Raw genomic sequence first — 57376 nt, 5'->3', positions numbered from 1 at the left:
TCACGACTATATTGAGGCTTGTATCAAAAACGGAATAAAAACGATCAGTTTCACCGAGCACGCTCCTCTTCCTAAGGGTTTTACAGATCCTGTGCCGGATAAAGACAGTGCCATGCCGCTTGCGCAGCTCGATCAGTATCTCCATGATTTAAATGACCTTCAGTCAGAATACCATAGCGATATTTCCATTAAAAAAGGACTCGAAGTGGATTTTATTGAAGGATTTGAGAAAAATACAGAACAGTTTATGAACACGTACGGTCCTGAGCTCGAGGATTGCATTCTTTCCTCTCACTTCATTAAAATAAACAGTGAATATATATGTATAGATTTTTCACCTGATCACTTTGACCGCTACGTCCGTCTAAGCGGATCACCGCAAAAAGCGGCGGAATTGTACTATAGTGCCGTTCTCCGCTCTGCTCAGACTCACCTTGGAAAATACGCACCGAACAGGATCGGGCATATGACGCTTATTCGAAAGTTTCATAAAAATTACGAATATGATTTTCTTGATCAAAATGCTATTGAAGCTATTTTGCAGGAGGTTAAATCCAGAGGGTTTGAACTTGATGTGAACGGTGCCGGTACAATCAAAGAACGGTGCCTCGAGCCGTACCCGCATCCCTCGGTAATACAATCAGCATTAAAGATGGGGATACCGCTTGTATACGGCTCCGATGCCCACGCCTCTTCGGGACTGCTCGCAGGCAGTAACGATATTTCAGCTCTTGCAGGGGAGCAACTACGATAATGAAAGAGGGATCTTCATGTCTTTTCAACCAGTTTCTTATGACTCATCTTTAGAGAAAAGCTACCATACATTATGTCAGCAGGCGAAAGCATTATTTTCAGACGAAAACAGCCAAACCGCCAACTTGGCCAACGCCTCCGCTTTGCTTAATCAATTTTTGACCGACGTAAACTGGGTCGGCTTCTATATTTGGAACGATACAGAAAATGAACTGGTTCTCGGTCCATTTCAGGGGCTGCCTGCCTGTAACCGCATCACCCCTGGCAAAGGGGTCTGCGGTACGGCTTATGAGAAAAAGCAGACGGTTCGCGTGGAGGATGTGCACGCCTTTCCGGGCCATATCGCATGTGATGCTGCCAGCCAGTCAGAAATAGTTGTTCCATTGTTCACCCCTGAGGGGAAGGTGTACGGCGTGCTCGACATTGACAGCCCTGTACTGAACCGCTTTTCTGAACAGGAAGAGTCTTTCCTTCGTCAGTTTGCCGATGAAATTGAACACGGGCTGTTTTCAGCTAAAACGTAACCTTCTCCAGTTCGCTGTCCTGCCTGGCAAGCTTAAATTATGCTTGCCTGGCTTCTTTATTTCCTCCGGAAATTTTCCATTAATTTTATTTAAATCTTACCGGTCTAAACATATTGACTTGCCATCAGCCAGAAGTTATAATGACGGTTGTGTAAAAGACAGCCTGGGCAAGCCTTGCATGTGCTTTCCATTTTGCTCCTTGCTTTCAGCAAGGTGTGTTGCGTAACCCCTAGCTGTCGGGGCGAAGACATACGAGGGCAAAATGAGCATGACGGGAGATTCGCCAACAGTGTTTTTATACCAAAATTTGTTTTAATAGAGGAGGATGCCATTATGGCACGCTATACAGGTCCAACCTGGAAAAAGTCCCGCCGCTTCGGCATCTCTCTCAGTGGTACAGGAAAAGAACTCGAAAAACGTCCTTATCCGCCGGGAGAGCATGGTCCAACGCAGCGCAGAAAATTATCCGAATACGGTGTTCAGCTGCAGGAAAAACAGAAGCTTCGTTTCATGTACAACTTAAATGAGCGCCAATTCCTGCGCACATTTAACATCGCCGGCAAATTGCCTGGTGTACACGGCGAAAACTTCCTGATTCTGCTTGAATCCCGTCTCGATAACCTTGTTTATCGTCTCGGTCTTTCCCGCACCCGCCGCGGTGCACGCCAGCTGGTCAACCATGGCCACATCACTGTAGACGGTAATCGTGTAGATATCCCGTCTTACCGCGTAGAGCCAGGAAAAACCATCAGTGTTCGTGAAAAATCCCGCAACATGAGCGCTATCCAGGAAGCACTTGAAGCTAATTCTTTCGTTCCGGAATATCTCACGTTTGATGCTGACAACCTTCAGGGCACGTACAGTCGTTACCCTGAACGTTCTGAGCTTCCTGCGGAAATTTCCGAAGCACTAATCGTTGAGTACTACTCTCGTTAATAGTAAAAATCCCGTGCAGATATCGATCTGCACGGGATTTTTATGTTTGTCCGGCTTTTTTCAGCCGGTTTTATCCATTGTTTTTTAAAATCAGAAAATATTTCTTTTTACCTCTGCGCATAATGATAAATTGATCGTCAATTAAATCATTGTTCCCTACAGTTTTGTCTGTACTCTGTTCTCTTTTACCATTAATATACACAGCACCGTTCTGTACATCTTCCCTGGCCTGTCGTTTTGAACCTGCTATTCCCGCTTGAACTAAAAGATCCACCAGGTTTTGTTCTTCTGCTTCCATCGTGTACGATGGTACATCTTTGAAACCCTGGGCTATTTCATCTGCTGTCAGTGCTGTCAGCTCGCCTCCGCCAAAAAGAGCTTTCGTAATGTTTTCAGCCTGATTCAGTGCTTCCCCGCCGTGGACAAACGAGGTGATTTCCTGCGCCAGTCTCCGGTGAGCTTCTCTTTTTTCAGGCTCTGTCTGCATCTTTTCTTCAAGCTCTTTCATTTCTTCATGATCAATAAACGTAAAGTAGCGTATAAATTTTAATACATCGCGATCGTCCGTATTAAGCAGAAATTGGTACATTTCATATGGAGATGTTTTTTCGGGATCGAGCCATATGGCGTAGCCGGCTGTTTTTCCAAATTTCGTGCCGTCGGCTTTGGTTACTAACGGGATTGTCATACCGTAAGCAGGGGATTTTTCCTCGTCTTCATATTCAAGACGACGAATCAGCTCTAAACCGGCAGTAATATTGCCCCATTGATCGCTGCCGCCGATTTGAAGCGTACAATGGTGATTTTTGTAGAGGTAGTAAAAATCAATTGACTGCATTATCTGGTAGCTGAATTCCGTAAAAGAAATGCCTTCGTGAATACGGGATTCCACCGATTCTTTCGCAAGCATATAATTGACACTGAAATGCTTCCCAAAGTCTCTAAGGAAGCTGATGAGAGTCATGCTTCCAAGCCAGTCATGGTTGTTTACTATTTCTGCACCATACGCACCGTCAAAATCGAGATATTTTTCAAGCTGGGTGCGGATTTTTTGTGAAAAACCTTCCACAATCTCTGGTTCATTCAGGGAGCGTTCTGCGTTTCTCCCGCTCGGATCCCCAATCATTCCTGTGCCACCGCCTACAAGAGCAATTGGCTGATGCCCGTGCAGCTGCATCCGGCGCATTAAAATAATAGTCAGCAGATGACCAATATGAAGACTGTCTCCCGTAGGATCGAATCCACAGTAAAAACGGAGCTGACCGTTGTTTAACTGATTCTTAAGTCCCTCTCTTTCTGTTACCTGATTCACAAGTCCTCTTTCTTCTAATTCCTCCCAAATGCCCATAACTTTCCCCTTTCTGGTTTAAAAACGCACTAAACTTGGATATATAAGTGTAGGTACATAAAAAAGTCCCTCTTCGCTTCGAAAAACGAAAAGGGACGATGATGACCGCGGTACCACCCTTATTGGAAGCATAAGCTTCCCGGCTTCATGTTGATAACGATGCATTACACCGTTTCAGACCTTTTTTAATCAAAGATCTGAAAGGAGCTCTGGATGTGTAATTCGCCAAAGGCTGCAGTTCGACTTTCAGCTAACGTCGACTCTCTGTGACTGTAGGTCCTATGGTTACTTTCATCCTTCATAGCTGTATGTTATAGTTTGTTTTCAAGTTTGCACTTCTTTTATTTTTAGCACAAGACTTTCAACACTGTCAATGTATGAATCCAAAGACAAAGCTACATAGAGAAGGGAGATCGTAATAATTATGGGGCGTCACGACCAAACAAGCTCTAGAAACACCTTACGCGTTGTTGGTCTTTCATTTCTCACCCTGTTTATTGTTTTTATTTTAGCTTTATTATTTATTGGGTCAATCGGTGCAGGCTTTTTCGCTTCCTTGGTTAAAGGACAGGAAGCTTACACGGAGGAAGAAATGCAGGAATCAATATATAGCTATGCCGAGAACAGCACCGTCCATTTTGCCAGCGGAGAGGAACTGGGAGAGCTGCCTTCAGAATTGGAGAGACAGCGTGTAGAACTCGATAACGTTTCAACCAACCTGCAGGACGCATTTTTGTCAACAGAGGATAGGGCTTTTTATGATCACAACGGAATTAATCCCCAGTCATTAATGCGCGCTACATACCAGGAGGTAACGAACTCTTCCACTCAAACGGGAGGGTCAACTTTAACCCAGCAGATCGTTAAAAACCAGCTGTTGACCAGAGAAGTATCCTTTGAAAGAAAAGCGAAAGAAGTCGCTTTGGCGATGAGAATGGAAACGTACTTTTCGAAAGATGAAATATTTCAGGCTTATATGAATATCGTTCCATTCGGCCGTAATGCCAATGGGGAAAATATCGCAGGGGCCCAGGCAGCCGCCCAGGGAATATTTGGCGTTGACGCCTCTGAACTGAACGTGGCCCAGTCCGCCTACATTGCCGGACTCCCGCAAAACCCTTACACCTACACCCCATTTGAAAGTAACGGGGAAATAAAAGACGACCTCTCTCAAGGGCTGAACAGGAAAGATGAAGTCTTAAACAATATGCTCGAAGTAGAGTCCATTTCCCAGGAAGAATATGATGAAGCAATGGATTACGATATTCGCGACAATCTTGCTGAACCAAAAGAAGAAGTAGCACAGGAATACCCTTATTTGATTAATGAAGCTCAGCGCAGAGCTACAAGGATTATGCGCGAAGAAATGCTTGCCGAAGACGACGTTCAATTAGAAAATTTATCAGACGAAGAGCGTCAGGAAACCATTCAGCAATATAACCAGGAAGCAGGCCGGGAAGTTGCTGAAGGCGGGTATGATATTGAACTGACGGTTCATAAAGACACCTATGATGCTATGCAGGAAGCTGTAGATGGCAACGACTACTTTGGCCCCGAAAAAGAGGGCGAAGCAGAGCAGGTCGGCGGTATGATGATTGAAAATAACAGCGGTGCTATTTTAAGCTTCGTCGGAGGTCGTGATTTTGAAACAAGTTCATTAAACTACGCTACCCAGACGCGCAGGCAGAACGGCTCAACCATGAAACCGCTGCTTGATTATGGCCCCGCCATTGAAGAAGGCCTTCTGCATCCCGGACAGACGCTGCTCGATATTCCTACCGAATACGGAGGAGACGATGACGAGCTCAATAACTTTGACGGAGAGTATGAAGGCTTTATCGACGCCAGAAGTGCTTTAGCCGAATCACGAAACATACCGGCAGTACGGGTGTTTGACATGCTGGACGAATCGACCAGAGAAGAAGCTCTTAATGATCTTGGTATGGGCAATGTAGTCGAAAACGGCATTTCTTCTTCCACTGCCATCGGCGGACTCAGCCGCGGCGTAAGTGTAGAACAAAACACAAGCGCGTTTACGACCTTTCCTGCCGGAGGAGAACATCATGAACCTTACATGGTAGCTTCTATTACCGCCAGTACAGACGAAGCTGTTTTCGAACATGAAGAAGAATCCACCAATCCTTTTTCGGAGCAGACCAGCTTCCTTATTACAGATATTCTTCGTGACGTATTAGGATCAGACGGTACTGCAAGCTCTCTTCCCGATCGTCTGAATATTGACGGTGACTGGGCCGGAAAGACGGGTACGACAAATAATCAGATCGACTCCTGGTTCGTCGGCTATAATCCCAACGTAACCTTCGGCCTATGGCTTGGGTATAATGAACAGATTGGCATTGAAGATGCGCAGGGGCTCTCTTATTCGCAGAGAACTCAGCAGATTTGGGCCGATATTATGAATGCCGCTTCCGAGACGGAGGACGATTTAATCGGGACTGGGGACACATTCTCTGAACCGGATGGCATATCTACAGAAGAAATATGCGGACTCTCCGGTCAACAGCCTACCGATTTGTGTGAAGAAGCAGATCTGGTGAATGAAGATATTCTCAATGAAGAATTCGCTCCTACTGAAGAGGATGACAGTCTCGAAGAAATTGAATATGTAACCATCGACGGAGATCGTTACCCTGGGTACGATGATACTCCTTCTGAATTTATGGAAGATGGCATTTCTTTAAATGACGAATACCTTTTGGACGGCGATGAAGAAGAGATTCAGGAATATCTGCCGGACGATTGGGATAATATTGTTCCAGATGAAGATGCTCCTGAAAATAACAGGGACCCTTCCCGTGTGACTGGAGTCTCTAATGATGGCGGAACCCTCACCTGGTCAGCCTCCGATGATAATGATGTGATCGGCTATCGTATCTTTAATGACGGCGACGAAGTTGACAATGTAATCGACCGGGAAACCACAGAATTTGATACTGATGGAAACGGCGAGTATACTGTCCGCGCCGTAGATACTCACGGCAGGGAATCAAATGATTCCAGCGGAGCTGACGTCAGCGGTTCGAATGGCGATGGCGACAATAACAGCAATGATAATTCTGACGACAACAATGACTCCGGCAATAACAATTCCGGAAGCAACGAAGACTCAGACAGCAGCGACTCAGAAAACAACAATAATGACTCGGGCAATGATGACGCTGAAGAAAATACCGGCAGTAATGGTTCTTCAAACAACGATAATGAAAATCAAAACTCTGAAGACCAGGACACAAGCGACAACTCCGGCAGTGATAATGAAGAAAACAGCACAGATGAAAATAACGAAAACGAAGGCGGGGATAATTCCTCTTCTGAAGATTCTTCCGGCGACAGCCCGGGGGAATCTGAGGATAACTCTTCGGAGCCATCAGGCAATGACAGCAATGATAGCTCCGATGAAAACACAAACGAATCGAATACGGCGGATGAAGCAGAAAATGACGGAAGTTCAACAGACGAAGAAGAATCCACTGAAGACAGCAGCAATGAAGACTCTTCCGCTCCTTCCGGAGACGGGGACGCTGAGGAAACCGAAGACTCCGGCGCCTCCACTGATGAAGAGGATTCCACTGAGGACTCCTCTTCTGCTCCTTCCGGGGATGGTGGCTCTGACGAGACTGAAGACTCCGGCGCCTCCACTGATGAAGAGGATTCCGCTGAGGACTCCTCTTCTGCTCCTTCCGGGGATAGTGACACTGAGGAAACCGAAGACTCCGGCGCCTCCACTGATGAAGAGGATTCCACTGAGGACTCCTCTTCTGCTCCTTCCGGGGATGGTGGCTCTGACGAGACTGAAGACTCCGGCGCCTCCACTGACGAAGAGGATTCCACTGAGGACTCCTCTTCTGCTCCTTCCGGGGATAGTGACACTGAGGAAACCGAGGATTCCGGCGCCTCCACTGATGAAGAGGATTCCGCTGAGGACTCCTCTTCTGCTCCTTCCGGGGACAGTGGCTCTGACGAAACCGAAGACTCCGGCGCCTCCACTGACGAAGAGGATTCCGCTGAGGACTCCTCTTCTGCTCCTTCCGGGGACGGGGACACTGAGGATACCGGAGAGTCTGAGGCCTCGTCTACAAATGAAGAAGCCCCTGGCGAAAATTCTTCGCCAGAGACTTCAAGTGATACTGAAAATGAAACAGATGAAAGCAGTTCTTCCGAACAAGAAGAGTAGGGAAGTAAAAAGCCATTATGTATTGAAATTAAGAATTAAGCCATCTGGGCCAGTCCAATCCACACCAGTAATATTGCAATAGGCACTGAAACCATTCCTGCTGTCCGCAGAAAACGTCGATTTTCTTTACTTCCTTTAAATATTAAATAGAAACTTTCCAGTAAAATAATAATACCGATAATTAAAGCAACCAAGACCGCCTCGCCCCCTTTCTATTCTTTCTGTATATCATACCTGAAGGGTCATTAGAAATAAAGAAGCCTCCGTACATGATAAGTACGGAGGCTTCTTACATTTTCACACTCTAGTCTTCCATAGTAGAAAGATCACCAGTAGGTAGATCAAGCTCCCATGCTTTCAAGACACGGCGCATAATCTTACCACTTCTTGTTTTCGGAAGTGATTTACGGAATTCAATTTCTTTCGGCGCAACGTGACCAGCAAGTTCTTTTTTCACGAAGTTTTGAATTTCTTCCTTCAACTCGTCTGAAGCTTCATATCCTTCCCGCAGGGCTACAAATGCTTTAATGATTTCCCCGCGTACCGGGTCCGGCTTACCAATAACCCCTGCTTCACCTACAGCCGGGTGTTCAACCAGTTTGCTTTCTACTTCAAATGGTCCGACTCTTTCACCAGCAGTCATGATGACATCATCTACACGACCCTGGAACCAGAAGTAGCCATCTTCGTCCATATAAGCAGAGTCACCGGATACGTACCAGCCGTTCAATTCAAAATAGCTGTCAAATTTTTCTTTTCTATTCCAAATAGCTCTCATCATTGCCGGCCAGGTTGGCTTGATAGCCAGATTACCCATTCGGTTCGGCGGAAGCTCATTTCCCTGATCATCGACAATTGCACCGTAGACTCCTGGGATTGGTTTCCCCATGGACCCGGCTTTAATTGTCATTGCCGGATAGTTACATATCATCATTGCACCTGTCTCTGTCATCCACCATGTGTCATGAATGCGGAGATTAAATGCTTTTTCACCCCAGCGTACCACTTCTGGATTTAACGGCTCCCCGACACTCAAAATGTGTCGCAGCGAAGAAAGATCATATTCTTTCACAAGCTCGTCCCCGGCGCTCATGAGCATCCGGAAAGCAGTTGGTGCACTGTACCATACGGATACATTGTATCTATCCAGAGTATCATACCAGTCCTGTGCGCTGAAGCGGCCGCCGCGCACCACGTTTGTTACGCCGGCAAGCCATGGACCGAATATACCGTAGGATGTGCCAGTTACCCAGCCAGGATCGGCTGTACACCAGTATACATCCCCGTCTTTCAAATCCAACACCCATTTCGCTGTCTGATAGTGCTGTATCATGGCATTGTGTACGTGATAAACGCCCTTAGGCTTTCCAGTAGACCCTGAAGTATAATGCAGAATCAGTCCGTCTTCACGGTCTACCCATTCCGGTTCAAAATCGCTGCCCGCCTGCTGAAGTCTTGCATCAAAATCCAAAAATCCGCCTTTTTCATCATCTACGCCTCCGTGGATGAACACCGTTTCCAGATTTGGAAGATCATCAAACGGTACCCGTTCTACTAACTGAGGCGTTGTAACGAGTGCTTTTGCTTCGCTGTCTTCAAGACGGTCCCGGACAGCTCCTTCCATGAAGGCTTCAAACAATGGGCCAACGATAGCGCCCACTTTAATTGCACCTAGAAGAGCAAAGTAAAGTTCGGGAGAACGGGACATGAAAATGAAGACGCGGTCTCCTTTCTCAATACCTGCTTCTTTCATTACATTTGCTGCTTTGTTTGTGTATTTTTTCATATCCGCAAATGTATACTCCTCTTTGCGGCTTCCATCTAAATAATGAAGTGCTACCTGGTTTTGCTTATCAGGATTCTCAGCATGGCGATCAATTGCTTCGTATGCCATGTTTACTTTTCCTGTTTCGTGCCAAGAGAATTGTTTTTCGATTTCCGACCAGTCGAAGTTTTGTTTTGCTTCTTCGTAGTCTTGTAGGTTGTAATTTCCGTCAATTGGTGGAAGCGTTTGCACTTTCATTTGAAACATTCCCTTCTATCGATCTTAATTTGCACAAATTCATTATAATATAAGTTCATACATTGTTCAATTCTTTCATTTCTTAATATTCTCATTTCTTCCACCAATCTGAAGTAATTTTCTGATATGATAATAATGTAAGCAGTACCATAGGTGGATGAAGGATGGTGTACATGATTCACAAAAAGACCTATTATTCCAGGGAAATCGCATGGAACAACCACACTTTGCTCATGGAAGGCCCTGTTTCCGGTAAAACACTTCACGATTACGACTTTCATCCAGGCCTTACAGCGTTTCGTTCCCATGAAGAACAAAAAAAGGCATTGATTGGCATTGCTGATCTTCCTGAAGGGCGTATTAATATTGTCGCTGATGGCAAAACGATTGTCGGCTATGTCACATTTGTCTATCCGGATCCTTTAGAGCGCTGGTCGGAAGCCCGGCTGGACAGTCTCCTGGAGCTTGGGGCCATCGAAATAGCCAAAGAGTACAGGGGAGCTAAAATTGGCAAACGTCTGTTAGAGTTTTCTGTGCTCGATGATGCCATGGAAGACTATATTATCATTACCACAGAATACTACTGGCACTGGGATCTCAAATCAAGCGGCTTAACCGTATGGGAATATAGAAAGCTTATGGAAAAAATGATGAATGCCGGCGGGCTCGAATGGATGGCCACAGATGATCCTGAAATTTGCTCTCACCCCGCAAATTGTTTAATGGTAAGAATTGGCTCACGTGTATCAGATACCGATATTCAACAATTTGATAACGTTCGTTTTACTAATAAATTTATGTTTTAACCGCCTGCACAGAGGAGGAATGTTTGCTTGTTCGTGGAAGAAATTATGGTTAAAGACGTCATAACAATTGAACGAACCACGCTTATACGCACAGCTTTGGAGCTTTTGGAAAAACACCGCATCCGGCATATACCTGTGATTGACGAAAACCGTTATGTCGTTGGTATTGTAGCGGACAGGGATATCCGCGATGCCAGCCCTTCCATTTTTCAGCCCGGCGATGATAAAAAAGAATTGGAACAGCCCGTTTCCACAATTATGACTTTTCCCGTCGTTACCATCATGTCCTATGATCTGATGGCTGATGCCGCAGTAGTCTTATACGAGAACGATATCAGCGCTCTACCTGTCGTTTCCTCAGATGATAAACTGGTCGGCATACTGACTGAAACCAACGTTCTGCATACGTTAGTAAAAATGACAGGAGCCAATCAGCCGTCCTCCCAGATAGATGTTGTTGTTCCTAATTTATCCGGACAGCTGGCAGAATTATCATTGATTTTTAAAGAAAAAGGGACAAACGTTATCAGTGTACTGCTCTTTCCACACAATGAAATTGATAAGCAGGTGCTCAGCTTCCGGGTGCAGACAATGGATCCCCGAAGACTGATTGCTGCTATTGAAGAAAAAGGGTACACCGTACAATGGCCGAGAATGCCGGAGCCAGGATCATGACAATGAATCACGCTCTCGTTTATTCTCCGGATATGCCGCAGTACAAATTTAATGACGATCATCCTTTCAGCCCCCTCCGTCAGCAAATTACCTTTGATCTGCTATTGGAAATAGGGGCAATCAATGACAATCAGCTTATTCCGTCACGGATGGCAACGGATGAAGAAATAATGCTTGTACACGACCAACATTATGTGGAGGCGGTTAAAGCCGCCGGAAAAGGCGAGCTTAGTATTGGCGTTGCAAATAACTATGGCCTCGGAACAGAGGATACACCTATTTTTGACCATATGCATGAAGCTTCTGCCACGCTTGTCGGTGGTACACTTCAGGCTGTTGAAACGGTTCTCTCAGGTAAAGCAACTCATGCTTTCCACCTTGGCGGAGGCCTGCATCATGGCTTTCAGGGAAAGGCTTCGGGCTTTTGTGTATATAATGACAGCTCCATTGCCATTGAATACGCACGTAAACACTTCGGTGCACGCGTTTTATATGTTGATACCGATGCCCACCACGGAGATGGAGTCCAGTTTTCTTTTTACGAGGAACCAGATGTCTGCACACTGTCGATTCATGAAACAGGAAGATACCTGTTCCCAGGTACCGGCAGCGTTGGTGAGAAAGGCGCAGGACAGGGCTACGGCACTTCCATTAATATACCAGTGGACGCCTTTACAGAGGATGACTCTTTTCTTCATTGCTATGAAACAGCATTGCGGGAAGCAGCCGAGTTTTTCAAACCGGACGTCATTTTTACACTTAACGGAGCAGACGCGCACTATTTCGACCCACTCACTCATCTCTCCTTAAGCATCGAATCATACAAGGCCATTCCTGCTATCGCTCATCAAGTAGCCCATGAATACTGCGGTGGCAGATGGATTGCAGTAGGCGGCGGAGGCTACGACATGTGGAGAGTCGTACCAAGAGCCTGGGCGGCCGTGTGGCTTGAAATGAGTGAGCAGACCCAATTATACGAACAAAACTGTCCAGAAGAATGGCGGAGCCGCTGGGGAACAAATGCGCCTATTGAGCTACCAACCAAATGGCAGGATCCCGAGCAAATGTATGCTCCGATCCCAAGACGACCGGAAATTGAGGAAAAAAATATACGTTCATTAGAAAAAGCCCTTTTTCATATTAGAAATGAAAAAAGGCCGTGATTATAAAAAAGTAAGGGAAGCAGCCAGGCTGCTTCCCTTATTTTTCCGGGATAGTCGTTGATTGTCTGTACTCCAGACGGTGTGGAAGGACTACAGTGCTTTCATCCACTTCCTCTTTGTTCATAAACTTCGTCAAAAGCCGCATGGAAACTGCCCCGATATCATACATCGGCTGTACTACGGTCGTTAATGTCGGCCTTACCATTGTCGCAAGACGTGTATTGTCAAAGCCGATGACATTTACCTGATCCGGTACGCTGAAGCCATCATCCTGAAGCCCGTGAATAACACCGAGAGCCATTTCGTCTGTAGAAGCAAAAATCGCAGTTGGAGGGTTTTCAAGCTTCATCAGGGACTGGGCAGCCCGTAGTCCCGAATCATATGAATAATCTCCTACTGTTACTAATTCCTCCTCAAAAGTAATATTGTTTTTATTCAGAGCTTCCTTATATCCGCTGAATTTTTTATATCCATTTACCGGATCCTCAAGAGAGCCGGAAACCATACCGATCCTCTGGTGGCCGCCTTCGATCAGTTCTTCTACAGCGTCAAAAGCAGCATCTGCATAATCAATGTTTACTGAAGGTACTTCCTTATTTTCATCAACTGTCGCAGCCAGAACGATCGGCACCGGGGAGTGCTTGAACTGTTCCACGTGCTCCTCAGTAATTTCGCCGCCCATAAATACAATCCCATCCACCTGTTTTTCAAGCAGCGTATTAATCAGATTAATTTCGCGGTCTTTATTCTGGTCGGAGTTGCTCAGGATGATATTGTATTTATACATCATCGCAATGTCTTCAATCCCCCGGGCCAGTTCGGCAAAGAAAATGCTTGATATATCCGGAATAATTACACCGACAGTGGTCGTTTTTTTGCTTGCAAGACCACGTGCTACAGCGTTTGGACGGTAACCGAGCCCTTCAATGGCATCCAGCACCTTTTTTCTTGTAGCTGGCTTCACGTTTGGATTGCCGTTCACTACACGCGAGACGGTCGCCATTGAAACGCCAGCCTCTCTTGCTACATCATAAATTGTTGTATTCACTAGTAATCCTCCTTCAAGTCCCTTTCATCCACTTCTTAACAGATGATGCTATCATATAATAATGGTTATCGCCTCTGCAATTCATTTATGAAAACTTTTCATAACTTCCTATTAGCAGGATGTATTCAAGGTTGTTCTGTTCTTCACAATCACAGATTTTCCAATCATACCATATTAAGCACAAAACGTCTTTATTCTTGATTTGGCTTGTTTTCAATTGTTTTCATTTTACTATGTTTTCATGCTTATTTTCAAGAAAACGCTATCAAATAATTTAAATTAATCAGCAGGGCTTATCACATAAAAAAGCACAGGACGCCCTGTGCTTTTCTTGTACTGAATTATGATTTGTATAATCCGGAAGCCCGTAAAGAATCCAGGAACGATTCAAATTGAGCAAGATCCATTTGCTGAGCGGAATCAGAAAGAGCAACAGCTGGATCAGGGTGTACTTCAGCCATGACTGCATCTGCACCGATAGCAAATGCTGCACGTGCTGTTGGTTCAAGCAGATCTCTTCTGCCCGTAGAGTGTGTCACATCCACCATCACTGGAAGGTGTGTTTCTTTTTTCAGAATTGGTACTGCAGAAATATCGAGGGTGTTTCTCGTTGCTTTTTCGTACGTACGGATGCCGCGTTCGCAAAGAATAATATTTTCATTCCCTTTAGCCAGAATGTATTCAGCACCTTTAATCAATTCATCGATAGTCGAAGACATGCCACGTTTCATTAAGACAGGTTTGTCTACGCCGCCCACTTCTTTTAACAGTTCAAAGTTTTGGGAGTTTCTCGCACCGACCTGAATAACGTCGAGGTAATCCAGTGACATCTCTACATCCTGCGGGCTCACAATTTCGCTGATCACTACCATATCCAGTTCATCAGCTACACGGCGCAGAATTTCAAGGCCTTCTTTGCCAAGTCCCTGGAAATCGTACGGGGAAGTTCTCGGCTTGAATGCCCCGCCGCGCAGAAGGCGAATGCCCTGGCTTTTCATGAATTTAGCTACTTCATATACCTGTTCGTAGCTTTCTACGGAACAAGGACCTGCAACAAGACGCTGAGAACCGTCTCCGATTTTCTCGCCCTTCAGGTCAACAATTGTATCTTCAGGCTTTTTCTTCCGGGATACCAGCAGTTCTTTACGATTATCGTCCTCTTGAAGCTCAAGGCCTGCCTGGAAGATTTGTTTGAAAATATGCTGAACCGTAGAAGTGTAGAAAGGCCCTTCGTTATGTTCTGCAATATGATCAAGCATGTGGCGCTCACGTACCGGATCGAACCGCTTCTGTCCAGACTTGCTTTTTACGTCCCCGATTTCCCGGACCAGGCGTCCACGTTCATTAATCAGTTCCAATAGCTTTACGTTCACATCATCCAATTGTTCTCTCAGGGCATCTAACTGTTCGTTACTCATACTCTCCACTCCTTCAGTCAATTACTTATCTTTTCGATTACGCCCCATTATAAACGAAGAATTCTGTTCTGTCAGCCCTTTTTTCTTTATTTCTTAAACGCTTTTAAGTGTTAAAGTATTTTTACCTTTAGAATAAGCTTTACGTCTATATTTAATTAAAAAAACATATTAAAAACCGCTGCGTTTGACGCAACGGCCTTAACTTTTACGTATTATTGCTGTTATTTTCTGTTGAATCTTTATGCAGATCGCGTACATCTTTTTTTACATCTTCTGCCGCTGCTTCTTCACTTTCATCAATACGTTCATTAAGTTCTTTGGCCAGCTCTTCAGCAGACTTTTCCTCGTTTTCTCCCGAGCTTCCTTTCACTCTTTCATATAAATGAGAAGATTGGGCAGAAACATTTTTGGCCAGCTCGCTGGACTTATCTTTAGCGCGATTTGCCCAATCACTGCCTTTTTCGTACGCCTCGGAAGTTAATCCGCTTGATTTCTGTTTTACTGACTGGGTGCCTTCAGAAAGATCCTGGCGCCATTCTTCCCCGGACTTTGGAGTAAGAAGCAGCGCTGTTGACGCCCCTACAATACTTCCTATAATCGTGCCAATAATAAAGTCTTTTGTGTTGTATGAAGCCATTCTTTATCGTCCCCTTTTATTTTGTCCGTTTTTTCCAGCGGGCATACAAATCAATAAAGGCATTCCCCCACTGAATCACCTGGGTGACCTGCTCTGATTGTTTTGAAGAATAATTGGAAACGGAATCGGCTACACGGCGGAATGAGTGGTTAACATTGTCCACCGATTCCCCGACATTTTGCAGCGACCCTACAAAACCATTAATACTTTCTGTTTTGGTCTGCACGTCTTCCATAATAGTATTAGAACGGTTAAGCATAGCCTCTGATTCCCTGGTAATGCCCTGTACCTGCTGCTCTACTTGTTCCATTGTATTCCCTACGCGCTCCATCATTGTGGTAGCTGTCTTCAGCGTTTTCACGAGGAAAATAATTAGAACGGCAAAAGCGATCGCTGCAATCAGCGCGCTTATGTATCCTAAAATAGCCATATCACAATACACCTCCTGTCGCCATTTTACCACTATTTGTTTGGTTTGAAACTCCATTCTTCATAGAGGTTCTTTCTATCCCACTGTTCCCTTTCCCGGTAAAAAGTATGCCTCTTGGATGAAAAAACAATCACCTGGATGCCGGTTCATCCTCTTTTTTGATAGTAATACCAAAAAAACGGAAAGCTTTTGCTTCCCGTCCTTTCAATTTTACTGTTTGGAGGATTCAAGGTGAGCTTCATAGGCACTTTGAAACTTTTGAATGTCTCCGGCTCCCATAAATAAAAGCACAGCATCATTATGCGTTTCAAGCACCTGGATACCGTCCTCCTGAATTATTCTTGCTCCAGGAATACGCTGCTTTAAATCATCTATGCTTAAGCTTCCATCCTTTTCCCTGGCTGAGCCAAAAATATCGCAAAGGTAAACATAGTCTGCCATCTGCAAACTGTCTGCGAAATCATCAAGAAAAGCCTTGGTTCTTGAAAACGTATGCGGCTGAAAAACAGCTGCTACCGAACGGCTAGGGTACTTTTGTTTCGCTGACTCAATGGTGGCACGGATCTCCGTAGGGTGATGGGCATAATCATCAATCAACACCTGAGACCCGGAGATTTTTTCTGTAAACCGGCGTTTTACCCCGCTGAAAGAAGCCAGTTGTTCACGGATAATAGAAGCGGGCACTTCTTCATAGTGGCAGATGGCAATAACGGCGAGCGCGTTTAAAATATGATGATTGCCATAGCCCGGAATAGTAAACCTGCCAAAACGGTCCCCGCGGATTTGTACATCAAAGCTGGTGCCGTTTTCGTCTACTAATATGTTTTCTGCATTAAAGTCATGCTTTCCTTCAATACCGTAATAAACAATTGGTACCGGAGCGTGCAGCTTTTGAAGATGCTCATCGTCACCGCAGGCCACAATACCCTTTTTTACTTTTTGAGCCATTTCATTAAATGCCTGCACGACATCGTCCACATCAGAAAAATAGTCCGGGTGATCAAAATCAATATTTGTCATGATGGCGTAATCAGGTACATAGTTTAAAAAATGACGACGGTATTCACAGGCTTCAAACGTAAAAAAGCGGCTGTTTTCCATACCCTTTCCTGTGCCGTCACCAATCAAGTATGAGGTCGGCTTATACGCCTCGAGCACATGGGCTAAAAGACCGGTGGTGGTCGTTTTGCCGTGAGAGCCTGCCACTGCTATCGATGTAAAATTCTGAAGAAATTCTCCTAAAAACTGAGGGTATGAATGAACTTCCAGTCCTGACTGTTTTGCCTTTTTCACTTCTTCGTGTGTATCACCATAAGCTGCTGAAGCAACTACTGTCTGGCCTTCCTGGATGTTATCAGCCTGAAAAGGAAGAATAGAGATATTTTTCTTTTCAAGAGGCTGCTGGGTAAAAAACGTTTTTTCAACATCTGAGCCCTGTACAGTGTGATTCATATCGTGCAGAATCTGGGCAAGAGCACTCATACCGGATCCTTTAATTCCAATAAAATGATAATTAGACATATTGTCTTCCTCCGTTCTTTCAAAAAACCTTGCCGCCGAAACGCACAGGTGAAAGAGATCGTTTTTCATGGTGTGTATCATATGTAAACATACTTGTCTTATTATAGCAAAAACCTTTAGTTCCTCCAATGGAACGACTTGAATTGGGCAGAAAAGCCTGAATCCCGTCTTCGTTTCAGGTTAAAAACTAACAGACGGGAGCGCAAACTGCAGCCAGGAGGCCCCTTTTTCTTTATGCCACCTAATGTGTTCTTCCCTTTGGTAAGCTTTTTCCGCCTCAAGCATAAGTGCCTGAAAACCTTCGGCATCAACCCGAAGCGGTACTGCCTGTCCCAGACGGGTGTCCTCAAAGCCTACACGTGCTGTCCGAACAAGCCAGATGGAGGATACAGCCGGCTCCAAAGCAGCGTCCTGCTGCACCCGGTTTGAAAATTCCTGCCTCCCTACTGCCCTAACCCAGTAGTTTTTTTCATTCAATTCCACCGGCATCCAGGAAGCTGTTAACAGCAGACCCCCGAGCTGGAGATCCATGCGGGTCCTCTCAGTCAGCGTCTGCTTTAAGAACATATCAAATAAATGCGTTCCGATGATAGTCACATAGTCATATGAAAACCATTCCTCAAACAGCATGTCCCACGGTTTCTTTTCCACCTGGTCCACCGCGATCCCGGTCTGTTCGGCAAAAAGATGCTTGGCACGCACCTTTTCACGCAGGTTCGTATTTTCTTCTTTCCAGGCTTTAAATGCTGCAAGCAGGCTTTCGAGGCACCGGTCCGCTTCCGCCTGCCGGCGCTGTCGATACCTTTGTATATCCGAACGCACGGCCAAGAACTCCTTTCTGGGAAAATTAATACTCTACGAGCTCCATTCGATTATTAGGGCGGTATTTCCGCCCCGCTTTAGCTTCATGTTTTCCATTTAGCAATACATTGTCTCCCGTAAAACCGATATGGATTTTTAATAAACTGCTGCCAATACCATAAATATCAACAGGAACGTCTTTTGCTTCATATTCCTCAATACGGGCCGCGTTGAAACCACCACTTACCATTATTTTAACATGCCGAAATCCTTCTTCGTCCAACACTCTACGTAAGGCAAAAATCAGTTCGGGATTGGCGCCGGTAGGATTAAAAGAGCCAAGCACCTCCGGATGCCGGCAGAAATATTGATCCACCATACTGCCTGACGTATCGAGACGCACTGTCTGGAGCTCCCTGCCGAATTCCCTGGCAACCTTCAAAGAGTCGGTAATAACATCATTATTGTAATCCACCAGTGCTACGAGTTCATCTTCAGGGAATGTTTCTTTGTACGCGCGTGTCGCCTGAATAATGTCTCCCTCGAAGAGCTGGAGAAGGGCGTGCGGCATCGTGCCCATCCCCTTTTTGCCCCACCATTCACTCATCGCGTGAGTCGCCTGAGCCTTGGAGCCTCCAATAAAAGCACTGTACCCATCTCCTGCCTGCTGCGTGAAATGATCATCCCGGTCTCCCATAAAAATTACGGGCTTTTTTCTTCCGGAAATTTTTGCCGCATTCACGACATTAAAGACATTTGTAGCAACAGATGTACGCCTCGCAAGTATACCGTCGATCAGGCCTTCAAGGAAGCCGAAATCCTGGTACTTTCCTTCCACGGTCATTACCGTTTCATACGGTTCGATTTTGTTGCCGTCTTCAAGGGCATGAATAACAAGTTCTCCCGGATTGGAGGAGAAGGTTTTCACTAAAGCCACCGCTTCATCCACTCCGCATAAAACGGCGTGATCCTTTTGAAAAAACTGCATCAGCACACGTTCTTCCGGCTTGTATTTTTCTGCGATTTTTTTGGTCTTCAAAAAGTATACTGCGGAGAACCAGCCTTCCTTTACCCGTTCGTCGAATTTAAAGGTTTCGTTTGTTAATCGTTTTTGTTTTCCTTGCAGTTTGAGTTCAATCTCTTTCATAACAGCTGCTCCTTAACCTATGTATCAGAATAAGAGCCCGTGATTTTCCACGGGCTGCTTGTTTTTATTCTATTTATCATATAAAACCTTCCACGGGAAAGCAAGCCTATACCGACTGTTCCCACTCCTGCCGGGTTACTAATACATTCCTCGGCTTGCTTCCTCTCGCCTCTGAAACAATACCGCGGTTTTCCATCGTATCGATCAGCTTGGCCGCGCGATTATACCCTAAAGAAAAACGGCGCTGCAGCTGGGAGGCGGAAGCCTGCTTCTGATCAATAACGAATTCACACGCATTATCATAGAGGGGATCCTGATGCTCTTCTTTTTCGAGGTGCTTCTGCAGCTCCTCTTTTTGGAACTGATAAACAGGCTTTTTCTGTTCTTTTACAAAGTCTGTCACGGCATCTATTTCTTCATCTGTTACAAATGTTCCCTGGACACGGGTTGGTTTGGATGCTCCGTTCGGATAGAAAAGCATGTCGCCCTTGCCAATTAACCGCTCAGCGCCTCCCCCGTCCAAAATAGTCCGTGAGTCGACCTGGGAGGAGACAGAAAATGCTATTCTCGTTGGAATGTTTGCTTTAATAAGACCTGTAATAACGTCTACTGATGGACGCTGCGTCGCCACAAGCAGGTGCATGCCGCAGGCTCTTGCTTTCTGCGCAATACGGCAGATCGCATCCTCCACATCCTGGGGCGACACCATCATCAGGTCTGCCAGTTCATCAATTACAATGACAAGGTACGGCATTTTATCGGCATAGCGCCCCTGTTTTTCCATGCGCTCGTTATATTTTTTCATATCGCGCACGCCTTCGCTGGCCAGCCGCTCGTAGCGGTCTTCCATTTCCTGGACCGCCCATTTCAACGCTCCCGTGGCTTCCTTGGCATCGTTTATTACCGGTGTAATAAGGTGAGGAACCTCCCGGTACGAAGCAAGCTCCACCATTTTAGGATCGATCAGCATCCATTTGCACTCTTCCGGAGAAGATTTATACAACAAACTCAACAGAATGGAGTTGATGCAGACACTCTTTCCTGACCCTGTAGCACCTGCAATCAACCCGTGCGGCATGTTTTGCAGATCAGCTATGACAGGGTTGCCGCCGATGTCGAGACCCATGGCTACTGAGAGCGGCGATTGATGATTTTTAAATACGTCCCGGCGGAGAATTTCCCGTAAAAATACCGGTGCAGATGTCGGATTGGGCACTTCAATACCAATAGCATTCTTTCCCGGGATAGGGGCTTCCATTCTTAAATCCTTCGCCGCGAGCGCCATTTTAATATCATCTGTCAGGTTAGTCACTTTTGTCACTTTTACTCCCGGCGCCGGCTGGACTTCAAACCTTGTCACCGACGGTCCTTTTGTAATCTGGGAAACCTTTGCATCCACATGAAAGTTTTTCAACGTAGTTTCAAGCTGTTCTTTCTGCTCTTCAAGCTCACTCTCGTCCTCATCTTCTTTTTTAGGAGGAATATTGAGCAGTTGAAGTGATGGCAACTGGTATCCATTTTGTTTTGACTGCTGCTGAACGGAACGCTTATCTTTAGGATACATCATGACATTAAAAGGGGTAGATGTGGACGTCCGTTTGCTGCCATTTTGTTTTTTCGCCGGTGCTTTCGGCTTTTCTTTCACTGATGAAGGCGAAGGAGTTTTCAGCTCTGTTTTCGGTTCCTTTTTATTCACGGGCAGTTCGCTTTTTTCCGGTGCTGGCACAGGCTTGTTTTCTACTGCTGCCGGTTTTATTTCCTGCGCTTCTTCTGTGACAGACTCCGGAGGACTTTCTTCTTTCCAATGGATGGAGGCCGTCTGAGGAGCCTGCTCTTGTTCCGGCACCTCTTCTTCGATGGGGTCTTTACCTGCTTCTTCCTCCGGTACTATTTCAAACGAAGTGCCTGAGTGAAACAGCTCAGAGTCTTTTTTTTCTTCTGACTCAGGTTCGTTCTCCGATATACTGTTCTCTGCTTCCTGGCTTTTTGTTTCCGAGTCCCATTTCCCGCTTCTCTGTGCCCTGCTGATTTCCATAAAGCGGTCGGTATCTTCCTGCAGAATGGAAGGTGCCTTCCGCTTTCGTCCCGCTTCTTTCTCTTCGACCTGCTTCGTTACGGAGGAAGGCCTTCTGTCTCCCGCGCGGATTGAATTCAGGAAAGCGATATCCTCCCGAATCTGTTCCTGCACAGATGTTTCCTTTCTGTTTTCCGCCTCCGGATCTCTTAAATTACCCTGATGCAGGTCGGCCTGCTGATATCCAAATATAGGGGAAGGGATACTGCCTGCTTCAAAGTTTTTTCCCCGAAAATAGCCGGACTCCTCTGTTCCGGCCTTTTTTTCTCCTCTAGACTCAGAACGTTTAGAGTTTTTTCCGCTGCGTTCCTGTTCGGTTTCCCCGCGGTCGTGTCCAGCTGTGCGCGATTCAGCAGAGGCTCCCGAGAGCTTTGCTGCGCTCGGCCGGTCAGGGGCTCGGGCGCTGCTTTTTTGTTGTTGTGCTTCCTCATAGCTTTTAGGATAAACGTTAAACATTTTCACCGGCTCAGATTCCTGATACGTCATTCTCGCTATGTATGGAGGAGGATCCTCTCCGGAGCGCTTTATACGATTTTCACGGTTGCTGTCCTCTGGCTGTTCTTCATCGTTAAAAAGAAAATGCTGCATTCTTTTCATCCATTGTTGAAAGGATGACGGCATTTTCAACCCCTCCTTTTCTTACCGGGCCTTTTTGAGTTTAATTTTCTGTACCTGCACAAGAAAAACCCCTAGCACGACTAGCGGTTTTTCATTCACTTACTACACGGAGGCCGAAACCGGGCGTTCGTGATACTGCTTATAAAAGTCCTCTCCTGTTTCATACGCATCACCGAGAACGAGGATACCTTTTTCTGTCTGCTTTTCCGGCAGGGCAAGCTCAGACACCGAGCAGATCATGCCAGTAGAAGTCACACCGCGCAGCTTCGATTTTTTTATTTTCATTCCTGACGGCATCACTGCCCCCGGTACTGCTACAGCCACCTTTTGACCTTTATCCACATTCGGGGCCCCGCAGACAATCTGAAGCGTGTCCTCTCCTGTATCCACCTGGCAGACGCTCAATTTATCTGCGTCCGGATGCTGTTTTTTCTCGTTTACATAGCCCACCACAAATTCGGACTGGGCCGGCACCTCAAGCGAAATATCTATATTGTTTTCTTTCAGGGCTTTATTAATGAGCTGGATATGACCTGCATCCGCTGCTATTCTGCCTGTTCCTTTAATTTCTCCGTAGGAGGAGGCATTAAAAATATGATAGCCTGCTGTTTCTTTCGTTGTAGCATGGGTGAGCACGGCCACATCTCCGTGTTTTACCGTTTCACGCTGCTTTGAGTTTATTGGTTTTAATGAGATGAGAAGTACATCCCCGATTCCTTTGGGATTATAAAAAATATTCATTCGTTGTGGCTCCTTTTCGCTAACTTAACTTTTATTGTATCACAGCTTGAACGCTCCCGCGAATCAGGTTTTAGGGCGTTTTTTAGCTAAAATAAAGATCGGTTCGAATTCTCCGTTTTCATACATAAACGGAAGAGCCGTAATCGGTACCCGGCCATCGTTAAAAAAGCGGAAAGCCATCTGCCCGAGTACATCGTAGCCGTTATCGTTTGTGATATCCGCAATAATAAAGACGTCGTTATGGGGAACTGCTACTGCCATATCCCCCTGCACATCTTCAGCCACACTCTGCAGTAGAGCTTCGTTTAATATGCGGCTTGCGTCATAGCCGTCATTTGTATTAATAAAATAAAACGTGTTTCCTGCAACCGTATCTTTTTTCATCGGAACTTCCAGCTTTTTTAAATTGCTCTGGGCAGCCCGGCGGATACTTTCCGTTTCCATTTGTTCGGTTTCGAGCGTTTCCTTTTCGATCAATGAATACGCTTCTCCCATATCAAGGGCGTAAAAAATTCTTGTTTCCGCTGTATGGTCGTCCCATACGAGCTCCTTCCCGTCCTTCGTCTCGGTTGGAAAAGAAGTCGAACGTATTACTGGATAAATATATTGTTCCTGACCGGAAAGGGAAACATCACGTTCCATGGCACGAAATGAGGTATCGATATAATGCACAACCTCCTCCACGGCCTTTTCTCCTTCACGTTCATATTTTGCTGCCCATTTGCTTAAATCCAGATCAACTCCGGTTTTCAGCTGCTTGTGCTCGACCCGCAGGGAGCTTTGTTCATCATCATATTTAAACGTACGGGAATTGTCGTCTTTCAGTCGTTCCCGCAGTATGCGCTGTAGCTTTCGTACTTCCATTCTTAATCGCTCCTCTTGAACATTCTTAATTCCATCGTAACATGTGCAAAGGTGTACTCCCACATTCGTGCTTACTGTCAAAAAAAGACTGTCCCTTTTTTAGGGACAGCCCTTTTCAACTTTATGAATCAGCGTTGACTTTTTCCAGTGATTCATTCAGAAAATGCTGTACTTCTTCCGGTGTCTTCCGCTGCTTGCTTACAAAGCGGTGCACTTCTTCCCCGTTATGAAAAGCAAGAAAACTCGGTATGCCCATCACTCCATAATCAATGCACACATCCATAAGCTCGTCACGGTCCGCTTTGTAGAACGTAAACTGATCATACTGCTGTTCGATTTCCGGCATCGCCGGGTCAATATACGTGCAATCCGGACACCAGCCGGCGGAGAACATAATCACTGTATTGCCATTATCAATAGCTTGATTGAAAGATTCCTGGGTAGTTAAATTTTCCATTGTTTTGCCTCCTTTAAATTAATGCATACAGAAAAGGTCATCCTTCCCGTATCTTCATATCCCCCATTCTAATCCAATTTCGTTTGCGCATCCACTCTGACAAACCGAGACTGATTAACGCGGGGGCAGCGATATGAAGCAGCAGGACTGCACCAAGCACTTCAAAAGAAAACCCCATCGTCTGGAAAGTCATAATCTGGCCTACCAGACCACTCGTGCCCATACCTGCACCTGCTGCATTATTTTCCATCATGAAGACCATTGTGGAAAAAGGTGCAACGGCCATACCGGCAAGGGTCGGCGGAATCAAAATGAGCGGCCGCCTCACAACGTTTGGAACCTGAAGCATCGATGTACCAATGCCCAGCGCGGCAAGGCCGGAAAATTTATTCTCCCGAAAGCTGCTGGTTGCAAAACCAACCATTTGTGCTGCACACCCAACAGTAGCTGCTCCTGCTGCAATACCGTTCAAATCAAGAATAATGGCAATAGCGGCGCTTGAAATCGGCGCTGTCAAGGCAAGACCCATCAATCCGGCAACTAAAATGCCCATAATAAGCGGCTGTCGTTCCGTGGCCCATACGATCACATCTCCAAACCCTGTCATAAACGACTGAATACCGGGGCCGAGAAGCTGAGCTATTCCATAGCCGGCAATAATCGTCACAAGCGGCGTTACTATAATGTCCAGACGTGTTTCTTTAGATATCAGCTTACCCAGCTCCACGGAAACGAGAGCTGCGATAAAAGCTCCTGCCGGTCCCCCGAGCTCCGCTCCGGCTGCACCCGTAGCTACTGCGGAAAAAACAACCAGCGGCGGTGCCTGCAGGCCATATGCCACCGCTACACCGATCGCCGGCCCCATTAATGAAATCGCAAGCGTACCCATGTTTTCAAAAAAAGTAATACCGAGCTGCTGACCGATAGTCTGAATGATTAAACCAATAATTAAAGACGCAAACAAGCCAAGCGCCATGTAACTCAAAGCTGTAACTCCATATGTCTTTACACTTAAATTTACACCCTTTTTCAAAAAAAATGAACGCATCCACTCTCTCCTTTTCTTTTATTCCATTGTACCCATATTTTAATTTAATGAAAAGGCGCCGTTTAAAACCGGCGCCCCGTTTGATATATCCACTGGCCATAAAGCAGAGAGACTATATGATGAAATAATGCAGTACGGTCCACCTGGCCGGCAGTTAAAATACCTACAGCACCTTCATTTTGATGGATATTTTCCAACTGTGTATAGTGGTCCACTGCCGTTTTTAATTCCACTCCATTGTGAACCATAACAGCAATACGTTCCGGAAGCAGTACACGAGCCCCGCCCGCCGTCCATACAGCAGTTCCATCCGTGAGTGCTCCCCAGCTGCACAAATATATATCCTTTCCTTCGGGCTGAACGCCGCCTTCAAGACCTATACCGATGTCAGCATATTTTTGTGCGTGCCATGCCCGGTTTACAGCGCCTTCTCTTGTTTCCTGATCAGAAAATGGCTGGTCATTTACTCCTGAAACAGCAGACATGCCCGCCACAGAAAAGTCCGGACTCAATACCTGGCGGACAGCCGCCACCTTTACAGCATTTTCTGAACCCACCATTACTTTTCTCAACTTCAGACTCCTTTATGAATCATATCGAGTGCCTGTTGGTCCGTAGTTCGTACAAGCTTCGTCAGCAGTTCCTTTGCTGCAGCATAATCATCCACATGCAGCAGTGAAGCAGACGTGTGAATATAGCGCGAGCATACACCGATAACGGCAGATGGAATACCTTCATTGGCCATATGCACACGGCCGGCGTCTGTCCCTCCCTGGGAAATAAAGTACTGGTAGGGAATGCTGTTACTTTCTGCTGTGTCGAGAACAAAGTCCCTCATGCCGCTGTGAGTAATCATCGTCTGGTCAAATATGCGCAGCAGCGCACCTTTACCCAGCTGTCCGAAGGCATCCTTCCCACCTGTGGAGTCATTCGCCGGACTTGCGTCCAGCGCGTAAAAAATATCAGGCTGAATCATTTGGGCAGCCGTCTGCCCTCCACGCAGACCTACTTCCTCCTGCACTGTAGCACCTGCATACAGCGTGTTCGGAAGGTTTTCATCCTGGACTTCTTTCATCAGTTCGAGTGCCAGCCCAACCCCGTACCGGTTGTCCCAGGCCTTCGCCATAATTTTTTTCTCATCCGCCATTGGAGTGAATGGACACACCGGAGATATTGGCATTCCCGGGCGCACGCCCAGCTCTTCTGCATGCTCACGGCTGTCGGCCCCAATATCAATAAACATTTTATTTAACGGCATAGGCTTTTCACGCTGCTCCGGTTCAAGCAGGTGCGGAGGCGTGGATCCGATCACCCCCGGCACGCTGCCTTCCTCTGTATAAATCTGCACACGCTGTGCCAGCAGAACCTGGCTCCACCAGCCGCCAAGCGTCTGAAATCGGATCATTCCGTTTTCGTCAATGGATTTGACCATAAAACCAACTTCATCCATGTGACCGGCTACCATAACCTTCGGTCCTTTCTGGTCGCTGCGCTTTACTCCAAACAAACTGCCGAGCCGGTCCTGCACGATTTCGTCACTTACCGGTTCAAGCTCTTTTTTCATATATGTACGAATCTTATGTTCAAATCCCGGGACCGCCGGTGTCTCTGTTAGATACTTAAACATGTCGAGTGTTTCCTGCTTCATAAAATACCCCTTTCGATTATCAGGCTTTGCCTAATTTTCATTTTATCGGACGAGTCACGTTTTTACCACTATTGAAAACGGGTATGTATTTGGATATACGCAATATTTGCGGTATACTGGTTAAATAAGAAATGGAAAGGCAGGGACATAATAATGAGTACAAAGAATATTCTTATTGGAGTAGGTCTTGGTGTTGCTTTGGGGATTTTGGTTAAGCAGTTCACAAAGAAAGATGAGATTTCTCCGGAAAAAGCGCTGAAGACAGTAAAAGAAAACGTGCAGGATCACCTCCCAGTTAACGGCTCCTGGATTCATATGACGCCGGAAACGTACAAAAAAGACGACCTGGAATACAAAGTTTACCGTGGCGGCCTTTCGAGCACCAATCAGGGTGAGACCCGTCAATTAGACTTTATTGTAGATGCTGAAACTGGCACTATTTTGGAACTAAGCTCTTAACTCAACATAGCCCCCGGCCCTTTAAAAGGCCCGGGGGCTTTTAATTTCCGCCTGAACAAAAAAGAGAGGCCGCATTGCTGGCGGCCTCTCTTTTATATTGGTTACGATGCTTCTTTTTTCTCTTTGGAGTCCTTGTAATCCTGCACTTCGTTTTTCGACTGCTCCAGCGGCTTCTTCAAAATAGCCAGCATAATCATCGTCACGAGCGATCCGATCAGAATAGCCAGGAAGTATAGGAAGACCCCACCACCCTGTACAGCGTTCAGGAAGAACACGAGGAAACCTCCGTGCGGCGCAAGCAGTTCTACGTTGAACAGCATCGCCAGACCGCCTGCTACTGCAGAACCGGTAATAATGGAAGGAATAACACGAAGTGGATCCGCTGCTGCAAATGGAATAGCACCTTCAGTAATGAAGAACGACCCAAGGGCATAGTTTGTATACCCAGCTGAACGCTGCTCTTTTGGAAAACGGTTCTTAAAGAACGTAACCGCAAGTGCGATACCAAGAGGCGGCACCATTCCGCCAGCCATTACAGCTGCGTGCGGGGCGTAAATCCCCTGTCCAATTAAGGCTACACCGACGGTAAAGGCCGCTTTGTTGAACGGTCCACCCATATCGATTGCCATCATGCCGCCAAGCAGAATACCAAGGAGCACCAGGTTGCTTGTACCAAGACCGGTGATCCAGTCCTGGAGAGCAGTGTTAAGAAATGCGATTGGCGTAATAAACACGTAGTACATCAGGAGACCGGTGATCAGTATATTAATAACTGGATAGAACAAAATCGTTTTAATACCATCGAGTACCTGTGGAAGCCCTGCCATTGCTTTTTTCACGCCGAGAGCGACATAGCCGCCGAGGAAACCGGCAATAATACCGCCAAGGAAACCAGCTGTTGCATCTTCAGACCCCGGAATACCCTGTGTGGCCATAAAGCCACCGACCATTGCCGGCATGAAACCAGGACGATCTGCGATGCTCATACCGATAAAGCCGGCAAGTACTGCTACGAACAATCCAAAGGCATACTGTCCGCCTATGGCGTTCAAGGCCTGGGCAAATCCATTAAACTGGTCACTTTCCGGATCTGCTGAGTTAATTCCCCAGAAGAACGAAATAGCGATAAGAATCCCGCCGCCGATAACAAATGGCAGCATGTTCGAAACCCCGTTCATCAAGTGGCGGTAAATAGCATTACCAACTGCTTTTGCTCCGCCACCGCCGCCGGCAGAAGCCGGTTCTTCATCCGACGAAGAGCTTCTTCCGGAGTCCCGGTATTTCGAAAATTCCCCATTTACGGCCTGGTTAATTAACTGTTCCGGTTTACGGATTCCGTCCGTAACTTTCGTGGATAAAAGTGGTTTGCCATCAAAGCGTTCCATTTCAATTTTCGTATCGGAAGCTACGATAATCGCTTCCGCATTTGCGATTTCTTCAGAGGTGAGACGGTTTTTAACCCCACCGGAACCGTTTGTTTCCACTTTAATGGAGACACCGAGCTCCTTTGCCTTGTCCTTAAGCGCGTCTGCTGCCATATACGTGTGAGCGATACCAGTCGGGCAGCCGGTCACTGCAAGAATTCTCGGCGTACTGTTGTCTCCGGCAGCCTGAGCTGAAGAAGCTTCTGATTCTTCTTCCTCATCGCTTCCAAGCTTGTCTCTTTCTTTTGCATCCACAGCCGCCATGATCTCATCTTCAGATTCTGCATTCAGCAGATCCTGTCGGAAGTTTTCATCCATTAACAGCGTAGACAAACGGGACAGTGTAGTTAAATGTGCTTCGTTCGCCCCTTCTGTCGCTGCAATCATGAAAAACAGATGTGCCGGCTGGCCGTCCAGTGATTCGTAATCCGCGCCTGCCTGTGAACGTCCGAATGCAATGGCCGGCGTATCCACAGCACTTGTTTTTGCGTGAGGAATGGCGATGCCTTCACCAATGCCGGTAGAGCTCTCTGATTCTCTTTTTTCAATTGCTTCTTTAAAAGCATGCCGGTCATTTAAACGGCCGGCAGTGTCAAGCTTGTTTACCAGTTCATCAATCACTCCGGCTTTGTCTGTCGAAGAGAGAGACAAAAGCACGGTATCTCTTTTTAATAGATCAGTAATTTTCATTCTGCTCACCCCTCTAAGCTTGATTAGTTTCTTCGCTCTCCAGCGAACGAATCGTTATTTTTTGACTTAATTCTTCTACTTCTTCTTTCGTACAGAATGTTTCAGAAAACGCTGTAGCACTTCCGGAGGCTACTGCTTTGTTAAGCACCTGATCCGGAGTTAGACGTTCCGTGATTCCGGCAGCGAAGCCAGCCACCAGGGAGTCTCCTGCCCCAACGGAGTTCACGGCTTTCTGTTTTGGCACGGAAGCATGGAGAGTCTGGGATTTATTAATATATACAGCACCTTCTCCTGCCATCGATATAACGACATGCTCAATATCAAAATCCTCCAGAAGCTTTCGGCCATACACCGCAGCATCTTCCACGCTGTTTACTTCAACTTCGTACAATTCTGCCAGTTCAAGATGATTCGGCTTAACGAAATAAGGCCGGCCTTTCAACGCCTCGCCGAGCGCTTCTCCGCTCGTGTCCAAGTATACCCGGACTCCTTTGTTTTTCACCCGTTCCATCATATCCAGATAAATGGTGTGAGGAAGAGAAGAAGGAACGCTTCCCGCGAGTATTAATTCGTCTTCCTCCGTAAGCACATCCAGCTTCTGGTATAGCGCTTCCACATCCTCTTGTGTGACACCCGGGGAAGCGCCATTAATTTCTGATTCCTGACCGCCTCGGATTTTCACATTAATTCTTGTGTCCTCTTCCACCTGTACAAAATCCGTTTGGATCTTTTCTTTTTTCAGGCTTTCTTCAATATACCGACCGGTAAAGCCGCCTACAAAACCGAGCGCAGTGGACTGCTGTCCAAGTCTTTGCAGTACTCTCGAGACGTTAATACCTTTGCCGCCTGGATATTTCAAATCATTTTTCGAACGGTGGATGCTCCCTGGAATGAACTCTTCCAGCTCTATTACATAATCGATCGCCGGGTTCAGCGTTACTGTGTATATCATGTACTCACGACCTTCACATCTGTGTATTTCTTCAAGTTTATCCGTTCATCGTCCCGCAGTCTGTCCGACGTAATAACTTCCGCTAAAGCGAGTTCACCAATGTTTGCAAACGTGATAGAACCAACCTTCGAATGATCCGCCAGCACATAGCTCCTTTCCGCAAGGTCGAGCGCTGTCCGCTTAACCACTGCTTCATCCGGATCCGGGGTTGTATACCCGTGAACGGGATGAACGCCGTTAATGCCGAGAAAGCAGGCATCAAAACAAAATTCCCTCAATGCCTCTATAGCTTTAATTCCTACCAGTGCCCCTGTTCCCTGCTTGCCTTTACCTCCGATGACATACGTTTCAATGCCTCTTTCAAGCAAAAGCGGTACATGGGGGATGCCATTGGTCACTACGACAAGATCCCGGTCCGCCAAATAAGGAATCATCTCCAGGGTCGTCGTTCCGGCGTCTAAAAAAAGGCATTCTCCAGGTTCAAGCAGGGATGCTGCAGCTTCTGCAATCTTTTTCTTTTCCCATTGGTTTACGCTGCTCTTTTCTGCGATAGTTGGTTCATTCCGGCGGCGCCTTGAGAGAGAAGCTCCTCCGTGGATACGTTTAATCTGCTCATCAGATTCCAGTTTGGATAAATCTCTTCGAACCGTTGCTTCTGAAGCACCTGTTAATTCCACCAGTTCATGAATGGAGGCAGTATCTTTAGTTTTTAAAATCTCGATGATTGTTTCCCTGCGCTCCGTGTGAAGCATCCTCTTCTCTCTCCCTTCCGGCTCCGCCGTATAAGCAACAGGCATCTGCGAAAGCTATGATCGTTTTCTGCGTCTGCTTGTTTGATTAACTTCATTGTACACGCTTACTTAATCATAATCAATCAATTTTATTCAAAAACAATCAATTATTTTTGTTTTTTGATTGAAAATGACATTTTCACCCTTTGAAACCGTCACATATTTTCAAACGAAAAAAGCACGCCTCTTTTTTCAGAGACGTGCTTGAAGGTTTACAAATGTTATCCGCTTCCATTCAGCTTTTCCCGGGTCACTGCTTCGATTACCTCTCCCGATGGATTAAACTTTAAAGCGCGGTACAGTTCATCGTGGTAGAACGTAAACCATGCCTGGCGCTGACAGCCCCAGTTCATGTAGTGCTCTTTCATGTACACGGAGTCCATCGGATAGTCATCATAAGCTGTCACCCAGAGAACATTCTGATGGGCATGCGTTGGCATATTGTCAGCCATGTGAATCAGCGTGCTGCTTTCATCTTCAATCAGGATAATGCTCATTCCGGCGCTGTGTCCGCCTGTATGAACTATCCTTATATTTTCGGTAAGCTGCAGCTCTGACTCAAACGTCTCTACCTGGTGGGCCACCGGCTTCCAGTTTTTTTCCCAATACGTGTTCTCTGAACGGATGTTTGGATTTTTCATTTCCTCCCATTCCGTTTCCGAGACATGAATGACCGCATTTCGAAATACCGGAACGCTCTGCCCCTGTTCTTCCCGGGCAAGCCCCGAGGCATGGTCAAAATGCATATGCGTCATCAGTACAGCGTCAATATCCGAGGCGTAAAGATTCATTCTTCTCAGACTCTGCTCGACATTTGATTCTTCCGTTACGCCGTAGTTCCGCTGCTGCTTTTTGCTGAGCCGGCCGTTGCCAAGGCCTGCGTCGACCAGTATGTTTCTGCCCTCTCCCTGAATAAGCAGCGGGTCGGTAGGCATCGGCACCTGATTGTTATCATTCACCGGGTACTTTTTGGACCAGAGGGGTTTTGGCACCACCCCGAACACGGCGCCCCCATCCATGTTGGTTACTCCGCCTTCAAGCCATGTAATTGTATAATTACCTATGGTTAACTGATTCATGACAGCAGTGCCTCCTTTTCATAAAAGAAAGCGCCTATCGAACACATTACGGTCTCACCGCTTCTGTAAAGTAAATAGGCTCTCCCTTCGCGTAAAACTTCTCTTCATATTCTGTCATCACGTTTCCTTCGGCTTCTTCACTTTCATGGAGGTTAAGACGCACTTTCCTCAGGGCAAAACCAAAGGTGGAAAGAGAAGAAAGGGAGTATTCAAACAGCCCCTGATTGTCAGTTTTCATCTGGACTGTGCCCCCAGGCACCAGGATCTTCTTATACAGCTCCAGAAAATCAGGGTGAGTCAGCCGCCGTTTTTCATGGCGTTTTTTCGGCCAGGGGTCGGTAAAGTTAATATAAATAGCTGCCACCGAGGAAGGCTCAAAGTAATCCATTACATGGCGAACATCCCCGTGAATGAACGCAAGATTCGCCGGCTGCTTGAATAAAGCACGCTGCACCCCTGTTGCAAGAACACTTTCATACATTTCCATCCCGATAAAATTAATGTCCGGATGCTTGATACTGTTGTCGCTTAAGTATTTCCCTTTGCCCGTACCTACTTCTAAATGAATAGGCTGCTCGTTTTCAAATCTTTTTTGCCAGTCTTTATTCACCTGTTCCGCTGTTGTGACCACCAGTTCCGGGTGTTCCTGTAAAAACTCGTGAGCCCACGGCTTATGACGGAGTCTCATCGTACTTTTCCCTCTTTCTTCATATAATAACTATATATTTAACATATAAAATCCGCTGAAAACGCAGTGACGTTCCAGCGGATTTTTATATTTGCAATGAGTCCCGGTCCAACACAGCTTCAAGCTGTTCTTTATAAAACTCTGCTTCTTTTATCCGGTTCGTAAGTATTGCCTGCTGGGCGTGGTCAAGCAGGTGGCTGATAATCTGCCAGCGCATCCGTCTTTGTAAATGGGGGGTTAAAGGAAGACCGTATCCCTGAAGCCAGTCGTCCCATTCCTCTTTTGGAATGTATTCATACAGGATAAGGGCCAGGTCGAGCGCCGGGTCGCTGACGGTGGCATTGTCCCAGTCCACTAAATACAAATCTCCGTTGGCATCAAACATCCAATTATTATGGTTCATATCACCGTGACAGACCACGAGACGGGGAGGCTGGACTTCACCCGATGTCCCTGCAAGTTCTTCGAGAGCCGCTGCCATTGAAGTTGTAATATACGGAAGCTGCTCCTGCTGCTCTCTTAATACAGCGATTGTCGCTTCCGGCGTGCGGGCATGGTTTCCTATTCTCTTAAACATATCCAGCAGTTCGCTCGACGAATGAATTTTGGATAGCAGCTGAGCCACACGTGTATTATCCATATCGCCGCCTGTTAATTCGCGGCCGTCAACCCAGCGCTGGGCGGTAATTACGTCACCGTTAGCCTGGCGCTTTGTCCAAAGCAGTTTAGGCACTATTCCTTCTGCCGAAAGCACAGCAAGAAATGGAGAAGAATTTCTTTTCAGAAATAACACTTGTTCCCCGGCACGCGCGAGGTACGCTTCTCCTGAAGAGCCACCGGCTGGTTCAATCGTCCATCCGTCTCCCATCAGCAGTTCCAATACTTTCACCTTCGATCTATCATAGTGGTCTGAATATTTCATAGCCGATCCTTTTTAACAATATTTTATTCCCATGCTTGTCTTATTTTATTTAATTGTATGTATAAAATACCCTCTATGAAATGATCTCCTCTACTTCTCGTGCGGGTAAAAGTGTTTCTGTTTACGTTTTTAATTTTACAGCGAATCGTTCTTAATAATAGCAAACATTGAATTTATAAGTCAATCGACCAAAATACTTGTGACCGACCTCTCAGATGCTCTTCTTCCGAATATCTTCTATTTAATCCCGCTTCGTAACTTCCCCTTTTTTTCCATCATTCAGAGTGGTATAGTAATTCCGTTCATTATTACATGACAACTGCTTATCTGAAGGAGGACGTTACTATGTCAGACCGCTCATTCGGTAATGGCCGGCTGCTGATTACCTGCCCGGACCAGCCGGGGATTGTAGCCGCTATATCTGATTTCCTGCACCAGCATGGTGCTAATATTATTCATTCTGCCCAGCATACAAATGATCCGGAGGGCGGACGTTTTTTTATGAGAATCGTCTTCTCCATTTCTCCGTATCCGGACAAATTTTACCAGGTAAAAGAAGAGTTTCTTCCTATCGCTGAACATTTTGGCATGGAATGGTCTTTAGAGCGCGAAGACCGCAAAAAAAGTGTTGCGATTTTCATCTCAAAAGAAGACCACTGTTTAACAGAATTATTGTGGAGATGGCGTTCCGGAGAACTTCCTATTCATATCAGCTGCGTTATCAGTAACCATACGACGCTGAAAAATGTGGTCGAAAGCTATGAAATTCCTTTTTATCACATACCCATAGAGAAAAACGCTAAGCCGGAAGCAGAAAATAAAATACTGCGTACACTTGAGCAGTATCCGATTGATTTCCTTGTCCTGGCCCGTTACATGCAAATACTGTCGCCGGATTTTGTCGCTCACTACCCGGCAAAAATAATTAATATCCATCACTCATTTCTTCCCGCCTTTATCGGAGCGAATCCTTACAGGCAGGCTTTCGAGCGTGGCGTAAAGCTAATAGGGGCTACTGCCCATTACGTGACCAACGACCTGGATGAAGGGCCGATTATTGAACAGGACGTACTTCGGGTTAATCACCAGTACAATGCCAACGATTTAAAAATTACCGGGCGCAATGCTGAAAAAATTGCGCTGGCAAGGGCCGTTACCTGGCATGCAGAAGACCGCGTTATAGTCGATGACAATAAAACGATTGTTTTTCGATAGTCCCTTCTTATTCGTCATACTCGCCCGGGGAGTAGATTTCGCTCCGGAGTACAGAAACGGTCGCAGTCTGCTCCATCAGCGCTTCAGCAGAAAACAGCTGCCGGTTTTTCACCGGAGATGGATTGGTGATGCGCTTTTCCATCCATCGTTTGTACTCACGTTTGTCTGCTGTATGAGCATATAAAATTTCACGATTATCAATGATCGAAGCGGGAGAAACAACCGTCGCCTGAGCGGGGAAGGTGGTCCCCGCTTGTTTTAATACGGCTTCCACTACATTCATTGTTCTTTTCAAGGCAAGCACCGGGCTGACAAAGGTATGCTGGTTCTGGTTCACATACTCCTTCCAGAATCTGCTGTCTGCCGGCTCGAATACACTATACATTGTGCCTTCTAAAATGTGTATAACGTCTATTCCGACAGGACCGATGATTGTAATAGCGCCCTCCATGGTGGTCTGCTTTGTATGGAATACTGGATAATACATAACAAAATACGTATCGGGGAGCTCCCGGAGCAGGGTGCGCAGGCGATAGTCATATTTCAATTTCGGATCCATCATCGAAATTTCGGAAATGGTGGAGGAAGCCCATTCCAATTGGATCAAAAACCAGTTATCGTAAAAAATATCCTTCAGTTCCTCGAGCGTTTTTCCTTTAAAAAACAAATAGGCATCCTTTTCGTTTATTTCCACCTCTTCTTCATTTTCATGCTTCCACCACTTTAAGCGGTTCACTGCTTTTCCCATTCGGTTGTTTTTCTCCAGCGGCTCCTCCTCCGGTGCCTTTGGGGCCGATTTGTTTGCGATCATCCAATCTGTTTTCATTCGCTTCCAGTATGCCTGCTTCGCTGATAAAAATTCCGCATTTTGATGTAGAAAATGATGTTCATAACGCGAAGCGTAATCTTTCATTTTTATTAATTGAGCCATTCAACTCTCCCTTCTCCCCGTCGCAGCATTTTTACGGCATTTGCGCAAAAAACTGCGGAACTCCGCTTTTAATATAATATCGTCATCGTCTGAGTATTATTCACGTTAAAGGAATAAATTACCTGCCAATGGAGCCAAAAAGGCAACAATAACAGCGCTGACTGTCATGGCTACCGAACTGACAGCTCCTTCTGTTTCACTGTTTTCAAGCGACTTGGCTGTTCCTATTGCATGAGCGGCACTGCCCATACCTATTCCTTTAGCGACCGGGTCCGTCACGCCAATCACCTCCATCACCCTCGCGTGAACAACTACCCCGCCAATGCCCGCTACCATAACAAACATTGCCGCTAAAGGCGCATCGCCACCGAGTGTCGTTGTGATATCCATTGCTACCGGTGTCGTGACCGACTTAGGCAGTACCGCTGCCACCCATTCTTTTGACGCGCCAGCTGCCGCTGTAAACACAAGCCCGGAAATAATACCTATAACTGCTCCTGTCCCGATGCCACTGAGAATTGGGAGCAGATACCTTTTTAACAGGTGCCTTTGTTGATAAAGCGGACAGGCAAGCGCCACTACTGCCGGCCCAAGCAGTGATTCTATCCACTGACCTCCGTTCATGTAGACACTGTACGGAATTCTAGAAACCAATAAGAACAATATGATAACAATAGTACCGGTAACGATTGGAAGCATCAGTGGAACAGGAAACCACCGGTACGTCCTTTTAGAAGCAGCGTACACTGCTATCGTTCCCGCAATGGCCGCTGCTGCTGTCCACCATTCACTCACGAGCCCTCTCTCCTTTTTTCAATAAATACTGTGTCACCCACGAGCCTGTTCCCATCACAAGAAGCGTACTGATAAACACAGCGGCTACCAGTCCGGCTCCAAGCAGCGAAAACAGCTCTCCATGCACCACCAGCCCGGCAGTCACCGGCAAAAAAAGCAGGGGCATATTCCCAAGCAGCAGTCCGGACCCATCCTGAAGCCACTTTGGAGTAGCTGCCGTAAAAACAAAAACCACAAGCAACAGCAGCATGCCAATAATACTTCCGGGGATCGGAAGCTGCAGCACATCCTGGACCCAGGTGCCCATCCAGTAAAATACATATAAAACTACTATGTGAATTACAATTCTAACTAAACGCATATGGTCCCCTCTTTTACTAAGTCAATTCCGCCCAATGTACTGTTTCATATTTTACACTCCGTCCTGGATGAATGCGATAAAGGTGAAGGTGAGCAGCCTCGAAAAATATAGTTTCCGGAAGCGGCACCGCCGGCCATGCGAATTCGAGTTCTTTAATCCGTTTTTTGGCCAGGGTCATATGAGGACGATACGGACGCTGCCCGGTCTTCATTCCCATACCATTCAATTGAGTTTTCCATTCTTTATATAAAGAAAACAGGCCCTCTTCTGCCTCTACCCTTGTATATAAAACGTTCTCCCGCCCTTTTGGACCGAAGGAATCAACGCCATTGAGACTGAGTCCGGGCTGGCACGGTAATTTCACTTCATTCATCTTTTTTTCAATGGCGCCCACCTCTTCCGGGGAAAGCTGTCCAAAAAAGTGGAGCGTAATGTGAAAATCCTGGGGATGTACCCACTGCTTAAAAGGCAGATCGTTTTTTACCTGGGAACTCCAATTTCCCCATACGGATCTCGCCTTCTCTGGAACCGGCAGGCCAAGAAAATAATGATTATCCATTGACTTCTCTCCCTTCCTTGCATCAAAGCTGTTATGAACGAATAAGCGCTGTAAATGTGTTAGAATATACGAATGAATGATAGGAAAAGGATGTGTAACAATCATGCGTGTAGCAAATAATATGTCAGAACTAGTCGGCGATACGCCTTTAGTTAAATTAAACCGTCTTCCGGATACCGGAGGAGCAGACGTATACTTGAAGCTTGAATTTCAAAACCCGAGCGGAAGCGTGAAGGACCGGGCCGCAAAAAATATGCTGAAGCAGGCCGAAGAAGAAGGAAAAATCAACGAAAATACTACTATTATAGAACCGACTTCAGGAAATACCGGTATTGGCCTTGCTATGAACGCCGCAGCGCGGGGCTACCGGGCAATACTGGTTATGCCGGACACGATGTCCCAGGAAAGAATTAACCTGTTGAAGGCTTACGGGGCAGAAGTAGAACTCACGCCGGGTGATAAGAAAATGCCCGGGGCCATTGCCCGTGCTCATGAGCTTGTAGAGACAATTGCTGACAGCTTCATGCCTATGCAGTTTGAAAACGAAGCCAACTCGGATGCCCACCGGGAAAGTACAGCACTTGAAATTGAAGAAGCGATGAAAGAAATCGGCAAACCGCTGGCTGGCTTCGTTGCCGCATCCGGTACGGGAGGCACTGTAACAGGAACCGGGGAAAAATTAAAAGAGCTGTACCCCGACGTTCAAATTCACGTAGTGGAACCATTTGGCTCTCCGGTTCTTTCCGGCGGAAAGCCCGGGCCCCATAAGCTTGTCGGCACCAGTCCAGGGTTTATACCGCCAATTTTGAATCAGGATATATATGACCACATTTACAAAATTACCGATGAAGATGCCTATAAAACTACAAGAGCTCTCGCCGGCCAGGAAGGTATTTTGGTCGGCCCCTCTTCAGGTGCTGCCTGCTTTGCTGCCATGGAAACAGCCAAACAGATGTCACCGGATCAGGTTGTCGTTGCCATTGCCTGCGATACCGGCGAACGGTATTTATCCACTGACCTTTTCCGATTCGATGACTAAAATATCTTTACTCAAGGCGCCTTTACACAAAAAGGTGTCTTTTTTTACATAATTTTTACATTTGTCTTTCTGTGAAATAAAGCAGGCGGTTTTCTCGATCGTTCTGCTTTTTGAAGATCAATAGCGTACAATCCTGCATATTATTCGTCATTTCATTCGCTTTTTATTTTCATTCGCAGATGAATGGAGCAGTTTTTTGACAAAAATTTTGCGATATATAAATAAATAGTATAAACTATTAATTACAGGGACGCTTACAAAATATTTTGAATACTCTCATCCTACCCGCTGCTGAGTTTCTTTTCAGAAGGTTTTACAGAGCAGCTGACGCAGAAACAGTCGAAGCCATCAAATATAATTCCTACTTACGTGCGCAGTCCCGGGCATGTCTTCAAGTGCCATAAATTCATTGGCTAAGGAGTGGTTTTTTGAGAACGTCCACCGACCGAATGATAACCCGTATTAAGTCTATCTATCTCTATATTAAAAAGAGAGGAACGGTGACCACCGGGGAATTGGTTGACGAATTCGGAATTACACAGCGCACTATTCAGCGTGACCTGAACGTGCTCGAATACAATGAATTGGTCAGCAGCCCTTCCAGAGGGGCCTGGACGACGACTGCCCGAAAAGTAAAAGCTTCCTGAAATGATTATATCTGTGCCTGGCGCCGGAATTAAATTTCCGGCGCTTTTTCACGTATCAAAAAGCCCCCGCATTCTTCCGGCTGCTTCGGTGAAAAGACGTTCCTTCTGCTCTAATTCTTCTTTTTTCGATACGTCAGGGGCGACAATAATTTCTTCTTCATCTATACTCTGCACAGCTCTCGCTGCCTTCTCCCACGAGCATGTATGAATCGCTCTAACGCCGCATGCAGCCGCTCCAAATGAAGCAAGACGCTCCTGTTCAGAACTCACCTGCACCCTGCACTGAAAAACATCTGCCACTGTCTGGCGAAAAGCTCTGCTTTTAGTGCCGCCGCCAACAAGAAAGAGTGTCGAGGAAGTAAGCCCGGCCTGAACAAAGGTCTGCTTTAAAGAAAAAGCCAGACCTTCAAGCACCGCCCTGGCCATGTGTGTCTGCGTTACCTGACCGTCGATGCCGATAAATGCGCCCCTGGCTTTCTCATCAATTACCGGATTTCTTTCACCATTTAAATACGGGATAAACAAGAGCCGACCGGGCACAGAAACCGGTTCGGCCATCAGCTTTTCAAAGGCTTCGAAGTTGCCTCCGCACCACGTATGCACCGCCCATTGATGAACATTTCCCATGTTAAGCAGAGGCATGATTTTAATAAACCGGCCATGCTGAGGCGCAGCCAGATAAAATACACTGCCTTCTTCTGATACGGCCGGCGTATCGGCAGGTACCGCCGTCCAGCCTGTTGTTCCTGCGTACGCGTAGCCCTGGTCATTACCCGCATGAGCACTAGCAGCAAGAGTCACCGCGCCTCCGTCCCCGAGGCCGCAGTAAACAGGGGTTCCAGCTGGTATGCCCGTCTGACTGGCAGCTTCCTTTAATACATAGCCTGCTGTTTCTTCGGGCTCCAGAAGAAGGGGAAGCTGGCTTCGGGAAATTCCGCTCCCTTCCCACAGCTTTTCTTCCCAAGCTCTTGTATGTATGTTCATCATTCCTGTCACAGTGCCGTTTACCGGATCGCAGACTGATGATCCCGTTAAATGGTAAATTAAATAATCCTTAGAACCAAAGAGTACCTGGTCCCACCGCTCTGGGGCTTCGTCCGCCAGCCACTTCATTAGAGGAGTGGTCGCTTTCCAGTCGTTTCCTGTAAACGCCGTCACAACGTCCGGAGGCAAATGCCTCTTTGTCAGTCCCCTGCTCCCTCTGGTATCAGAATAAAGAACCGCCGTTTCTGCTCTTCCATCTTTAAAAGGGATAAAGTCCTCCATCTGTCCCGTGCACACGACTCCATCAACGTCCAGGTTAATCCCCTTACTCTTCAGAGTACTGCATGCTTTTCTAAAGCTCTGCCACCAATCTGAGGGCTTCTGTTCGTAATTCCCTCCGTCGGTATATGTTTGGACAGGCTCTGATGCACTGCCTTCCACCTGGCCTCCGCAGTCCAGGACCATTACTTTTAAAGACGTCGTTCCCAGATCTGCACTCAGCAGTCTACAGCTCATCACTGCCCGCTCCCTCTGATTTTTCGCCGACGCTGTCCCGAAGCAGCTGAATTTCATCATCATTTAACTCCCGGTACTCTCCCGGCAGTAGATCCTCGTCGAGTGACAGCTGTCCGAATGATTCTCTTTTTAAATAAACGACTTCATTGCCTACCGCCTCAAACATCCGTTTCACCTGGTGAAATTTCCCTTCGGTTACTTCCACATACACTTCCCGGTGGGTATCGGGCACTCTTCGCAGAACGGCAGGCTTACAAACATAGCCGTCATCAAGCTTTACACCCTTTTTGAAATGTTCAATATTCTTTTCTTCTATCGGCTGCTCGAGTACCGCCCGGTATATTTTTACCACCCCATGCTTCGGTGACGTAAGAAAATGGTTAAGCTTGCCGTCATTAGTCAGCAGAAGCAATCCTTCGGTGTCAATATCAAGTCTGCCCACTGGAAAAGGTTCTCTTACCGCGTCTTCCTGTTCCAAAATATCCAGAACCGTATCATGAACGCTGTCTTCTGTGGCGCTGATAACCCCTGCAGGCTTATGCATTAGAAAATAAACAAATTCGGTGTAGTGAATGTCCTCACCGAATACGCTGACCCGCTGCTCTTCAGGATCCACCTGAACCGCCCCGTTGTTCACCGGCGCCCCGTCGACAAAAACGCCCCCTTTTTTCAGCATTTTTTTTACTTCCTTGCGGGTGCCATAGCCTAGTTCCGCCAGTAATTTATCCATTCTCATGCCGATCACCTCTTTCCATCTGTTCGAGAATTCCTGCAGCAAATCCCCCGTGCGAGCCGTTCATGTGAGCTTCAATAACTCCGGCCGGAATCTGACGGAGAACAGCCTTTTGGACTGTTTGTGATACATTCTGCTCCTGCAGCCGTTTTTCAAGATTCACTATCATCCGCAGCGTCTCTTCCACCGCTGCCTTATTTGCCGTTTCCACCTCCTGCTCGCTTCCCTCTATGACTGTGAATGCATCCCCCAGCCAGCTTTGGAGATATTTTCGGTCACTGCTTCTGGAGCTGTTAACGACAAAGACATTTTCTTCACTGCCAGCCGTGGCTCTTTCAGCGTGCCCTGCGAATTTGGCTCCGGCCTTACGTACATGGGCAGGCACTTCCACCTGCTCTGTGTAAAGCGATGTTGCCGGGATATATATAACAGTTCCCTCAGCCAGATACGGGCCGTGCCAGTAGATAAAATCTTTAATTCCATCCGGGGGCAGTGCTAAAAATATATAGGGATAACGGGGAAGCTCCAGCTCATCCACCCGTGAAATCTGCTTTGTTGTTTCTCTCATCCAGGCCTTTTCCCCGCCCCGGTACATCACAGAGACAGATAAAGGCTCACTTTTCACTGCTACAAGCTTCGCCAGTCTCCCGGCTCCCACTACTAACATTTTTGTTCCTCCAATACATTTCGATGAGTTTCCTTTAACACCTCAAAGCAGGTGCTCGTCCTCCAGTCTGAAAAAGAGACGTTGCTGTTAACAACGTCTCTTTACATTATGCGGAAGTTGGTTTATTGATCCCCTGATTCTGTACCCGGGCAAGCCGGTTGTTATTTCTGGAGATGTTTGCCAAAAGCCCAAGCATCGCCAGCGTTATCAACAAAGAGGAGCCTCCGTAGCTCAGAAGTGGAAATGGAAGGCCGGTAATCGGCATCATGCCCGCTACGGCTCCAGCATTAATAACAGCCTGGCTGAGGAGCTGAAAAACAATACCAAAAGCGAGAAGAGTGCCAAATTGTCCCTTAGCATTAAGTCCGATTTTTATGCCCCGCCAGGCGATAACACCCAACAGACCTACTACAAGCAGAACCCCGAAAATCCCGAGCTCTTCGGCAATGATAGGAATAATAAAGTCTGTGTGCGCCTCGGGAAGATAATTCATTTTTTGCACACTCTCTCCCAGTCCCACACCGAACAACCCGCCATGGGCAATCGCAATGTAGCCCTGAATCAGCTGATAACTCCCTCCGCCTACAGCATCTGCATTCGCAAATGGGTCCATAAAGGATACCAGCCGGGCCAGGCGGTACGGTTCTGTCAGCGCAATATAAGCAAATAAAGCTGCAGCCACTCCTCCGAGCATAAACATATGCCGAAACTTTGCTCCTGATAAAAAGACAATTACAATTGTTGTCATCATCAGGGCCGCGGCTGTCCCGACGTCAGGCTGCATCACAATAAATCCAAGCAGCACAGCGACAACGACAAGCGGAGGCATGACCCCTTTCATAAACGAGTCAATATACTTTTGTTTTTGGGAATAAACCTGAGCCAGATAAATAATCAAACTCAATTTTACAAATTCCGCGGGCTGAATGTTTATCGGGCCAAAGCCGATCCAGCTTTTCGCCCCATTTACTTCATTACCTATTACAAGTACGAGCATAAGTAAAAAAATGGATAATCCTATCAATAAAGGCGTTGTTTTTTTCCACTTTTCATAAGGCACATGCATCATGAAAGCAAACACAGCTATTCCTATAATAAAAAACATTATCTGCCGCTTAAGAAAAAAGGCCGCATCATCATAAGCCCTCATTCCGAGCGGAAAGCTTGCGCTGTACACCATAATGATGCCAAACAGTGTTAAGAGCGCGACCGCACCGATCAAGAGCCAGTCGTAATCTTTATATCTCCACGTTTTCATGTTTCACCTCTAATGCCGCGCTGTTTTTGAGCGGCTTGATGCGTTTGTCTCATTTCCATAAAGTGTATTAATTATATCACCATACCTGCCTGAACAAAAGATTAGAAAGCAGGAGTTTTATCTATGCCGAAAAGCGTTTTCCAAGTACTTTTTCCGCCAGGCCGCTTTTCATGGCAAGGGCCATAAACAGCACACCGCCGACAACAACACTGATGATTTCCACCATAAATAAATCCACCCAGCCGCTTCCTGCAAATAAAACTTCCATGCCGTTTCTTGTAATTAAGACGCCAACGCCCATTACTGCAGATAGAAGAGCTACTGTACCTGCCCGGCGCGAGACGCCTCCGAAATGAAAACCGGTAAACTTCGCAATCGCCCAGGCGTTAAATATTACTCCACATGTAAATCCAATAATCGTGCTGTAAATTCCACCGACCGGTCCAAGAAGCAAAAGAAGTACATACGCACTGATAATTTTCACCAGTAAACCGAGCAGCAGGGAGGCAATGGCATATTTCTGGCGGTTGATTCCCTGCAGCACTGCTGCACTCACCGAGAAAAGGGAGAAAACGATCGCCGCATACGCATAATGCTGCAGCACGTAGCTGCCTATTTCCAGTGACTCTGTTCCAAACAGCACACCAAATGTTGGCCTTGCAAGCAGCGACAGTCCAACCGCGGCAGGCACCGATAAAAACAAAATCACCTGGTACGTCTGCGTAATCTGGCGCTGAAGCAGATCCTGATCATTGCCTGTAAAGGATTTTGTGATGGTTGGGATAAGGGTGATTGACATTGCGGTGGCTATTGCTACCGGTATGAGAATCAGCTTATGTGAAGACCCTGCGAACGCTCCGTAGGCGGTTTGAATCTGCCCGGACGTCCAATCACCGGTCTGCTCCAACGCCCGGGTAAAGGTGAACATGTCCACCATCTGAAACAGTGGAATGGCCAGTCCGACGAGGGACAACGGCAGAGCGTACCGGATAAGTTCACTGTACATGCTTGTTAACGGAAGATCACTCGACACCGTGCTTCCAGCCTGTTCCCGCTGCAAAAAGCGCTGTCTTTTTTTCCAGTAAAAAATCAGTACGGCCATGCTGGCCAGCCCACCGACAAACGCACCGAAGGTGGCAAAGCCAATAGCTGTTCCAAGATTTCCATCGACAGCATACAGAATAAACAAAGCCATAGCCAAAATGAATACGATACGGACAACCTGCTCTATAACCTGGGAAACCGCTGTCGGCCCCATCGACTGGTGGCCCTGAAAAAACCCCCTCATGATTGCCATCGTCGGAATTATCATTAAAGCAAAGCTGACCATGCGGATCGTAAATACAATATCATCTGACGTAAAAGCTTCACTCGAATCAAATGATATTAAATTTACGATAAGCGGAGCACCGAAAAATAAAATAAGGAACGCGGCAATCCCGGTCAGAGTCATAAAAAAAAGACCCGACTTAAACAACCTTCGGCCTGTTTCAAAATCCCCCATCGCATTATATTTGGATACAAATTTTGACATAGCCATTGGTATCCCAAGCGTAGCTACACTAAGCATTAATGTGTACGGCTGGTAGCCGTATTGATAAAGCGCGATCCCCTGCTGGCCAACCATGGCTGCGAAAGGAAATATGTAAATCATTCCTAAAAATTTTGAAATAAACGTTGCTATGCTTAAAAGAAGCGTTCCCCGCAAAAATTTTGAATCAGACATTCTTATGTTCAGCTCCATCGTGTAATCGTCTTTTGCTTTCTATGCGAATTTTACCATACTATTTTCCATTCTGGCGTCCCTTTGCCTGAAAATTAATACCGGAGGCAAAAGAAAGCGCCCGTTCTGGATAAACGGGCGTGCTTTTTATTATACGTCACTTAATCCTTTAATATAAAACGTTCGCTTTCGAGGACCGTCAAATTCACAAAAATAGATGCCCTGCCATGTCCCCAGCACGAGCTCTCCCTGCTCTACAATGATCGTCTGCTGCGTCCCCACCGTACTTGCTTTTAAGTGTGAAGCAGAGTTTCCCTCGGCATGCCGGTATTTTTCATGCTCCCAGGGATACACTTCATCGAGACGCATGAGCATATCACGCTGGACGTTTGGATCAGCGTTTTCATTTACAGTAATTCCGGCCGTCGTATGCGGGGAATAGACGATCACCGCCCCGTGGTCGAGCCCCTCCTCCTTCACATACGTACGGATCTTCTCGGTAACATCTATCATTTCTGCATGTTCATTTGTAGATAGTTCAAGCTTTCGCAGCATTGGAACCGCCTCCTTTATCCTTGTGTAAAAATAAATTTTCTCTTATGATACAATACAGCTATTATAACCGATTACGAAGCATTTTAATCTTCATGAGCTATGCTTCGCACTCGTAAGGAGAGAATGAATAAATGACGAACGTCATTGTTATCGGCGGCGGCCCTGCAGGATTAATGGCCTCGGTTGCTGCCGCAGAGCACGGCGCCGATGTTACATTAATAGATAAGGGATCCAAGCTTGGAAGAAAGCTCGCCATTTCCGGCGGCGGCCGCTGCAACGTCACGAACCGCATGGAACGAAAAGAACTGATCGAACACATTCCCGGTAACGGCAAATTTATGCACAGCCCGTTTTCCATCTTTGATAATGAAAATATTATCCGCTTTTTCGAAAATCTTGGTATCGACCTGAAGGAAGAAGACATGGGCCGAATGTTTCCTATTAACGATAAAGCTATTACTGTCGTAAATACGCTGCTTGACGAAATGGAACGGCTCGGGGTCCAGACACGAACCAATACCAAAGTCGCTTCCATCGATTACGGCGATACCCAGGTCCAGGGGCTTTATTTAGAGGACGGCACCTACCTTCAGGCTGACCGCGTTATTATTGCTTCCGGAGGCAAGTCCGTGCCCAAAACCGGTTCCACTGGGGATGGCTATCCCTGGGCGGAGGCGGCCGGGCATACAATCACGGAGCTGTATCCGACGGAGGTGCCTATTACTTCTCCCGCCGCTTATATCCAGGACCGCACGCTTCAGGGAATTTCGCTTTCCGGCGTTGCCCTTACTGTTTACCGGCCGGGCGGCAAAGCTATTAAAACCCATACCGGTGACATGATTTTCACCCATTTTGGTGTTTCCGGACCAATCGGACTGAGATGCAGCCAGTATGTGGTGAAAGCCTTAAAAAAATACAAAGCTGATCAGATAGAGCTCAGCCTTTCCCTATATCCCGAGGAAAATCATGAATCCATGTTTCAGCGCCTTGTCTCGCTGAAAAAAACTCATGAAGCAAAAACGGTTAAAAATGCCCTGAAGGGTCTTACCACGGAACGACTGCTGATGTTTTTCCTGCAGGAAGCAGGCATTTCCAGCACCATGATCATCGGTGAGGCAGCGAATAAAAAACTGCGTGCCCTTGCTCTCTTTTTTACCGATTTTCGTTTTCCGGCAGATGGAACGCTTTCCATCGAAGAAGCATTTGTAACCGGCGGCGGGGTGTCCATCAAAGAAGTGTTTCCAAAACGGCTTGAATCCAGGCTGAAAAGCGGATTATTTTTCTGCGGGGAAATTTTAGACATTCACGGCTACACTGGCGGCTTTAACATCACCTGTGCCTTCTCCACCGGCTATACCGCTGGAAAATCGGCATCCGAGCAGCTAACTGCGCAATCCGAAACGCCTCCTTCCTATTCAAAAAGCTGACCGCTCATGCGGCCAGCTTTTTTTAATTAGCTACAATGTTTACAAGCTTCCCTGGAATGGCAATGACTTTTCGCACTGTCTTCCCTTCAAGCTCCTGCACAATCTTTTCCTGTTCCATGGCCGTTGATTCAAGGTCCTTCTCGTCAGCATCTCTTGGGACAACTGCTTTTGCCCGGAGCTTCCCGTTAACCTGAATGATTATTTCAACTTCCTCTTCAATAAGCATTTGCTCATCGTGTACTGGCCAGTTGCTTCGTGAAATCGAACGCTCTTCCCCGAGACGGCTCCACAGCTCTTCGGACAGGTGAGGAGCGATAGCGCTCAACAGCTGCAGAAACCCTTTTAATTCCTGTTTCGGCAGCGTCTCCTGCTTGTTCGCTTCGTTGACAAAGACCATCAGCTGACTGATACCAGTATTAAACCGCAGTTCAGTGAATTCTTCGGTGACCTTTTTCACCGTCTGATGATACGTACGTGCAAACGATTCCGATGCTTCCTCCTCCCGAATCTCCGGACGGATAGAGCCTTCGTCGGTTACAATTAAGCGCCAGACCCGGTCCAGAAAACGTCTCGCTCCGTCCAGACCGCTGTTGGACCAGGCAATTGAAGCGTCAAGCGGGCCCATGAACATTTCATACAACCGCAGCGTATCTGCCCCGTGGGTACGAATAATTTCATCCGGGTTCACGACATTCCCTTTTGATTTACTCATTTTTTCATTGTTTTCCCCGAGAATCATTCCCTGGTTGTACAGCCGCTGGAACGGCTCTTTTGTAGGTACTACTCCGATATCATATAAAAACTTGTGCCAAAACCGTGCGTACAGCAGATGAAGCACTGCGTGTTCCGCGCCGCCGATATATAAATCAACCGGCAGCCATTTCTCAAGCGCTTCTTTGGAAGCAAGCTCTTCATCGTTATCCGGATCAGCAAAACGCAGGAAGTACCAGCAGCTGCCGGCCCACTGCGGCATAGTGTTTGTTTCCCGGCGTCCCTTCATGCCTGTTTCCGGGTCAGTGACCTCCAGCCATTCCGTATTGGTGGCAAGCGGCGATTCGCCGGTGCCTGAAGGACGGAACTCATCCATTTCCGGAAGCTCGAGCGGCAGTTCTTCTTTCGGAAGCGTCGTCATCGAACCGTCCTCCCAGTGAATAACCGGAATCGGCTCTCCCCAGTACCGTTGGCGGCTGAAGAGCCAGTCACGCAGACGGTAGGTTGTTTTTTTCCGGCCAATATCTTTTTCTTCAAGCCATTCGAGCATTTTTCCAATAGCTTCGTCTTTATATAAACCGTTCAGAAACTCGGACCTTACGTGCGGGCCGTCCTCCGTATACGCTTCTTTGGATGTGTCTCCGCCTTCAACTACCTCCACAATCGGAAGATCAAATGTTTTCGCAAATTCGTAGTCCCGCTCATCATGCGCTGGCACAGCCATAATCGCTCCGCTGCCGTATGTAGCGAGAACGTAATCAGCAATCCAGATCGGCATTTGTTCACCATTCACCGGGTTGATCGCGTAGGAGCCTGTAAATACGCCGGATTTTTCCTTTTGCAGCTCTGTGCGTTCAAGATCACTTTTCATAGCTGCCTCGTGCTGGTACTTCTCTACAGCTTCCTTCTGCTCCGGCGCAGTAATTTCCTCTACATACTCATGCTCCGGGGCAAACACACAGTAGGTCGCACCGAACAATGTATCCGGACGGGTCGTAAATACATCAAACGAAAGATCCTTCCCTTCAACGTGAAAGGTCAGCTCCGCTCCTTCCGAACGGCCGATCCAGTTGCGCTGCATTTCTTTAATGCTGTCCGGCCAGTCCAGGCCGTCCAGGTCTTCAAGCAGACGATCAGCATAGGCTGTAATCTTGAGCATCCACTGCTTCATCGGCCGGCGTTCCACCGGATGTCCGCCGCGCTCACTTTTTCCATCGATCACTTCTTCATTGGCGAGAACTGTTCCAAGCGCCGGGCACCAGTTGACTGGCACTTCATCAATGTACGCGAGACCGTGTTCATACAGCTTTGTAAAAATCCACTGGGTCCATTTGTAATAATCGGGGTCTGTCGTGTTAATTTCTCTCGCCCAGTCATAGGAGAATCCCAGTTCCTTAATTTGGCGTTTGAAATTGGCAATGTTTGCCTGGGTGAATTCCCGCGGGTTTTTCCCGGTATCGAGTGCAAATTGCTCCGCCGGAAGGCCAAAAGCGTCCCAGCCCATCGGATGCAGCACATCGTAGCCCTGCATGCGTTTCATTCTTGAGGTGATGTCTGTTGCTGTGTAGCCTTCGGGGTGGCCTACGTGCAGGCCGGCTCCGGAAGGATAAGGAAACATATCCAGTGCATAATATTTCGGGGCGCCGGTATCTGCGTTGGATACGGCAAAGATTTCATTTTCCTCCCAGTATGACTGCCATTTAGGTTCTATCTGTTGGTGGGGATATGCCATGATTGTCGTTCCTCCTTTAAATAGTTGGAGCATCTGTACTGATTTTATCTGTAAAAAAAGCCTCTCTCCCAGCTGGAAAGCAGGGACGAGAGGCTTAAATTCCACGAAACAAACGGCGGGACGCGCACACGCCACTCAAGTGCGTTTCCGACTCTGACGCTTCGCTCACCCGTTTTCGTCAAGCGTCTGCTGGGTGCATAACGATAAACAAAGTACGCCGATATTCAATACTTGATATTTTATGAATTTATCCCCCTGCTGTCAAGCCTTTCTACGTGGTTCTTTTCCTTTGCACTTTGGGAATACAGGCAAAACATGCTAAAATAAGAAAGAATATTTTATGCACGATGGAAGGAGAGGCTCTTCATGAGCTCGGAATTATCTAACGAACAGCCGCTTGTCTGGGGAGAGAAGCGGTATCATACATGGAATCATCATTTAAAGGAATCATTCGGCCATAAAATCTTTAAAGTACCGCTCGACGGTGGATTTGACTGCCCGAACCGTGACGGAAACGTCGCTCACGGCGGATGCACGTTCTGTTCTGCGGCAGGATCCGGGGATTTTGCCGGCAACCGTGCCGACGATGTGGTGACCCAGTTTCATGAAATTAAAGACCGTATGCACAAGAAATGGAAAAACGGAAAATACATTGGTTATTTCCAGGCATTCAGCAATACTTACGCCCCTGTTGAAGAACTGCGGGAAATGTACGAAGCAGTACTCGCCCAGGATAACGTCGTTGGTCTTTCCATTGCGACGCGCCCGGACTGCCTCCCGGACGATGTAGTCGAATACCTGGCCGAGCTGAATGAACGCACCTACCTGTGGGTCGAGCTCGGGCTGCAGACAGTGCATGAAACGACTGCTGAAACAATCAACCGGGCTCACGACTTTGATTGCTATAAAGAAGGCGTCGACAAGCTCCGCAAGCATAACATCCGCGTATGCTCCCATATCATTAACGGCCTTCCACAGGAGGACCATCAAATGATGATGGAAACGGCCCAGGCCGTGGCTGACCTGGACGTTCAGGGTATTAAAATTCATCTGCTCCACCTGCTGAAAAAGACACCGATGGTCAAGCAGTATGAAAAAGGAATGGTGGAGTTTCTCGGCCGGGATGAGTACGTCAGTCTTGTCGTGGATCAGCTCGAAATTCTGCCGCCTGATATGCTCATTCACCGCATCACCGGTGACGGGCCGACCGAGCTTCTTATCGGACCGATGTGGAGCGTGAACAAGTTTGAAGTACTAAATGAAATTCATAAAGAACAGGTTCGCAGACACAGCTGGCAGGGAAAATATTATCAGCCTGCCCCGGCAGCTTTATGACTCTGCCGAAAGCCGTGGCTTTCGCCCATTGGATGATTGCACAAAATATCCGTCCCGGGGACACCGTAATTGATGCCACTTGTGGAAATGGCGGGGATACCGCCTTTCTTGCAGAGGCGGTGTCTCCTTCCGGTCATGTGCATGCTTTCGACATTCAAAGCGAAGCCATCCAGGCTACATACGCACGATTACAAAAGAAAAGCCTGGAGCCATACGTCACGCTGCATCACTGCAGTCATGAATACGCAGCGTCTCTGCTCACTGATGAGGAAAAAACCAGCATCCGTGCAGCCGTTTTTAACCTCGGTTATCTGCCGGGGAGCGATAAACAGATTGTGACGTCTGCTTCTTCTACAACTGCAGCGGTTCTTTCTTATCTTCATACGTTCCCGTCAGGCGTTCCGGTTATCGTGGTCATTTACCACGGCCACCCGGGAGGAAATGCAGAACGTACAGCCGTTGAGAACCTTGCTGCTGAATTTTCGGAAGACGAAGTACGGGTGCTGCGGTACAGCCTGGAATTTCAGGAAAAGACGCCCCCCTATGTGTTAACCTTTGAAAAAACAGCAGAAGAAACTCCTTATTTATCCAAATTAGTTCAAGCTTATTCACATATATCTACGAAGGGATGATGAATCATGTCAGAAGTGGTGAAATCTATTTTAGAGCACAATCAGCAGTTTGTTCAAAACAAAGAATATGAAGCTTTTCAAACGGATAAATTCCCAAATAAGCGTATCGTCGTTTTAACGTGTATGGATACCCGGCTCATTGAACTGCTCCCTAAAGCTATGGGCATCCAGAATGGAGATGCAAAGCTGATCCGTAACGCCGGGGCAATGATTACGGATCCATATGATAGTATTACCCGCAGTATTCTGGTTGCCTTATACGAATTAAAAGCAGAAGAGGTCCTGATTGTCGGCCATTACGGATGCGGCATGACTGGTCTTCAGGCCGGCCAGGTGCTTGAAAAAGCGTACGACCGCGGAGTTTCATCCGATGCAGAGGCAGTGATGCATGCTGAGGGAGTCTCCGTGCACGAATGGCTGCGCGGCTTTTCGGATGTGGAGGACAATGTGCATCAATCGGTCCAGGTTATGAGAAATCATCCGCTTCTCCCACCGGGAACCCCAGTGCACGGCCTTGTTATTTCTCCGGAGACCGGAGAACTGACGTCGCTTGATACGGCTGATATGTAAAGAAGAACCGCCTTTTCTTTTTCGGAAGAGGCGGTTCTTTGTTTATATTTTTTTCCGGTACATCCATGAGTTCCAATAGTAAATAAGCGAGGTGATGCCGCCAAAGCGGAGCAGATGCTTTGCCTGCTGCTTCATTGTTTCATTTGCCTGTACTTTTTCATCGGACAAATAAATGGAGAGAAGACCTTTGTTTAGCTGTTTATGAAACCCGGCCTCCGGCAGCTTGGCTACTTTTTTGTCGGCCTCGGACTTGAAAAATTCCAGCCGGGACATCATATGGCCGGCTGAGGCGTATTTTTCGGTGAAATTCAGAGAGCCCTGCTCCACGTCCTCCTCCTGGTCAATAAAGTAATCAAGCAGAATGTGCATTCCCTGCACATAAGGAAAATGGGCTTCTTTAATCGATTTCGCCTGAAGCTCTGCAAGCGGCGAACGGGCAGCGTACCCGGCCAGTGCATAGATACCGAGCGTCGATCCGGACGCAGCGCAAAATTCATACCAGGCCATCGGCGGAATCCGGTCTTTAAAGTGCTCATAAAGCTCAATCAGCTTTGCTTCACGCTCATTGACATCAATATGCTTGTATATCTGCATCTCCCTGTAATACATGGACAGCTCCTCCATATACGGCTGAGCACCAGAAAGGCCCGGGAAGCTCTGCAGAGCAGACTGGCACGTTTCAACCAATTCTGCTAAAAAGCCGCCGTCCCCTTCCCCTTTTTTCTTTTTAAGGTAATCCTGCTGACTGGCTCCGGGATCCAGGGCATGCTTCAAGGCTTCATGAATATCACGATAAAAGGTTACGCCCTCCTCCTGGCTCATATCACAGATACTATCCAAATAATCGCTGATATTTTGATAGGCTACAATAAAACGCAGTAACTCGCCCCGGATATGCTCCGGGGCAATCAATGCATAGAGCGATCCACCTTCGTAATGAAAGGTTTTTTCATCAATTGCTTCAAGCGCTGCCTGGCGGTATAAATTATCCGGGATCTGCTCTGCTTTCTGCTTCCATTCGCTTAAATACTGGCGGGCAGCCGGCAGGGTCTGCTTCACCCCGTAATACATAATAGTTGGTATAGACGTTGGTGCTGACATTTCAAAAGGCCTCCTTGATTGGCTGGTTCATATTAGGAATGCTGGTTCATAAAGTGAATGATATATCTTACTACTCGTTCCTGCTCCGGCTCATTTAATATTTCATGATAAAGATTATTCCATATTTTGATCGTCCGTTCAGATGTATGCAGCCGGTTGAACCAACGGACAGTCGCTTCTTTATCAACAATATAATCCTCTCCGGCCTGCATAACCAGAAGTGGAGTATCCGGAAAGCTTTCCGGCTGCGCCAGACTGATCCGCATTGACCGGATCATTTCCTGGTACCAGCGGACGGTGACCGTATCATTCACCAATTCATCCCTTTGGTATTCTGCTCTTGTTTCAGGATTTCTTGTTAGATACTCGGCCTGGATGCCGGTCCGGAGAGGTTTACCCGGCATAAGCCGGTGCGCCAGCCTCCCGGAGAGCTCCCGGATCCTGTTTGGATATTCGTATAATCCGAGTGCCGGAGAGGATAAAATAATTCCTTTCACTGGCATGTACCGCTCGGATACCGCCCGAATGACAATTAATCCTCCCATACTGTGTCCAAGCATAAAAATAGGCAGCTTAAAGGAAGCTGCTTCTCTGTACCATTCATATACTGTATCTGTGTATTCACGGAAGCTGTCTATATGTCCTCTTCGTCCTTCAGTCTCCCCATGTCCCGGCAGATCTCCGGTTATCACATGCAGATGCTGGCGCTTCAATACATGGATCAGCCATTCATACCGCCGGTAGTGTTCTCCTGATCCATGAACCAGCACAACAACTCCACGCGGGCGGTCCACTAATCTTTTTTCCACTATTATCGCCCCCTTTTTCCTCAATCCAGTACCCCGGGAAATATATCTTTCTTTATTTTACTATTATTTTTGCTACACTTGCATTAGAAATGCAGAATAAATTTCGGAAAGTGTGGGTTTTTTATGATTTATCCGTACAACAACCAGTACCCTTCCATTGCTCCCACTGTTTTTTTAGCAGATTTCACGGTCATCACTGGTGACGTTACCATCGGCGAAGAATCGAGCATTTGGTTTCACACCGTTATTCGCGGGGACGTAGCACCTACGCTGATTGGCAGCAGAGTCAATGTACAGGATCAATGCCTGCTGCACCAAAGCCCGAAGCATCCTTTGATTATTGAAGACGACGTTACTGTCGGTCATCAGGTGATGCTTCATTCCGCCATTGTAAGAAAGAAGGCACTCATCGGCATGGGGTCTACATTGCTTGACGGTGCAGAGATCGGTGAAGGAGCGTTCATCGGTGCCGGCAGCCTGGTCCCGCCCGGAAAAACGATTCCTGCCGGCGTACTTGCCTTTGGACGTCCGGCCAAAGTCGTTCGTGACCTCACTGAAGAGGACAAAGAAGACATGGAGCGTATCCGCCTCGAATATGTTGAGAAAGCCAAGCAGTATAAAGAAACAAGCCGCAGGCATCAATGATGTCCGCGGCTTGTTTTTAATATTGATGTGGGATGTCTCTCGTTATAATTTCACCTGCCACCGGCGCTGTCTGCTGAACCGGTGCAGCTGTTGCCATCATTATTACAATGAACGCAGCATACCATAAACCTGCCTTTTTCATTTCTTCACCCCTTTATTATATGTTCGTTTTAGTATATTCGAACTATAAAAAGAGTGTTTTCCGCTTCTGACTCCAAAATCGATCAATTTCCTAAGACTTTCCTCTTTTTTCTACAGATTTCTTCCCGTAAAATAATTATAGGAATATTTGAGAGATAGGGAGAGAACTATATTGATGGATTTTTCACGGGTGGGAAATAAAATACAGGAGCTGCGAAAATACCGGGGCTACACACAAAAGGAGCTTGCCAAAGATATTTGTACCCAGGCGCAGATCAGTAAAATTGAGAAGGGGACCATCGTTCCATATTCAAGCACCATGTTTTATATTGCTGAACGGCTCGGAGCCAGCATGTATTACTTTTTTGAAGAAGCGTTAACAGACCGCAGCGACTACGTCCGCTCTGTATTCAGTATGCTTGAAACGTGCCGGTTCGAGCATGATTACGTTTCGATGCGGGAGCTTCTTTCCAGGGAGGAAGACAACCCCATTTTTAAAATCGGCTATTATGAGCAGTACATGCTTTGGCATAAAGCTATTTGCGCCTACGAACTGGACAAAGATCCGGAGCGGGCTCTCGAACTGGCTTCTTCTGCCCTCGATGCTTACCACAAAGGAATTTATACGGAACGTAAGGGTGAAATCATAAACGCCATGGCGATTATTTACAACCTTGAACACGAATACAAAAAAGCTGCGGACGTATGCCGGAAAGCACTGCAGGACCATCAGAGCCTGGTGCACCCGGAGAATAAATACATTGAATTAAAGCTGACATATACTTTAACTAAAGCGCTGACCTATCAGGGTGCTTACCAGCAATCCATCGACTGGTGTTCAAAGGGAATCAACCGCTGCATTGACCTTCAGAACAGCTACGTTTTAGGGGAACTGCTTTATCAGCGGGGACAAAACCTTCTGGTGCTGGGATTTGATGAATCCGCTCTTCAGGACTGGGATCAGGCGTGTTCCATCTTTGATACGATGAAGCAAATCGGCCTCGCAGACCACATCCGTCAGGAAATCGACGATTATACAAGAGACGGGACCATTCATCTGCATACACTGCAATAATATATAAAAGCCGGGGGAAACGTTCCTTACCCCGGCTTTTATAGTATTCACTTTTTCAAATGGTACATGAACGTTTCAAGCTGCCGGAGATCCGTAATATTTTCATTGCACCTGCGACTGTCCTGGCAGATATAGTTGCCCCGGCTCGTATATGTTTCTTTTCCGGCCTTCACTACTGCCATAAAAAGCCCTGTCTCTTCCTGTTTGCTGCAGATCGTACAGATGCCTTTTCCAGGAGTATTCCGAAATGTCCCAAACACACCCGTCAATCTCCTCTGGTCCGTAGTAATAATATATTTTCGTTCTGCGCGGATGTCATTCCAGCCCAGATAAGATATATTTTTCAGTTCCTCATCTTCCAATGATGGCATTGTCAGCTTTTTCGCCTTTGGAAACAGCTTTTTAATCCGTTCTACAGTTACAGCCGGGAATGGAACAACATACATTTTCAACTCACCGAGCATCTGCTCTGCCTGAGTGCTGTCCTCTACATAAAGAATCTTTTCTAACAGGCGTTCCTGCTCATCGTTCATCGAATGAAAGCTGTTAATAATTTGATCAAAGGCACTGTGCTTTAATGCACTGATTACATCAGCATCTTTTACTGTAGCGTGCGCATGGGCGAATTTCCATACATGCTCTTTAATAAAATTAAACTGATCATTGCGCAAAAATGGTTCAATTTGAATCATTTACCCATTCCTCATTTCAGTATAGTAAGCTTCCGTTTTTATGTTGAACAGAATGCTTTATACAGCGGTGAATATAAAGCCATCATCAGTAATTCCCCTAAGATTGCGGTATTAGTATACAACAAATTAGTTTTTGTAGAAAACTATAAAAAAGAAGGCAACAAACGTCAGTAATTCTCTGTCAGGCATCGGATCATAAACTGAATATTTTTTGTCCGCTCTGTTCTTTTTGGAAGTACATAGGAAAAAAACCTTTTTGCATCGATGCCTTCAATGGATAAAAGCTCCAGCGAGTTGTGTTTTTGTTCTTCCTCAATCGCTGCTTCTGATAACAAAGATAAGCCAAGACCGCTTTTAACAGCTTCTTTAACCCCCTGCGTGCTGCTGATCATCAGAAGTGAACGTATACGTATCCCGTTTGCATTCATCACATAATCAAACGATTCCCTGGTCCCGGATCCCTTTTCGCGCACCACCCATTTCTGGTCCTGCAGCTCCTCCCGGGTTCGAGGCGAAAAGGAATTGGATGTATTCTTAACTACCGCCAGGCGATCCGTCTGAAACGGTGTCAGCGTAATATCGGCAGCCCTGCTGTGCCCTTCCACCAGGCCGATATCGACTTTCAGCGTCCGGACCAGCTGAA

The 57376-nt window shown here is 46.8% G+C and carries 56 protein-coding genes and 1 other annotated feature (2 of these 57 running past the window's edge); of the genes, 17 read left to right on the top strand and 39 right to left on the bottom strand.

Going from position 1 to position 57376, the window contains the following annotated elements:
- From hisJ to rpsD, 3 genes are all read left to right on the top strand, one after another.
- On the top strand, positions 1–754 hold the 3' portion of the coding sequence (hisJ, locus tag ACTRXH_RS08255) for a histidinol-phosphatase HisJ (protein ID WP_474261885.1). Its footprint begins 65 nt before the window's first position; the window shows 754 of its 819 coding nt (coding positions 66–819); the start codon falls outside the window, past its left edge; its stop codon occupies positions 752–754.
- A gap of 16 nt (positions 755–770) precedes the next feature.
- On the top strand, positions 771–1277 hold the full coding sequence (locus tag ACTRXH_RS08250) for a GAF domain-containing protein (RefSeq protein WP_474261884.1): 507 nt from the start codon (positions 771–773) through the stop codon (positions 1275–1277).
- A 333-nt stretch (positions 1278–1610) separates the two neighbouring features.
- Positions 1611–2213 (top strand): 30S ribosomal protein S4, encoded by a 603-nt coding sequence (gene rpsD, locus ACTRXH_RS08245; RefSeq protein ID WP_474281613.1) that lies wholly within the window; start codon positions 1611–1613, stop codon positions 2211–2213.
- Positions 2214–2283: 70 nt separating this feature from the next.
- Here rpsD and tyrS read toward each other — a convergent pair whose 3' ends face one another.
- Entirely contained in the window at positions 2284–3561 is a 1278-nt protein-coding gene (gene tyrS / locus ACTRXH_RS08240; RefSeq protein ID WP_474281611.1) for a tyrosine--tRNA ligase, read from the bottom strand.
- A gap of 88 nt (positions 3562–3649) precedes the next feature.
- Positions 3650–3872: a binding site (T-box leader), on the bottom strand.
- A 113-nt stretch (positions 3873–3985) separates the two neighbouring features.
- Here tyrS and ACTRXH_RS08235 point away from each other — a divergent pair.
- Positions 3986–7756 (top strand): transglycosylase domain-containing protein, encoded by a 3771-nt coding sequence (locus ACTRXH_RS08235; protein ID WP_474281609.1) that lies wholly within the window; start codon positions 3986–3988, stop codon positions 7754–7756.
- Between the two features lie 35 nt (positions 7757–7791).
- On the opposite strand, the gene ACTRXH_RS08230 is transcribed toward ACTRXH_RS08235, so the two are convergent.
- Both ACTRXH_RS08230 and acsA read right to left on the bottom strand, forming a co-directional pair.
- Positions 7792–7950: a hypothetical protein gene (locus ACTRXH_RS08230; protein ID WP_176967740.1), complete on the bottom strand. Its 159-nt coding sequence runs from the start codon at positions 7948–7950 to the stop codon at positions 7792–7794.
- A gap of 110 nt (positions 7951–8060) precedes the next feature.
- Positions 8061–9779, bottom strand: a complete 1719-nt coding sequence (gene acsA, locus ACTRXH_RS08225) for an acetate--CoA ligase (RefSeq protein WP_319631057.1) — start codon at positions 9777–9779, stop codon at positions 8061–8063.
- Between the two features lie 173 nt (positions 9780–9952).
- On the opposite strand from acsA, the gene ACTRXH_RS08220 reads away from it, so the two are divergent.
- Genes ACTRXH_RS08220 through ACTRXH_RS08210 form a run of 3 tightly spaced genes read left to right on the top strand, consistent with a single transcriptional unit; the run spans position 9953 to position 12423 of the window.
- Positions 9953–10585, top strand: a complete 633-nt coding sequence (locus ACTRXH_RS08220; RefSeq protein WP_322526385.1) for a GNAT family N-acetyltransferase — start codon at positions 9953–9955, stop codon at positions 10583–10585.
- Positions 10586–10618: 33 nt separating this feature from the next.
- Complete coding sequence (locus tag ACTRXH_RS08215) at positions 10619–11260, top strand: acetoin utilization AcuB family protein (protein ID WP_474263003.1); 642 nt, start codon at positions 10619–10621, stop codon at positions 11258–11260.
- Positions 11257–12423 (top strand): acetoin utilization protein AcuC, encoded by a 1167-nt coding sequence (locus tag ACTRXH_RS08210; RefSeq protein ID WP_474262997.1) that lies wholly within the window; start codon positions 11257–11259, stop codon positions 12421–12423. Before ACTRXH_RS08215 ends, ACTRXH_RS08210 begins: the two co-directional genes overlap by 4 nt.
- 37 nt (positions 12424–12460) lie before the next feature.
- Here ACTRXH_RS08210 and ccpA read toward each other — a convergent pair whose 3' ends face one another.
- The 14 genes from ccpA to ACTRXH_RS08140 all read right to left on the bottom strand — a co-directional run bounded on the left by ccpA (position 12461) and on the right by ACTRXH_RS08140 (position 26875).
- Positions 12461–13471, bottom strand: a complete 1011-nt coding sequence (gene ccpA, locus ACTRXH_RS08205) for a catabolite control protein A (protein ID WP_474262995.1) — start codon at positions 13469–13471, stop codon at positions 12461–12463.
- Between the two features lie 341 nt (positions 13472–13812).
- Positions 13813–14889 (bottom strand): bifunctional 3-deoxy-7-phosphoheptulonate synthase/chorismate mutase, encoded by a 1077-nt coding sequence (locus ACTRXH_RS08200; RefSeq protein WP_022795222.1) that lies wholly within the window; start codon positions 14887–14889, stop codon positions 13813–13815.
- Between the two features lie 205 nt (positions 14890–15094).
- Positions 15095–15526: a YtxH domain-containing protein gene (locus ACTRXH_RS08195; protein WP_474262993.1), complete on the bottom strand. Its 432-nt coding sequence runs from the start codon at positions 15524–15526 to the stop codon at positions 15095–15097.
- 16 nt (positions 15527–15542) lie between these two features.
- Positions 15543–15956: a DUF948 domain-containing protein gene (locus ACTRXH_RS08190; RefSeq protein ID WP_022795220.1), complete on the bottom strand. Its 414-nt coding sequence runs from the start codon at positions 15954–15956 to the stop codon at positions 15543–15545.
- Positions 15957–16166: 210 nt separating this feature from the next.
- Positions 16167–17477: a UDP-N-acetylmuramate--L-alanine ligase gene (gene murC, locus ACTRXH_RS08185; RefSeq protein ID WP_474262991.1), complete on the bottom strand. Its 1311-nt coding sequence runs from the start codon at positions 17475–17477 to the stop codon at positions 16167–16169.
- Positions 17478–17657: 180 nt separating this feature from the next.
- Entirely contained in the window at positions 17658–18299 is a 642-nt protein-coding gene (locus ACTRXH_RS08180; RefSeq protein WP_474281607.1) for a hypothetical protein, read from the bottom strand.
- A gap of 25 nt (positions 18300–18324) precedes the next feature.
- Positions 18325–19425 carry a nicotinate phosphoribosyltransferase gene (locus ACTRXH_RS08175; RefSeq protein ID WP_474281605.1) on the bottom strand — a complete coding sequence of 367 codons (1101 nt, stop codon included), beginning with the start codon at positions 19423–19425 and terminating at the stop codon, positions 18325–18327.
- Positions 19426–19531: 106 nt separating this feature from the next.
- Positions 19532–22120, bottom strand: coding sequence for a DNA translocase FtsK (locus ACTRXH_RS08170; protein ID WP_474281603.1), 2589 nt, complete (start codon positions 22118–22120; stop codon positions 19532–19534).
- 99 nt (positions 22121–22219) lie between these two features.
- A complete protein-coding gene (gene ytpR / locus ACTRXH_RS08165; protein WP_474281601.1) occupies positions 22220–22858 on the bottom strand; it encodes a YtpR family tRNA-binding protein in 639 nt (212 codons plus the stop codon).
- A gap of 63 nt (positions 22859–22921) precedes the next feature.
- Positions 22922–23722: a DUF1444 family protein gene (locus ACTRXH_RS08160; RefSeq protein ID WP_474281599.1), complete on the bottom strand. Its 801-nt coding sequence runs from the start codon at positions 23720–23722 to the stop codon at positions 22922–22924.
- 121 nt (positions 23723–23843) lie between these two features.
- Positions 23844–24179 carry a thioredoxin family protein gene (locus tag ACTRXH_RS08155; protein ID WP_091616835.1) on the bottom strand — a complete coding sequence of 112 codons (336 nt, stop codon included), beginning with the start codon at positions 24177–24179 and terminating at the stop codon, positions 23844–23846.
- A 37-nt stretch (positions 24180–24216) separates the two neighbouring features.
- A complete protein-coding gene (locus ACTRXH_RS08150) occupies positions 24217–25227 on the bottom strand; it encodes a PTS sugar transporter subunit IIC (protein ID WP_474281597.1) in 1011 nt (336 codons plus the stop codon).
- Between the two features lie 62 nt (positions 25228–25289).
- Entirely contained in the window at positions 25290–25799 is a 510-nt protein-coding gene (locus ACTRXH_RS08145) for a DUF84 family protein (RefSeq protein ID WP_474281595.1), read from the bottom strand.
- 2 nt (positions 25800–25801) lie between these two features.
- Positions 25802–26875 carry a M42 family metallopeptidase gene (locus ACTRXH_RS08140; RefSeq protein ID WP_474281593.1) on the bottom strand — a complete coding sequence of 358 codons (1074 nt, stop codon included), beginning with the start codon at positions 26873–26875 and terminating at the stop codon, positions 25802–25804.
- Between the two features lie 153 nt (positions 26876–27028).
- Here ACTRXH_RS08140 and ACTRXH_RS08135 point away from each other — a divergent pair, with 153 nt between their 5' ends.
- Positions 27029–27334: a PepSY domain-containing protein gene (locus tag ACTRXH_RS08135; protein ID WP_298785361.1), complete on the top strand. Its 306-nt coding sequence runs from the start codon at positions 27029–27031 to the stop codon at positions 27332–27334.
- Positions 27335–27435: 101 nt separating this feature from the next.
- Here ACTRXH_RS08135 and ACTRXH_RS08130 read toward each other — a convergent pair whose 3' ends face one another.
- The 6 genes from ACTRXH_RS08130 to ACTRXH_RS08105 form a co-directional block, all read right to left on the bottom strand.
- Positions 27436–29448, bottom strand: a complete 2013-nt coding sequence (locus ACTRXH_RS08130; RefSeq protein WP_474279105.1) for a PTS fructose transporter subunit IIABC — start codon at positions 29446–29448, stop codon at positions 27436–27438.
- Between the two features lie 13 nt (positions 29449–29461).
- The gene (gene pfkB, locus ACTRXH_RS08125) at positions 29462–30400 is read right to left on the bottom strand and encodes a 1-phosphofructokinase (RefSeq protein ID WP_474281591.1); all 939 of its coding nucleotides are present in this window, start codon (positions 30398–30400) and stop codon (positions 29462–29464) included.
- Complete coding sequence (locus ACTRXH_RS08120; protein WP_474281589.1) at positions 30397–31152, bottom strand: DeoR/GlpR family DNA-binding transcription regulator; 756 nt, start codon at positions 31150–31152, stop codon at positions 30397–30399. The genes pfkB and ACTRXH_RS08120 overlap by 4 nt, the downstream gene beginning before the upstream one ends.
- 260 nt (positions 31153–31412) lie before the next feature.
- A complete protein-coding gene (locus tag ACTRXH_RS08115) occupies positions 31413–32270 on the bottom strand; it encodes a YtnP family quorum-quenching lactonase (protein ID WP_474281587.1) in 858 nt (285 codons plus the stop codon).
- A 46-nt stretch (positions 32271–32316) separates the two neighbouring features.
- A complete protein-coding gene (gene trmB, locus ACTRXH_RS08110) occupies positions 32317–32958 on the bottom strand; it encodes a tRNA (guanosine(46)-N7)-methyltransferase TrmB (RefSeq protein WP_474281585.1) in 642 nt (213 codons plus the stop codon).
- An 85-nt stretch (positions 32959–33043) separates the two neighbouring features.
- Complete coding sequence (locus tag ACTRXH_RS08105; RefSeq protein ID WP_474262962.1) at positions 33044–33880, bottom strand: phosphotransferase; 837 nt, start codon at positions 33878–33880, stop codon at positions 33044–33046.
- Between the two features lie 345 nt (positions 33881–34225).
- Between ACTRXH_RS08105 and purU the strand changes: the two genes are divergently transcribed.
- Positions 34226–35095 (top strand): formyltetrahydrofolate deformylase, encoded by an 870-nt coding sequence (purU, locus tag ACTRXH_RS08100; protein ID WP_322526208.1) that lies wholly within the window; start codon positions 34226–34228, stop codon positions 35093–35095.
- A gap of 7 nt (positions 35096–35102) precedes the next feature.
- Here the strand turns inward: purU and ACTRXH_RS08095 are convergent, their stop codons facing one another.
- The 4 genes from ACTRXH_RS08095 to thpR all read right to left on the bottom strand — a co-directional run bounded on the left by ACTRXH_RS08095 (position 35103) and on the right by thpR (position 37741).
- On the bottom strand, positions 35103–36026 hold the full coding sequence (locus ACTRXH_RS08095; protein WP_474281583.1) for a hypothetical protein: 924 nt from the start codon (positions 36024–36026) through the stop codon (positions 35103–35105).
- A 105-nt stretch (positions 36027–36131) separates the two neighbouring features.
- Positions 36132–36821 (bottom strand): LrgB family protein, encoded by a 690-nt coding sequence (locus ACTRXH_RS08090; RefSeq protein ID WP_474262958.1) that lies wholly within the window; start codon positions 36819–36821, stop codon positions 36132–36134.
- Positions 36814–37182, bottom strand: a complete 369-nt coding sequence (locus tag ACTRXH_RS08085) for a CidA/LrgA family protein (RefSeq protein WP_474281581.1) — start codon at positions 37180–37182, stop codon at positions 36814–36816. Before ACTRXH_RS08085 ends, ACTRXH_RS08090 begins: the two co-directional genes overlap by 8 nt.
- Positions 37183–37198: 16 nt before the next feature.
- Positions 37199–37741: an RNA 2',3'-cyclic phosphodiesterase gene (gene thpR, locus ACTRXH_RS08080; RefSeq protein ID WP_474281579.1), complete on the bottom strand. Its 543-nt coding sequence runs from the start codon at positions 37739–37741 to the stop codon at positions 37199–37201.
- A gap of 103 nt (positions 37742–37844) precedes the next feature.
- Between thpR and cysK the strand changes: the two genes are divergently transcribed.
- Together cysK and ACTRXH_RS08070 are read left to right on the top strand one after the other, a co-directional pair.
- Entirely contained in the window at positions 37845–38780 is a 936-nt protein-coding gene (cysK, locus tag ACTRXH_RS08075) for a cysteine synthase A (RefSeq protein WP_474262952.1), read from the top strand.
- A 428-nt stretch (positions 38781–39208) separates the two neighbouring features.
- Complete coding sequence (locus ACTRXH_RS08070; RefSeq protein WP_091616630.1) at positions 39209–39427, top strand: DeoR family transcriptional regulator; 219 nt, start codon at positions 39209–39211, stop codon at positions 39425–39427.
- 48 nt (positions 39428–39475) lie between these two features.
- On the opposite strand, the gene ACTRXH_RS08065 is transcribed toward ACTRXH_RS08070, so the two are convergent.
- The 6 genes from ACTRXH_RS08065 to ACTRXH_RS08040 form a co-directional block, all read right to left on the bottom strand.
- A complete protein-coding gene (locus ACTRXH_RS08065) occupies positions 39476–40927 on the bottom strand; it encodes a xylulokinase (protein WP_474262950.1) in 1452 nt (483 codons plus the stop codon).
- On the bottom strand, positions 40917–41663 hold the full coding sequence (locus ACTRXH_RS08060; RefSeq protein WP_474262948.1) for a pseudouridine synthase: 747 nt from the start codon (positions 41661–41663) through the stop codon (positions 40917–40919). Before ACTRXH_RS08060 ends, ACTRXH_RS08065 begins: the two co-directional genes overlap by 11 nt.
- Complete coding sequence (locus ACTRXH_RS08055) at positions 41650–42327, bottom strand: hypothetical protein (RefSeq protein WP_474281577.1); 678 nt, start codon at positions 42325–42327, stop codon at positions 41650–41652. The genes ACTRXH_RS08060 and ACTRXH_RS08055 overlap by 14 nt, the downstream gene beginning before the upstream one ends.
- Before the next feature lie 106 nt (positions 42328–42433).
- A complete protein-coding gene (gene ftsW / locus ACTRXH_RS08050; protein WP_474281575.1) occupies positions 42434–43585 on the bottom strand; it encodes a putative lipid II flippase FtsW in 1152 nt (383 codons plus the stop codon).
- Positions 43586–43706: 121 nt separating this feature from the next.
- Positions 43707–45311: a putative polysaccharide biosynthesis protein gene (locus ACTRXH_RS08045; RefSeq protein ID WP_474281573.1), complete on the bottom strand. Its 1605-nt coding sequence runs from the start codon at positions 45309–45311 to the stop codon at positions 43707–43709.
- 147 nt (positions 45312–45458) lie between these two features.
- Positions 45459–45863, bottom strand: a complete 405-nt coding sequence (locus ACTRXH_RS08040) for a secondary thiamine-phosphate synthase enzyme YjbQ (RefSeq protein WP_474262940.1) — start codon at positions 45861–45863, stop codon at positions 45459–45461.
- A gap of 131 nt (positions 45864–45994) precedes the next feature.
- Between ACTRXH_RS08040 and ACTRXH_RS08035 the strand changes: the two genes are divergently transcribed.
- Positions 45995–47290, top strand: a complete 1296-nt coding sequence (locus ACTRXH_RS08035; protein ID WP_474281571.1) for a BaiN/RdsA family NAD(P)/FAD-dependent oxidoreductase — start codon at positions 45995–45997, stop codon at positions 47288–47290.
- Positions 47291–47312: 22 nt separating this feature from the next.
- On the opposite strand, the gene leuS is transcribed toward ACTRXH_RS08035, so the two are convergent.
- A complete protein-coding gene (leuS, locus tag ACTRXH_RS08030; protein WP_474262936.1) occupies positions 47313–49733 on the bottom strand; it encodes a leucine--tRNA ligase in 2421 nt (806 codons plus the stop codon).
- Between the two features lie 366 nt (positions 49734–50099).
- Between leuS and mnmL the strand changes: the two genes are divergently transcribed.
- Genes mnmL through ACTRXH_RS08015 form a run of 3 tightly spaced genes read left to right on the top strand, consistent with a single transcriptional unit; the run spans position 50100 to position 52270 of the window.
- The gene (gene mnmL, locus ACTRXH_RS08025) at positions 50100–51068 is read left to right on the top strand and encodes a tRNA modification radical SAM protein MnmL/YtqA (RefSeq protein WP_474281569.1); all 969 of its coding nucleotides are present in this window, start codon (positions 50100–50102) and stop codon (positions 51066–51068) included.
- The gene (gene mnmM, locus ACTRXH_RS08020; RefSeq protein WP_474281567.1) at positions 51065–51700 is read left to right on the top strand and encodes a tRNA 5-(aminomethyl)-2-thiouridylate-methyltransferase MnmM; all 636 of its coding nucleotides are present in this window, start codon (positions 51065–51067) and stop codon (positions 51698–51700) included. Before mnmL ends, mnmM begins: the two co-directional genes overlap by 4 nt.
- A gap of 6 nt (positions 51701–51706) precedes the next feature.
- The gene (locus ACTRXH_RS08015) at positions 51707–52270 is read left to right on the top strand and encodes a beta-class carbonic anhydrase (RefSeq protein WP_091616611.1); all 564 of its coding nucleotides are present in this window, start codon (positions 51707–51709) and stop codon (positions 52268–52270) included.
- Positions 52271–52312: 42 nt separating this feature from the next.
- Here ACTRXH_RS08015 and ACTRXH_RS08010 read toward each other — a convergent pair whose 3' ends face one another.
- Positions 52313–53371, bottom strand: a complete 1059-nt coding sequence (locus tag ACTRXH_RS08010) for a tetraprenyl-beta-curcumene synthase family protein (protein WP_474281565.1) — start codon at positions 53369–53371, stop codon at positions 52313–52315.
- Between the two features lie 32 nt (positions 53372–53403).
- Entirely contained in the window at positions 53404–54180 is a 777-nt protein-coding gene (locus tag ACTRXH_RS08005) for a lysophospholipase (protein ID WP_474262929.1), read from the bottom strand.
- A 123-nt stretch (positions 54181–54303) separates the two neighbouring features.
- Between ACTRXH_RS08005 and ACTRXH_RS08000 the strand changes: the two genes are divergently transcribed.
- On the top strand, positions 54304–54825 hold the full coding sequence (locus ACTRXH_RS08000; protein WP_474281563.1) for a gamma carbonic anhydrase: 522 nt from the start codon (positions 54304–54306) through the stop codon (positions 54823–54825).
- Positions 54826–54841: 16 nt separating this feature from the next.
- Here ACTRXH_RS08000 and ACTRXH_RS07995 read toward each other — a convergent pair whose 3' ends face one another.
- Positions 54842–54967 carry a hypothetical protein gene (locus tag ACTRXH_RS07995; protein WP_281241116.1) on the bottom strand — a complete coding sequence of 42 codons (126 nt, stop codon included), beginning with the start codon at positions 54965–54967 and terminating at the stop codon, positions 54842–54844.
- A 174-nt stretch (positions 54968–55141) separates the two neighbouring features.
- On the opposite strand from ACTRXH_RS07995, the gene ACTRXH_RS07990 reads away from it, so the two are divergent.
- Entirely contained in the window at positions 55142–56041 is a 900-nt protein-coding gene (locus ACTRXH_RS07990; RefSeq protein ID WP_474263001.1) for a helix-turn-helix domain-containing protein, read from the top strand.
- Between the two features lie 47 nt (positions 56042–56088).
- Here the strand turns inward: ACTRXH_RS07990 and ACTRXH_RS07985 are convergent, their stop codons facing one another.
- Both ACTRXH_RS07985 and ACTRXH_RS07980 read right to left on the bottom strand, forming a co-directional pair.
- A complete protein-coding gene (locus ACTRXH_RS07985) occupies positions 56089–56733 on the bottom strand; it encodes a FusB/FusC family EF-G-binding protein (RefSeq protein WP_474262924.1) in 645 nt (214 codons plus the stop codon).
- Between the two features lie 167 nt (positions 56734–56900).
- Positions 56901–57376 carry the 3' portion of a LysR substrate-binding domain-containing protein gene (locus ACTRXH_RS07980; RefSeq protein ID WP_474262922.1) on the bottom strand. The gene runs 397 nt beyond the window's last position, so only the last 476 of its 873 coding nucleotides appear in the window; its start codon lies off the right edge, out of view — the gene reads right to left on this strand; it ends in the stop codon at positions 56901–56903.

The sequence above is a fragment of the Marinococcus sp. LNHM5E3-2.1 genome (assembly GCF_056034365.1).
Note: the sequence above shows the minus strand (reverse complement) of the source record. Positions and strands in the feature narration are given on the sequence as shown.

Bases quoted from the DNA above. Each gene is read 5' to 3' on its own strand.
- ACTRXH_RS08210 (WP_474262997.1), top strand. From the start codon at position 11,257: ATGACAATGAATCACGCTCTCGTTTATTCTCCGGATATGCCGCAGTAC.
- ACTRXH_RS08060 (WP_474262948.1), bottom strand. From the start codon at position 41,663: ATGAGAATGGATAAATTACTGGCGGAACTAGGCTATGGCACCCGCAAG.
- ACTRXH_RS08170 (WP_474281603.1), bottom strand. From the start codon at position 22,120: ATGCCGTCATCCTTTCAACAATGGATGAAAAGAATGCAGCATTTTCTT.
- ACTRXH_RS08115 (WP_474281587.1), bottom strand. From the start codon at position 32,270: ATGAATCAGTTAACCATAGGTAATTATACAATTACATGGCTTGAAGGC.
- purU (WP_322526208.1), top strand. From the start codon at position 34,226: ATGTCAGACCGCTCATTCGGTAATGGCCGGCTGCTGATTACCTGCCCG.
- ACTRXH_RS08085 (WP_474281581.1), bottom strand. From the start codon at position 37,182: ATGCGTTTAGTTAGAATTGTAATTCACATAGTAGTTTTATATGTATTT.
- ACTRXH_RS08200 (WP_022795222.1), bottom strand. From the start codon at position 14,889: ATGAGTAACGAACAGTTAGATGCCCTGAGAGAACAATTGGATGATGTG.
- leuS (WP_474262936.1), bottom strand. From the start codon at position 49,733: ATGGCATATCCCCACCAACAGATAGAACCTAAATGGCAGTCATACTGG.
- ACTRXH_RS08095 (WP_474281583.1), bottom strand. From the start codon at position 36,026: ATGGCTCAATTAATAAAAATGAAAGATTACGCTTCGCGTTATGAACAT.
- ytpR (WP_474281601.1), bottom strand. From the start codon at position 22,858: ATGAATATTTTTTATAATCCCAAAGGAATCGGGGATGTACTTCTCATC.
- ACTRXH_RS08235 (WP_474281609.1), top strand. From the start codon at position 3,986: ATGGGGCGTCACGACCAAACAAGCTCTAGAAACACCTTACGCGTTGTT.
- ACTRXH_RS08160 (WP_474281599.1), bottom strand. From the start codon at position 23,722: ATGGAAGTACGAAAGCTACAGCGCATACTGCGGGAACGACTGAAAGAC.
- ACTRXH_RS08015 (WP_091616611.1), top strand. From the start codon at position 51,707: ATGTCAGAAGTGGTGAAATCTATTTTAGAGCACAATCAGCAGTTTGTT.
- ACTRXH_RS07985 (WP_474262924.1), bottom strand. From the start codon at position 56,733: ATGATTCAAATTGAACCATTTTTGCGCAATGATCAGTTTAATTTTATT.
- ACTRXH_RS08190 (WP_022795220.1), bottom strand. From the start codon at position 15,956: ATGGCTATTTTAGGATACATAAGCGCGCTGATTGCAGCGATCGCTTTT.
- ACTRXH_RS07990 (WP_474263001.1), top strand. From the start codon at position 55,142: ATGGATTTTTCACGGGTGGGAAATAAAATACAGGAGCTGCGAAAATAC.
- ACTRXH_RS08055 (WP_474281577.1), bottom strand. From the start codon at position 42,327: ATGTTAGTAGTGGGAGCCGGGAGACTGGCGAAGCTTGTAGCAGTGAAA.
- mnmM (WP_474281567.1), top strand. From the start codon at position 51,065: ATGACTCTGCCGAAAGCCGTGGCTTTCGCCCATTGGATGATTGCACAA.
- ACTRXH_RS08195 (WP_474262993.1), bottom strand. From the start codon at position 15,526: ATGGCTTCATACAACACAAAAGACTTTATTATTGGCACGATTATAGGA.
- ACTRXH_RS08065 (WP_474262950.1), bottom strand. From the start codon at position 40,927: ATGAGCTGTAGACTGCTGAGTGCAGATCTGGGAACGACGTCTTTAAAA.
- ftsW (WP_474281575.1), bottom strand. From the start codon at position 43,585: ATGAAAACGTGGAGATATAAAGATTACGACTGGCTCTTGATCGGTGCG.
- ACTRXH_RS08135 (WP_298785361.1), top strand. From the start codon at position 27,029: ATGAGTACAAAGAATATTCTTATTGGAGTAGGTCTTGGTGTTGCTTTG.
- ACTRXH_RS08035 (WP_474281571.1), top strand. From the start codon at position 45,995: ATGACGAACGTCATTGTTATCGGCGGCGGCCCTGCAGGATTAATGGCC.
- ACTRXH_RS08175 (WP_474281605.1), bottom strand. From the start codon at position 19,425: ATGAAAGAGATTGAACTCAAACTGCAAGGAAAACAAAAACGATTAACA.
- cysK (WP_474262952.1), top strand. From the start codon at position 37,845: ATGCGTGTAGCAAATAATATGTCAGAACTAGTCGGCGATACGCCTTTA.
- ACTRXH_RS08105 (WP_474262962.1), bottom strand. From the start codon at position 33,880: ATGAAATATTCAGACCACTATGATAGATCGAAGGTGAAAGTATTGGAA.
- ACTRXH_RS08140 (WP_474281593.1), bottom strand. From the start codon at position 26,875: ATGAAGCAGGAAACACTCGACATGTTTAAGTATCTAACAGAGACACCG.
- ACTRXH_RS08130 (WP_474279105.1), bottom strand. From the start codon at position 29,448: ATGAAAATTACTGATCTATTAAAAAGAGATACCGTGCTTTTGTCTCTC.
- ACTRXH_RS08250 (WP_474261884.1), top strand. From the start codon at position 771: ATGTCTTTTCAACCAGTTTCTTATGACTCATCTTTAGAGAAAAGCTAC.
- ACTRXH_RS08155 (WP_091616835.1), bottom strand. From the start codon at position 24,179: ATGGAAAATTTAACTACCCAGGAATCTTTCAATCAAGCTATTGATAAT.
- ACTRXH_RS07995 (WP_281241116.1), bottom strand. From the start codon at position 54,967: ATGAAAAAGGCAGGTTTATGGTATGCTGCGTTCATTGTAATAATGATG.
- acsA (WP_319631057.1), bottom strand. From the start codon at position 9,779: ATGAAAGTGCAAACGCTTCCACCAATTGACGGAAATTACAACCTACAA.
- ACTRXH_RS08040 (WP_474262940.1), bottom strand. From the start codon at position 45,863: ATGCTGCGAAAGCTTGAACTATCTACAAATGAACATGCAGAAATGATA.
- murC (WP_474262991.1), bottom strand. From the start codon at position 17,477: ATGTCTAATTATCATTTTATTGGAATTAAAGGATCCGGTATGAGTGCT.
- ACTRXH_RS08220 (WP_322526385.1), top strand. From the start codon at position 9,953: ATGATTCACAAAAAGACCTATTATTCCAGGGAAATCGCATGGAACAAC.
- ACTRXH_RS08000 (WP_474281563.1), top strand. From the start codon at position 54,304: ATGATTTATCCGTACAACAACCAGTACCCTTCCATTGCTCCCACTGTT.
- thpR (WP_474281579.1), bottom strand. From the start codon at position 37,741: ATGGATAATCATTATTTTCTTGGCCTGCCGGTTCCAGAGAAGGCGAGA.
- ACTRXH_RS08045 (WP_474281573.1), bottom strand. From the start codon at position 45,311: ATGTCTGATTCAAAATTTTTGCGGGGAACGCTTCTTTTAAGCATAGCA.
- pfkB (WP_474281591.1), bottom strand. From the start codon at position 30,400: ATGATATACACAGTAACGCTGAACCCGGCGATCGATTATGTAATAGAG.
- trmB (WP_474281585.1), bottom strand. From the start codon at position 32,958: ATGAGACTCCGTCATAAGCCGTGGGCTCACGAGTTTTTACAGGAACAC.
- rpsD (WP_474281613.1), top strand. From the start codon at position 1,611: ATGGCACGCTATACAGGTCCAACCTGGAAAAAGTCCCGCCGCTTCGGC.
- ACTRXH_RS08150 (WP_474281597.1), bottom strand. From the start codon at position 25,227: ATGCGTTCATTTTTTTTGAAAAAGGGTGTAAATTTAAGTGTAAAGACA.
- ACTRXH_RS08120 (WP_474281589.1), bottom strand. From the start codon at position 31,152: ATGCTTCACACGGAGCGCAGGGAAACAATCATCGAGATTTTAAAAACT.
- tyrS (WP_474281611.1), bottom strand. From the start codon at position 3,561: ATGGGCATTTGGGAGGAATTAGAAGAAAGAGGACTTGTGAATCAGGTA.
- ACTRXH_RS08010 (WP_474281565.1), bottom strand. From the start codon at position 53,371: ATGTCAGCACCAACGTCTATACCAACTATTATGTATTACGGGGTGAAG.
- mnmL (WP_474281569.1), top strand. From the start codon at position 50,100: ATGAGCTCGGAATTATCTAACGAACAGCCGCTTGTCTGGGGAGAGAAG.